The sequence below is a fragment of the Tessaracoccus sp. MC1679 genome, assembly GCF_014164775.1.
Classification (GTDB): Bacteria; Actinomycetota; Actinomycetes; order Propionibacteriales; family Propionibacteriaceae; genus Arachnia.
On the sequence record NZ_JACJGB010000003.1, the window covers coordinates 1 to 56988 of the forward strand.

Sequence of the window (56988 nt, forward strand, 5' to 3'; positions counted from 1 at the left end):
TCGCCCAACTCGCGATCGCCTACCCCGACCGGATCAACCCCTACCTCTAACCCACCCGGAGACCGAACTCCTTACACAAACAACTTGACAAGCTCCTAGAGGGTGCCACTACGGGCACGATTCCGCGCCCCCACCTTCCTGAGGTCCGAGGCAGCCGCGAGTTCGCCGAGGAGAGCTGGGGGGCCGTAGCCCTCAGATCCGCTGATGGTGGGGTGCTCCCCTCCGCGGAAACGTGCCCGTAGTACCGGTCACCCTGCCCTCGGCTGAGCGTGAAGGGCGGCACTGGCGTCCCGTCTCCGCGGCGGAGCGTCGGTCGAGACACCGGACCGGGCGCCAGGGGCTTCGACGAAGGTGCGGCGCTTCGAACACGGAGGGTCCCGCTCCTGAAAACGAGGGTGAGGGACGGCAGGGCGGCACTGCGCAGCGGTGCCCAACCCGAGGATCACCCAACCGGCATCCCGCCCAAGCAGACCCACCCCCGACGCCGCCCTGCCGGCCCGCACCCGAACCAGGCAACGCCACAGGAGGACCGAGTGCGGGGAGACGGGAGACGATGCCCGGGCGGCCTCCACAACCCGACCACCGATCCACCGGCGGCGATCAGCAAGAGCATGGACAACGGCCGCCCGGACATCGACTCACGGCTCCCCACACCCGACCACAAGAACTGCGTGAAGGTGGTAGTCACGACCCTTCGAGACAGGCCACGCCGCTCCGCGGGCGGCCCTCCTCAGGGAGCGATGGGGACAGGCCCCGCCGCTCCGCGGGCGGCCCTCCTCAGGGAGCTGTAAAGAACGGCCCCGCCGCTTCGCGGGCGGCCCTCCTCAGGGAGCGAAGGAGATAGGCCACGCCGCCGGGACCGGAATCCCTGACGGGGAGCGAAGGTGACCGCCTAGTCCTGGCGCAGCGGGGCCGGGCGCCACATGCCCACGGCGGGCATCTGAGTGCCGGTGAACCGGCACATGTCCACGAAGCCGAGGCGACGGTAGAGGGCTGCGGCCCGTTCGGTGGCCGCCTCGAGATAGACCGGCTCGGCCACCGTGCCGAGGCGGTACTTGAGGAGCGCCCGGCCAACGCCCCGGCCCTGCGCAGCTGACGACACGCCTACATAGCCCAGGAACCAGTGCGGCACGGGCGGCCGGTGCCGGGTGAGCTCGCGTTCGACCCGCAGCATGGTGACGGCGTGACTCCCGAGGGTGCTCCAGAGGCCCGCCAGGTGTCTCGCCGCTGCCGCGATTCCGTCGACATGAGAGCCTGGCGGCTGCCAGAGTCCGGCTCCGAGCACGGTGGTGCCGTCGACCGCCACATCGACCGTCCACGCGCCATCGAGCTCATGGTCCATGTAGGCCCGCACCCGCCGCGCGCGCTCGCCGGACGGGAGGAAGGCGAAGGTGGGATCGTCGGTGAACGCATCCGCCAGCGCCTCGGCGGCGCCGGGGAGGTCCGATGGCCGGGCCGGACGGACGAGGGGTGCGGTCATTCGAGGAGTCCTTGCGCGAGGTAGGAGTCCGGCCCGAAGCCAGGCGGGATCGCGAATACGGCAGATCCGATGGCCGTGGTCCATTCGTTGAGCGCGTCACCGTGGTCCAGCATTCGCTGAACCGGGATGTACTGCTCCGCGATGTTGGCCTGGAAGGCGCCGAAGATCAGCCCCGCCGTCGAGACGGGGGCGCCATCGGCCCACTCGTCGTGGGTGTAGTTGAGCCCGCGGCGCAGCATGGTGCGGCCCGAGTTCTGCGACGGATGGGCGCGGCGGGCGTGGGCGTCCGCCGCGATCACGGGCACCCCGTCGGCCATGGCCTCGAGGTCCAGGGCGTCGTGCTCGGCCTCTCCGGTGAGTGGCGCCCCCGTGTCGAGGCGCCGGCCCACGGACTGCTCCTGGCGGTCGCGTGTGGCATCGTCCCACTCGTCCAGGTGCATCTCGATGCGGCGGATCACCAGCTGGGTGCCTCCCGAGAGCCAGCCGTCCTCGGAGAACACGGCGCGGGTGAGGGCGTCGTCGGTGGGGTTGGCTGTGCCGTCAACCTGACCGAACAGGTTGCGGCCGGTCGCCGGGTTGCCCTCGGCGTCGACAGGGCGCCACGAACCGCCCTGGACCCACCGGCTGGTGGCGAAAGGGCCGGCGTCTGCGGTGAGCCGGCGCGCGGCGTGTGCTGTGGTGGTGGCGTCGTCGGCGGAGATCCAGACGAGCAGGTCCCCGCCGGACCAACGCTGCTGGAGTTGGTCGTGCTCCATCGGGGGGATCTCCTGGAAGCCAGCGGGGCGCTGGGGGTTCAGACCGTCCAGGTCGAAGATGCGCGGGCCGAGGCCGACCAGGACGCTGAGCGAGGCGCCGGCCTGGGCGAGGTCCGGGGCGGAGTCTCCCGGGGCTGGGCGGCCGGCCATCAGCGCGGCGATGTCCGCGCTCCACACGCGCATGAGGCGTCCGAGCGCGGAGCGGTCCGTCTGGGGGAGGAGGTCGAAGGCGATGAGGTGGCCGACGGCGGGCTGCGCTGTCAGGATGCCGGATTGATGCACGCCGTGGGCCGGGTACGTCTGACCGCCCACTGAGGATGTCGCGGCGTCCTCCGCTGCCCCTCGGGACGCCCGACCGGCGACCACACCGGCAGCGCCGCCCAGGGTGGCGGCACCGGCGTAGCCGAAGACCCCACGACGGGTGACGTGCTGCGTGGACATGCGGCGCAGTCTACCCGCGGGACCGATGTCCACAGACCCCGGTGGGGTACCCCCGGGGGTATTAAAATTCGGCTATGATCCCAGGGTGAACTGGAAGCTCGCCGTCCCCGTCGTCGCCGCCGTCGCCCTCGCCGCCTGCTCCCAGGCCGAGAGCGCCACCCCCGGCATCCTCGCCGCGGATCCCTGGGTCCGCGCCACCGTCGGCACCGAGATGCCGGAGATGACCGCCCTGTTCGTCAATCTCACCAACCCGTCCGAGGAGGACCGGATGCTGGTCTCCGCGGACTGCGGGGATGTCGCGGCGAAGGTCGAGCTGCACGAGATGGTCAAGGTGGACGGCCAGATGGTGATGCAGGAGGCCGAGGGAGGGCTCCCCATTCCCGCGGGGGAGCACCAGCACCTGGCGCCCGGCGGGCCGCATGTGATGCTGATGGGCCTGACCGGCGAGCTTGTTGCCGGAGGCGAGGAGATCGAATGTAGGTTGGAGTTCGACGACGGACAGACCATCGACCTCGTCGCCCCGGTGAAGGAGTTCACCGAGGAGCAGGACACCTACCACACGCACGCACCCACCGAAGACAGCTGAGGCGCCGCCGGCGGTCGGCCGCCGAGGAGAGGACGCCCATGTTCGCGATGTCGGACGGCCAGCCGGCCCCAGCCCATCCAGATGCCGTCATTGCCGGGGCCACGTACCGCATCACAGTGCTCACCAGCCGGCTGCTGAGATTTGAGTGGCACCCGGAGGGACGCTTCGTCGACGAGCGCACCCAGACCGTCGTCAACCGCTCCTTCGAGGTGCCTGAGTTCACCGCCGATGTCGTGGGCGGGTCCCTCGAGGTGCGCACGGATCACCTGCGCGTGCGCTACGACGGCGGGCCTTTCAGCGGCTCCGGGCTCAGCGTCACCCTGACCCGTGGCGCATCCGATCCGCACTACTCTACGTGGCGTTTCGGCGAGAGCTACCCGCAGAACCTGCCCGGTCGCGGCAACCTGCTCGGCACGGCCCGCACCCTCGACGAGGTGGACGGCGCCTGCCCCCTGGAACCGGGCATCCTCGCCACCTACGGATTCGCCGTGCTTGACGACTCCACCTCGGTGCTGCTCTCCCCGGACGGATGGGTGGCCGGGCGTGAGGGCAGCGGCCGAGACCTGTACCTCTTCGCCCACGGACGCGACTATCGGGGCGCGCTGTCCGACTACCACCGCCTCACCGGCCCCGTCCCGCTGGTGCCCCGCTTCGTCCTGGGCAACTGGTGGAGCCGCTACTGGCCCTACCGGGCCGACGAGTATCTGGGCGTGATGGACCGCTTCCGGTCCGAGCGGATCCCGCTCTCGGTGGGCGTCATCGACATGGACTGGCACGTCGTCGACGTCGATCCGGAGCTTGGCACCGGCTGGACCGGCTACACGTGGAACCGTGAGCTGTTCCCGGACCCGCAGGCCTTCCTCGCCGCCCTGCATGAGCGCGGGCTCGCCGTCACCCTCAACCTGCACCCCGCAGACGGAGTCCGTCGGCACGAGGAGGCCTACCCGGCCGTGGCGGAGGCGGTAGGGATCGACCCGGCAACGGGCGCCGCCGTCGAGTTCGATGTGACGTCCCGAGAGTTCGTCGACGCCTACCTCAGGCACCTGCACCATCCTCTGGAGGACCAGGGCGTGGATTTCTGGTGGATCGACTGGCAGTCGGGTGGCGCGACTGCGGTGGCCGGGCTGGACCCGTTGTGGATGCTCAACCACATCCATTACCACGACTCCGGCCGGGGTGGGCGGCGGCGCCTGACGTTCTCGCGCTACTCAGGCCCCGGCAGCCACCGATACCCCGTGGGCTTCTCGGGCGACACGATCACCACGTGGGACTCGCTGGACTTCCAGCCGTACTTCACCGCCACGGCCGCCAACATCGGATACCCGTGGTGGAGCCACGACATCGGCGGGCACATGTTCGGCAGCCGCGACGTCGAGATGGCGGTGCGGTGGTTCCAGCTGGGCGTCTTCTCGCCGATCAACCGGCTGCACTCCTCGTCGAGCCCCTTCGCGTCGAAGGAGCCGTGGGGCTACGGGCCTGAGGCCGAGCGGATCATGGCCGCGTTCCTCCGGCTCCGTCACCGCCTGGTGCCCTATCTCTATACGGCGGCCTGGGCAGCGCACGCGGAGCAGGTGGCCCTGGTGCGGCCGATGTATCACGACCACCCGGATGTCGCGGCGGCCTACGAGGTGCCCAACCAGTCGATGGTGGGAGAGCACCTGCTCGTGGCCCCGCTCACCTCGGCGGAGGACGGCGCCTCGCACCTGGCCTCCACTCGCGCCTGGCTCCCTGAAGGCTCGTGGATCGACCTGTTCACGGGCCACCGCCACGACGGGGGACGTACGGTGGTCCTGCATCGCGGGCTCGGCGGGTATCCGGTCCTGGCAAGGGCGGGCGCTGTCATCGCGCTCAGCGCGGACCCGATGGCCGACGTGTCCGAGTCCCCCCGGGCGCTGGACCTGCGCGTGGTGCCCGGCACCGCAGTGTCGCACCTGGTGGAAGACGACGGGAGCGCGGCACCCGGGCCCGAGGCCCGTCGCCAGGTTCGGATCGAGCAGGTGCTCGACACGCACCCCGACGGCACCGCCACGCTCACCGTGACCCTGCGGCCCGGCCCCGGCGCGGCGCCGGACCACAGGACGGTCGCCCTCGACGTGGTGGGAGTAGAGTCCGTCGAACAGGTGGAGGTGTGGGTGGGCGGCATGGTGCAGCACGTCGACCACCCGGTGCGGATCACCGACGAACTTCTCGCGCCCGCGCTCCGGGTGAGGCTGGGGGAGGTGGACCTCGGTTCGGTGGTCGCTGTGCGCCTGGGTGGGGCGAGGCGGTCGCCTCGCGACGTGGCGGGCGACGCGTTCGCGCTGATCGACGCGGCCGAGATCGAGTTCACGGCCAAGGAGGCGGCGTGGCGGGCCGTCACGGGACTGAGCGGATGGGCGATGGTGCAGCAACTCGCCACCGTCGACATCCCGTCGTCTCTGAGGGACGCGCTCGTGGAGGTTGCTGCAGCCGGCGAGGTGTGGTGAGCCGGCTGCTCAGGCGACGAGCTTGGGGCCCCGCACCGAGAGTCTGACGGCCTTGGCGTAGTGACCCACCAGTTCGGCGCACACCGTGTCCCAGCTCCGGTCCAGCGTGGAGTGTCGTGCCGCCCGGCCGAAGGCGCCGCGCTTCGCGTCGTCGCCGATCAGGTCCAGCACATGGCCGCGCATCGCGCCCAGGTCTCCGGGGCGGTACAGCCAGCCGGTGCGGGACTGGTCCACCAGGTCGATCGGGCCGCCGCGTCGCGGCGCGATGACGGCGAGGCCGGATGCTTTCGCTTCCTGGATGGACTGGCAGAACGTCTCCAGCTCGCCGGGGTGGACGAAGAGGTCCAGGCTGGCCAGGGCCGTGGGTAGGTCCTCGCCCGTCAGTTCGCCCAGGAAGGCGGCGCGGGGGAGGGCGGCCTCCAGCTGGGGGCGGAGTGGGCCGTCGCCGATGATGACCAGGCGCGTGCCGGGGATGTCCGCGAGCGTGGCCAAGTCTTCGACCCGTTTCTCCGTCGCCAGCCGACCCATGTAGCCGATCAGCCGTTCCCCGTTCGGGGCATGGAGGGCCCGGAACTCTGTGCTGCGTTTGGTTGGATCGAACCGGCCCGAGTCCACGCCACGCCCCCACACACCGACGCGAGGCACCCCCTGGTCGATCAGCTGATCGCGGGCGAACGTCGAGGGCGCGAAGTTGAGTGAGGCGAGGGAGTGGACCTGCCTGACGTGGTGCCAGAGGAGTGGCTCAAGTTGTGGGAAGCCGTACCGGCTCGCGTACGTGGGCACCTCGGTCTGATAGATGCCCACCATGGGAATGCCGAGCCTGGCCGTGACAGTGGCCGCCTTGTATCCGACGACGAACGGCGCCGCGAGGTGGATCACATCGGGGGCGAATCCGGTCAGCAGCCTCGCGATGGAGGAGGACGTGGTGGTGACCACCCTCACCACGTCGTAGCCGGGCAGGCCGACGCTGGTGACGGTCTCGACGGGGAAGCCGCAGTACTCGTGCGGAGTGCGGTCACCCGCCTGCGGGGCGATCACCATTGCCTCGTGGCCGGTCGCCCTCAGATGTTCGAGGACGCGCAGGACGGAGTTGGTGACCCCGTTGACGCTCGGGAGAAACGATTCCGCGACGATGGCAACTCGCACAGCCCCAATTTTACTGACGGCGGTGTCCGGGGCACCTCCGTCAGGGAAACGCTCAATGAACGTCTGGTGACGTTCGAAGGACCGTGGATTCGGAGAATCTCGGTCGAGACCGTAGACTCGACGGGCCCGGTAAGGCGATTAACGCCAGCGTGTGACAGATGAGCGGGCAAATCGTGGGGCCCCGATGTGGGCCCGAGCGGCCCGAATCCAGGGCCCACTATCCCGCAGAGGACCTCTTCTATCATGAACGCACCACGCCAGAAAGACCGTTGGTCACCCGAGCAGCGCACCGCCAAGGGCCTCAAGGCCCAACGTCGCGGCCGCACCGAGCCCCCGGCCCCGGGCGCCCCGCTCAACCGCAAGCAGCGCCGCGCGCTGGAGTTCGGTGACCGTCCCTTCGTCCCCAAGACCGACGAGGGCTCAGAGCGCCCCGCCCGCGACGACCGCCCGCGCCGTGATGACCGTCCCGTTCGGGACGATCGTCCCCGCGACGACCGTTACTCCGATCGCTCCCGCGATGATCGTCCCCGCCGCGACGACCGTCCCCGCGACGACCGTTACTCCGATCGCTCCCGCGATGATCGTCCCCGCCGCGACGATCGCCCCCGCGACGACCGTTACAGCGACCGGTCCCGCGACGACCGTTACAGCGACCGGTCCCGCGACGATCGCCCCCGCGACGACCGCTACTCCGATCGCTCCCGCGACGACCGACCCCGCCGCGACGACCGCCCCCGCGACGACCGTCCCCGCTGGGGTGACCGCGACGACCGCGGTGGGGATCGCTCCGGCGGTCACCGCCGCAGCTCGATGCCTCCCCACGTCGACGTGCGCCGCCCGCACGAGCCGCGCGGCCACGATGACCGCCGCGGCCATGACCGCCGCGACACCCGCGCCCCCCGTCAGGACAGCTTCGACGCTCCCGAGGCGGACCAGATGAGCTGGACCGCCACGACGGCTGAGGCTGTGGAGGGCGACGTGGCGTCGGGCTTCTTCGAGCTCGGTGTTGCCGAGCCCTTGGTGCGCGTCCTCGCCGGCCAGGGCATCAGCGCCCCGTTCCCCATCCAGGCCGCCACCATCGGCGACGCCATCGCCGGCCGCGACGTCCTGGGCCGGGGACGCACGGGCTCGGGCAAGACGCTTGCCTTCGGCCTCGCGATGCTGACCAGGCTGGCGGAGGGGACCCCCGTCGGATCCCCGCGAGCCATGATCCTGACGCCCACCCGTGAGCTGGCCCTCCAGATCGCCGACGTCCTCTCCCCGCTGGCGGCCGCGATGCGGCTCGACCTCACGCTCATCGCGGGCGGCATGGCCTACGGTCCGCAGATCCGCGCCTTCGAGCGCGGCGTCGACGTGGTGGTGGCCACCCCAGGCCGCCTCATCGACCTGCTGGAGCAGGGTGCCGCGGACCTCAGCCAGGTGCAGATCTCCGTCCTCGACGAGGCCGACCACATGGCTGACCTTGGCTTCACGAAGGAGGTGCGCACCCTGCTCGACGCCACCCCCGAGGGTGGGCAGCGGCTGCTGTTCTCCGCGACGTTGGACGCGGCCGTCGACTCGATCGTGCGGACCTACCTCAACAACCCGGTCACGCACGAGGTGGACTCCAGCCAGAACTCGGTCACGACGATGGTGCACCGGCCGCTGATCGTGCGCCCCCACCACAAGAACCAGGTCACCGCGGAGATCGCCAACCGCGACGGCCGCACGGTGCTGTTCGCCCGCACCCAGCTGGGCACCGACCGCATCGCCGGCCAGCTCCGCGAGGCGGGCGTGATGGCGGGCTCGCTCCACGGCGGCCTCACGCAGGGCGCCCGCGCCCGCATCCTGGCTGCGTTCAAGGACGGCACTGTGCCGGTCCTCGTCGCCACCGACGTGGCGGCCCGCGGCATCCACGTCGACGATGTGACGCTGGTGCTGCAGGTCGATCCGCCGCGTGACTCGAAGGACTACCTCCACCGCGCCGGCCGCACCGCCCGCGCGGGCCAGGAGGGCGTGGTGGCCACGGTGGTCCTGCCGCACCAGCAGCGCTCCACCGAGCGGCTGCTGAGCCAGGCCGGGGTGCGGGCTGCTGCCCTCGCGGTGGAGCCGGGCTCCGCGGAGCTGCGCGAGGCGACCGGGGCACGTCCCACCTCGGGTGTCGAGATCTCCGAGGCCGACTACCAGCAGCTCATCGCACCCAAGCAGGCTCAGCGCCGTCGTCCCGAGGGAGGCGGCCGCGGTGGCCGTCGCTACGAGGGCGGCCGTGGCGGGCAGCGCGGGGGCCGCAGGGATCGTTGGTGAGGGCGTAGGATTTCGCGCCTATGGACACCGCCACCCTGTCGATCCGGATCGCCGATCCGGGCGATGCCGCCGAACTGCTGCACGTCATCCATGCGGCGTTCGCGGCGCGTCCCCCAGTGGACCCGCCAGCCGAGGCGCTGACCGACGAGGTTGCCGACATCGAGCGTGCCCTCACCGACGGCTACGGCGTCGTGGTGGAGCGCGAGGGAAGCATCATCGCCGGACTGCTCGTCGACCTCGCGGACGGGACCGCAACACTGAGACGCGTCTCGGTGCTGCCGTCGGCCAGCGGCCAGGGCGTGGCGCGTTCCCTCGTCGAGGGCGCCCTCACCGTCGCGGCGGATCTGGGCGCCCGGCGCGCCTCGCTGTTCGCGCGTGAGGAGTTCCCCCAGCTCGTCGACTGGTGGCGGGACCACGGCTTCGACGTCGTGGCGCCGGAGCCGCACGGCTTCCGGATGGGCCGAGACCTCCCCGTCGTCATCGACGTACCCACGGCCGACGACATGCGCCGGCTCGGCCGCGCCCTGGCGGGCGTGCTCGCCAAGGGCGACGTGATCGTCGCCACAGGCGATCTGGGTGCGGGCAAGACCACCCTCACCCAAGGCATCGGGGAGGGGCTGGACGTCGAGGGGCCCATCATCTCGCCCACGTTCGTGATCTCGCGCGTTCATCCGCCCCGGGGCGGGGGGCCGGCGCTGGTCCACGTGGACGCCTACCGGCTTGGCGACGCCTCCGAGCTCGCCGACATCGACCTCGACGCCACGCTCGCGGAGTCCGTGACCCTGGTCGAATGGGGCCACGGGTTGGCAGAGTGGCTGGCCGAGGACCGTCTCGAGATCGACATCGTCCGCGGGATGGACTCAGACGATCGCACCGTCTACCTCACCGGCTTCGGGCCCCGGTGGGCCGGTGCCCTCGACGTCCTCAGGGAGGCGCCATGACCTGGACGCTGGGCATCGACACCAGCCACGTCGTCTCGGCGGGCCTGGCCCTCGACGGCGAGCCGCACACCCGCGTGCTGGTGGCGGACACCCGCGCCCACGCCGAATCGCTCATGCCGTCGGTGCTCGAGGCCTGCGCCCGCGCCGGAATCAGCCTTCGAGACGTCGACGAGTTCGCCGTCGGGATGGGTCCGGGGCCATTCACCGGCCTGAGGGTCGGAGTCGCCACCGCGTGGACCCTCGCACACGCCTCCGGCCGCGCGGCACACGGCGTGTGTTCCCTCGATGTGGTGGCCAGGCAGTGGGCGGAGGAGGGCGCCCCGGCCCAGTTCGTCGTCGCCTCGGACGCCCGCCGCAAGGAGCTGTACTGGGCCACCTACCGCGGCGACGGGACGCGCGTGTCAGACCCGCAGGTGAGCGCCCCGGAGTCGTTGCCGGCCCTTCCCGTGGCCGGTGCCGTCCCTTCGGCGTTCAGTGCCCTCGTGGACGTCCAGGGCCCCGAGTCATTGGACCCGGCGCTCCTCGCGGCCCGGTGGCAGCAGCTTCTCCCCGCAGGCGACGAGCCGTACTACCTGCGCGCGGCGGACGCCTCCGTCCCTGGCGCACCCAAGTCTGCGCTCCCGCGGCTCAGGGCTCCCCGGTGATCGTCGAGACGGCCGTCGCGGAGGATCTCCCGGACATCCTCGCGCTGGAGGAGCACTTCGCCACGCAATGGTCCGAGGCCTCCTGGCGCCAGGAGGTGACCGGCGAGGGTCGGCTCGTGCTCATCGCGCGCCGCAAGAGCGGAGAGGCGGTGGGCGTGGCGGCCTTCCAGTTGGTCGACGACGTGGCGGACCTGCACCGCATCGTCGTGGCGCCTCATCAGCGCCGCCTCGGATTCGCGCGCGTGATGCTGATGGCCGGCCTGCAATGGGCCATCGGCCGTGGGGCGAGGCGGATGCTGCTGGAGGTCGACGCGTCCAACACCTCGGCCATCCAGCTGTACCAGGGCTATGGTTTCGCGGCCGTGGCCACCCGCCCGGACTACTACGGACCCGGTGCCGACGCGCTCATCCTTGAGCGGAGGCTGGAGGGCGTCGACGCGGACTCCGTCGGCATGTGGGACATGGAGGACAACGATGAGTGAGCCATTGGTCCTCGGCCTCGAGTCGTCGTGCGACGAGACCGGTGTCGGGATTGTCCGTGGACGGACGTTGTTGGCCAACGAGGTGGCCAGCTCGGTGGATCTGCACGTCCGCTTCGGCGGGGTGGTGCCCGAGGTGGCCAGCCGGGCCCACCTCTCGGCGCTGATTCCCGCCCTGGAACGCGCCGCCGAGAAGGCGGAAGTGGACCTGTCGGACCTGGACGCCATCGCGGTGACCGCCGGCCCCGGCCTGGTGGGCGCCCTCGTCGTCGGGGTCGCCTCGGCGAAGGCCCTGTCGGCCTACCTGGGCAAGCCCCTCTACGGGGTGAACCACCTGGTGGGCCATGTGGCGGTGGATCTGCTGGACCACGGGCCGCTGCCCATGCCGTCGCTGGCGCTCCTGGTCTCCGGCGGCCACACCCAGCTGCTCCACGTCGAGGACATCGCCACCCGGATCACCGAGGTGGGCTCCACCATCGACGATGCGGCCGGCGAGGCCTACGACAAGGTCGCCCGCCTGCTCGGGCTGCCCTACCCGGGCGGGCCCGTGATCGACAGGGCAGCCCAGGAGGGCGACCCCACCTTCATCCGCTTCCCCCGCGGCCTGACCGCGCGGCACGACATGGCCAGGCACCGGTTCAACTTCTCCTTCTCAGGGCTGAAGACCTCGGTGGCGCGCTGGGTGGAGCAGCGCCGGCTCGACGGCGGCGAGGTGCCGGTGGCGGACGTCGCGGCCAGCTTCCAGGAGGCGGTGTGTGACGTGCTGACGGCCAAGACCATCGACGCAGCCCAGCATCTGGGGGTCAACTCCATCCTGATCGGCGGCGGCGTGGCCGCCAACTCCCGTCTCCGCGCGCTGTTGGAGGAGCGGGCCGGGGAGGCCGGCATCGAGCTGCGGCGCCCGCGCCCGGCGCTGTGCACGGACAACGGGGCCATGATCGCCGCTGTCGGCAGCGAGGCCATCCGCGCCGGCGTGCGCCCGTCGGGGCTCGGCTTCTCGGTGTACTCCGGGCTTCCCGTGGGCACCATCGTCGTCTGATTTTGTCGCGCCAGGACACAAGTTAGTAACGATCTGGCGTCAAACCCCAGATGGCCTAGCCAATTTGAACGTGCCTTGGCTATGTTCGCTGGCATCACTCGGCCCATTCGGGCCTCTTCCGTCGTTCGACGACTTAGGAGAAAGAATGAAGTTCCAGGGAACCAAGGTGTCCCTCGGCCTGGTCTTGAGCGGAGCACTCCTGCTCGGCGCCTGCACCAGCCCAGAACCCACCGACCCCGAAGACGCTGCCTCCGGTAGCGCCTCGGCGACCGCGTCCGCCAGCGAGGGTGCAGGCGGCGGCGACGCCGCGGCCGGCTGCCTGCAGGACGTCGGCATCACCGAGACCACCGACGGCGAGGTCCGCTTCACCGCCGGCCCCGGCGACTGGAGCGGCTACAACACCATCACCAACGGCACGTACTCCACGTACAACTCCGTCATCGCCGCCCACATGTTCTCCAATTTCGTGTACTTCGGCACCGACGGCACGATCTGCGACAACACCGACTTCGGCACCTACGAGGTCACCTCGGAGGACCCGCTGACGGTGGAGTACACCATCAACGAGGAGGCCGTCTGGTCCGACGGCACCCCGGTCACCATCAACGACTACCTGATGGACTGGGCCGCCCAGAACCCCGAGTTCATCGCCCCCGGCTTCGCCACCGGCGAGGACCCCGAGGCCGCGGTGTTCGACCACGTGTCCACGTCGTTCGCCCAGTACGTCTTGGAGGGCCCGGAGGGCGAGGTGGGCTCCAAGAACTTCACCGTCGTCTACACCAACCCCAACCCGGACTACCGGATCATGGTCACCGCGCCGCTGCCCGAGCACGTGTTGGCCGCGCAGGCCGGCCTCGAGCCCGGCGCCCTGGCCCAGGCCGTCATCGATCGCGACGCGGAGACCGTGAAGTCCGCCGCCGAGTTCTGGAACACCGGCTGGATCTTCAACCCGGGCGAGCTGCCCGAGGCGTCGGTCACCCCGTCGTCGGGCCCCTACATGATCAAGGAGGGCGGCTGGCAGGCGGGCAACTCCCTGACGCTGACCGCCAACGAGGACTACTGGGGCACCCCGGCCGCCACCCGCGACCTCGTGTTCCGCTTCATCGACGACGCCCAGCAGGTCCAGGCGTTGGGCAACAAGGACGTCCAGGTCATCCAGCCCCAGGCCACGGTGGACACCGTCGGCCAGCTCGAGGCCCTCGGCTCCGCCGTCTCCATCGAGTCGGGCTCGTCGCTCACGTGGGAGCACCTGGACTTCAACTTCCGCGAGAACAACGTCTTCGGCAATCCCGACACCGGCCTGACGCTGCGCACGGCCTTCGCACACTGCGTGCCCCGTCAGCAGATCGTCGACACCCTGATCGCGCCGATCGCGCCCGACACGGTGCTCATGAACGCCCGCGAGGTGTTCCCGTTCCAGGACAACTATGACGAGATCGTCGGCGTCTCCTACGACGGCCGCTTCGACACGGTTGACCTCGAGAAGTCCAAGGAGCTCGTTGCCGAGGCCGGCATCGCCACCCCGATCGACGTGCGCCTCGGCTACCGCGCGGGCAACCAGCGCCGCACCGAGACCGTGGCCGCCATCCAGTCCTCCTGCAAGGAGGCCGGCTTCAACGTGATCGACTCCAGCGCCGAGGACTTCTTCACCAACGCCAACGTCAACGGCGACTACGAGGTGGCCCTGTTCGCGTGGGCCGGCTCCGGTCAGATCACCTCCGGCGAGAACATCTACGCCACCGCCAAGCCGCAGAACACCTCGGAGTTCAGCAGCGAGATCGTCGACGCGGCCTGGGCCGAACTCGTCGCCACCCTGGACGAGACGGTTCACCTCGAGCAGACCAAGATCATCGAGAAGGAACTGTGGGATCAGCTGCACGGCATCCCGCTGTACGCCCACCCGCTGGTCGTCGCCTACGACTCCACCCTGAGCAACGTGCGGGCCACCGCCACGCAGGATCAGGTGTCGTGGAACGCCCCGCAGTGGGTCGCCAAGTGATCCGTGACTGACGCCTAGTCAGCCGCAGGGATGGGGCAGGTGACGTTCGCGCCACCTGCCCCAACTGGCGTTCCACCGCCCCTTCATCACAGCTCAGCCCTGCCGTAGGATGCGGCGAATGGGTGCCGACGTTGGCACCCGAACCATGTCAGAGGACCGATCTTGCTCAAGTTCATCGCGAAACGCCTGGGGATATCGCTGGCGATTCTCCTGCTGGGGTCACTGCTCCTGTATGTGCTGGTCATCAACTCAGGAGACCCGCTGCAGGATCTGCGGGAGTCCAACGACCCGAACCGCGAGAACCGCATGCGCCAGCGGATCGAGACGATGGGGCTGAATCTTCCCTGGTACGAGCGCTACCTCGACTGGTTGGGGGGCGCTTCGAAGTGCCTCATCGGGCAGTGCGACCTCGGCGTGGCGCTCAACGGCCAGTCCGTCAACGCACTGGTGGCGGTCGCGGCCGCCTCCACCCTTCGCCTCGTGGTCTTCGCCACCCTGTTGGCCATCACCACCGGCGTCATCCTCGGCATCATCACCGCCATCCGCCAGTACAGCGGCTTCGACTACGGCGTCACCCTCTTCGCCTTCATCGCCTTCTCCCTCCCCGTCTTCTGGCTGGGCGTGCTGCTCAAGCACTACGCAGCCATCGAGTTCAACAACTGGATCGTCGACGCAGACCTGAGCTGGCCGGTGATCATCGGCGTGGCTGTGGTGTTGGCGTTCATCCTGCAGGCCGCCATGGGGGGCGACCTCAAGCGTCGCCTCATCACGTTCGCAGCCATCGCGGCCGGCGCGGCGGCCATCCTCATCTACTTCGACGCCGTGACCTGGTTCCGTCGTCCCGCCATCGGCATCCCCGTCTACGTCCTCGCGGTCCTCGGCGCCGCGGCGCTGGTGATCATGCTCACCTCCGGCTTCCAGAACCACCGCGTCCGCAACGCCGTCGGGGCCACCGCAGCAGTCTCGCTCGTCGGGTACATCGCGATGCGCGGCTACCTCATGGACAACGGCTCGGTCGCGGTACTGCTCATCTGCTTCGCGGCGGCGATCGTGGCCGGGGTCGCGGCCGGTCAACTGCTCGGTGGTTTCTCCCGACGCCAGGCCACCTTCGCCGCCGTCGTCACAGCGCTGCTGGCCTCGCTCCTGGCGGTCAGCGACCTCCTGCTCTCCAACTGGGCCCAGTACCTGGAGGAGCAGCCCCGCCCCATCCCGACCATCGGCTCGATGACGCCCAACTACGAGTCGACCTTCTGGATGCACTCGATCGACACGCTCACCCACCTGGTGCTGCCCACCGTGGCCCTGACGTTGATCTCGATCGCCTCCTACACCCGTTACACCCGGGCCTCGATGCTGGACGTGCTCAACCAGGACTACATCCGCACCGCGCGGTCCAAGGGCATCTCGGAGCGCAAGGTGATCACCCGGCACGCGCTGCGCAACTCGCTCATCCCGCTGGCCACCATCGTGGCGTTCGACTTCGCCGGGCTCATCGGCGGCGCGGTGATCACCGAGACCGTGTTCGGCTGGCAGGGCATGGGCAACCTCTTCCGCACGGGCCTCGCCCAGGTGGACCCGGCGCCGGTGATGGCGTTCTACCTCGTCACCGGCACCGCCGCGGTGATCATGAACATGGCGGCCGACATCGCCTACGCCATCCTCGACCCGCGGATCTCCCGCTAGGAAGTGGCCCACCATGACTGACACGAACAACGCCGCGCAGCTCGACGAGGTCCACGAGGCCGACTACGAGATCGAGTCCATGCCGGACGAGACCACGACCACCGACAAGTCCTACTCACAGGGACAACTCGTCCTGCGCCGGTTCGTCCGCCACCGTGGCGCCATGATCTCGTTGACCATCCTTGTGCTGATCATCCTGCTGGCCACCACGTCCATCGGCTTCGGGCCCATTCCCGGATGGTGGCCGAAGAACCACGTGGACCTCTATCCGGTAGCTCTCCCGGGTGGCGCGCCCACCCTGACCCTGTGGCCCTTCTCGATCGGGGAGCACCCGTTCGGGCAGACCACGATCGGCAAGGACTACTTCGCCCTGGTCATGCTCGGCACCCAGAACTCGCTGACCATCGCCTTCACCGTCGGCATCGGGGCCACGATCATCGGCACCCTCGTGGGTGCGGCCGCCGGCTACTTCCGCGGCGTCGCCGAGTCCTTCCTCATGCGCGTCACGGACCTGTTCATCATCATCCCCACGCTGGTGCTGGCCGCCGTCCTCGGCCGGATGGCCGGCAACGTCGGCGGCATCTTCGCGTTGGCCGGCATGCTGGCCATCGTGTCCTGGACCGGCCTGGCACGCCTCGTGCGCGGCGAGGTCCTGTCGCTCCGCGAGCGGGAGTTCGTGGCCGCGGCGCGCGCCGTCGGCACGTCCTCGTGGCGGATCATCGTGCGCCACATCCTTCCCAACGCCCTCGGCACGATCATCGTCAATGCCACCCTGCTGATCTCGGCCGCCATCCTCGTGGAGACGGCGCTGTCGTTCCTGGGCTTCGGCGTCCGCCCGCCCAACACATCGCTCGGCCTCCTCATCTCGGAGAACCAGAACGCGCTGAGCACCCGTCCGTGGCTCTTCTGGTGGCCGGGCGTCTTCATCGTCTCCATCGCGCTCTGCGTGAACTTCATCGGTGACGGTCTCCGTGACGCGTTCGATCCCCGCCAGCAGATGGACTGAGGTACTCCCATGACCACCACCCCCCGTTTCACCGGCGAGAACCACGTCCTTAAGTTCGACGAGCTCGACGTCCAGTTCCGCACCGAGTTCGGCACCGTCCACGCCGTCAAGGGCATCACGCTCAGCGTTGAGCCCGGAGAGGTGATGGCCCTGGTGGGCGAGTCCGGCTCCGGCAAGTCGGTCACCGCCACCACCGCGCTCGGGCTGCTCCCGAAGACCGCCCGCATCCAGGGCGAGACCCGCGTCACGGACCAGAGCATCGGGACGCTGTCCGGCCGACAGCTGAGGTCCATCCGCGGCAACCGCGTTGCCATGGTGTTCCAGGAGCCCATGACCGCACTCAACCCCGTGATCAAGATCGGCGAGCAGCTCACCGAGTCCATGGAGGTGCACGGCGTGGCCTTCGGGCGCGAGGCGTGGGACCGCGCCGTCGACCTGCTCAACGCCGTCGGCATCCCCAACGCCGAGCGCCGTGCCAGCCAGTTCCCGCACGAACTGTCCGGGGGGATGCGCCAGCGCGTGGTGATCGCCATGGCCCTGGCCTGCGACCCCGAGGTAATCATCGCCGACGAGCCCACCACGGCCCTGGACGTCACGGTGCAGGCCGAGATCCTGGACCTGCTGCGATCGCTCAAGGACAAGCTCAACACCGGCATCCTGCTGATCACCCACAACATGGGCGTGGTGGCGGACATGGCCGACAACGTGGCGGTGATGTTCAAGGGCAACATCGTGGAGCGCGGCCCCGCAGAGCAGGTGCTCCTGCACCCCACCCACCCCTACACCAAAAAGCTGCTGGCCGCCGTGCCGCGGCTCGGCCAGGGGCACGGACAGTTCGGTGTGGCCCCCCACCCGGTGAGCCCCACGGCTGAGGCGGCCCTGGAGGTCGACGAGCTCGTGGTCGAGTACCACCGCGCGGGCAAGAAGCCGTTCCGCGCCGTCGACGGCGTCAGCTTCGGCGTTCGTCGGGGGGAGATCGTCGGCCTGGTGGGTGAGTCCGGCTCGGGCAAGTCCACCATCGGCCGCGCGCTGCTCGGGCTCATCCCGTCGGATTCCGGCCAGGTCCGCGTGTTGGGGGAGGATCTGCTCTCCCTCAAGGGCCAGGCGCTCAAGGGCCTGCGCAAGCGGATCGGCGTCATCTTCCAGGACCCGGCCGCCTCGCTCAACCCCCGGTTCCCCATCGGGGACGTGATCGCCGAGCCGCTCAGCGTGCACAAGGTGGGCGACGCCAAGACACGGCAGGCGCGGGTCCACGAACTCCTGGACGCGGTCCAGCTCCCGCGCACGGTCTACAACCGGTACCCGCACGAGTTGTCCGGCGGCCAGCGGCAGCGCGTCTCCATCGCCCGCGCCCTCGTGCTCAGCCCGGACCTGCTGGTGGCCGACGAGCCCACGTCGGCGCTCGACGTCTCCGTGCAAGCCTCGGTACTGGCCATGTTCACCGCCCTCCAACGGGACTTCGGTTTCGCGTGCCTGTTCATCTCGCATGACCTGGCGGTGATCGACTCGCTGGCGCACCGCGTCGTCGTCATGCAGTACGGCAAGATCGTGGAGAAGGGCGAGCGCGAGCAGGTGCTGCTCAACCCGCAGGAGGAGTACACCAAGCGCCTGCTGGCCGCAGCGCCCGTGCCGGACCCGATCGAGCAGCGCCAGCGGCGGGAGGCCCGCCACGAACTGCTCAGATCGCTCGGGGACGAGATGGTGGAGTTCGACACCCGCGAGCTGGACTTCGATGGAACAGACCGCACCCAGCGCCAACCCCGGCCCTGACATGGCGTACGCGCCCGAGCTGACCACGCTGGGCTACATCGTGAGCCCGGACCGGCGCCGGGTCCTGCTCGTGCATCGGATCTCCCGGTCCGAGGACGAGCAGCTCGGCAAGTTCAACGGCCTCGGCGGCAAGGTCGAGCGCGACGAGGACGTCGCCTCGGCGATGCGTCGCGAGATCCGCGAAGAGGCCGGAGTCGAGGTGACCTCGATGCGGCTGCGCGGCACAGTGTCCTGGCCGGGCTTCAACGGGCGCGACGTGTTCGGGTTCGTGTTCCTCGTCACCGGCATCGACGGCGAGCCGTACCCCTCGAACCCGGAGGGGACCCTGGCCTGGCACGACGTCGACACGGTCATGGAGCTGCCGATGTGGGACGGGGACCGGCACTTCCTGCCACTGGTCTTCGACGAGACCGTGCCCCAGTTCCACGGCGTCCTGCCCTACGACGGCGGGCACAGCGTGGGATGGCGGTTCTCGGCGGAATGACCGGGCGGGAGGCCGCCCTCGCGGCCGCGATGCGGGAGCCGGATCCGTCGTCGCTGGGCGCCGCGTCCCGCCTGCGCGCCGGGTTCGGCCCCGATGAGGCCGCGTGGGCGCTGACGCAGGCGGCGCTGCGCCGACGGGCGCGGGCCAAGTTCGCCCGTGCCGACGAGATGCTGTTCACCCACGCGGGTCTGGAGCAGGCCACCCGTGACCCGGTCCGCCGGTGGCGCGCGGCGCTCTTCGCTGCGGCCGGGGTGGAGTCGGTGTGGGACCTGGGCTGCGGAATCGGGGCCGACGCGATGGCCCTGGCCGAGGCGGGGCTCGCTGTGCACGCCGTCGACGCCGACCCCGCCACCGCCGAGGTGGCGTCCTGGAACCTCGGCCTCGTGGGCGCCGGCCCGGGCGCGGTGGCGCGCGCCGAGGAGGTGGCGGTGCCGGAGGGCGACGGCGTGTTCCTGGATCCCGCCCGCCGCACGGCGAAGGGCCGCACCTGGAACGTGGCGGACTTCACGCCACCGTGGTCGTTGGTGCTCGATTACCTGGCCTCAGCCAGGTTCGTCGCCGTCAAGCTCGGCCCGGGACTGCCCAAGGAACTCATTCCCGACGGCGTGCGCGCCACGTGGGTGAGCGACGGCGGCGACGTGGTGGAGGTGTCGCTGTGGAACCGGCTGCCCGAGGGGCGCTCGGCCGTGCTGCTGAGCGACGGCGCGGTCCTGGAGCTCGCCGGCGCGGGGGAGGGGCCGCCTGTCGCCGCGCCGTTGGGGCGCTACGTCTACGAGCCGGACGGCGCCGCCATCCGGGCAGGCCTGGTGGGGGAGTCGGCCCCGGGGGCCTGGCTGCTGGACCCGCACGTGGCCTACCTGTCCTCCGACGAGCCCATCGACACGCCCTGGGCCACCCGCTTCGAGGTCCTCGACGTGCTCGACCACTCCGTCAAGGCGCTGCGCCGGTACGTCCGCGAGCGCGGCATCGGCACGCTGGAGATCAAGAAACGCGCCATCGACGTGGACCCGGCGGCGCTGCGCCGCGAGTTGAAGCCCAAGGGCAGCGCGGCGGCCACGATCATCCTCGCACGCACCGTCGACGGGACGGTCGCCATCATCGCAAAGCGGTCCGGACAGAGCACTTCTGGCACTCGGCTTGATTGAGTGCTAAACCCCGGATAACGTAGGTGCTGGCACTCGACCCTGTCGGGTGCTAATGGTCGGACGGCACCCGCGACGACGCCCGGCCACTTCACACTGACCTACAAGCCGGCCTCCGGGTCGGATATGACAGAAAGGTGTTTGACGTGGCAACCACGATCAAGCCGCTCGAGGACCGGATCCTCATTCAGCCCCTTGAGGCCGTCCAGACCACCGCTTCCGGCCTTGTCATCCCCGACACCGCCAAGGAGAAGCCCCAGGAGGGCAAGGTCATCGCCACCGGCCCCGGCCGCATCGATGACAAGGGCAACCGTGTCCCGCTCGACGTCGCCGAGGGCGACATCGTGATCTTCTCCAAGTACGGGGGCACCGAGGTCAAGTACGACGGCCAGGAGTACCTCCTGCTGAACGCCCGCGACATCCTCGCCGTCGTCAGCAAGTAAGGACCACACATGCCGAAGATTCTCGCTTTCAACGAGGAGGCACGTCGCGCGCTTGAGCGCGGTGTCGACGCCCTCGCCAACACCGTCAAGGTCACGCTCGGCCCCAAGGGCCGCTACGTGGTCCTGGACAAGAAGTGGGGAGCCCCCACCATCACCAACGACGGTGTCACCGTCGCCAAGGAGGTTGAGCTCGACGATCCCTACGAGGATCTCGGCGCTCAGCTCGCCAAGGAGGTGGCCACCAAGACCAACGACGTCGCCGGTGACGGCACCACCACCGCCACAGTGCTGGCCCAGGCCATGGTGCACGCAGGCCTGCGCGCCGTGACCGCCGGGGTCAACCCGATCGGCCTCAAGCGAGGCATCGACAAGGCCGTTGAGGCCGTCGTCGAGCGCCTCCGTGAGAACGCGCGCCCCGTGGACACCACCGCCGACATGGCGTCGGTGGCCACCATCTCCTCCCGTGACGAGCAGATCGGCGATCTGATCGCCGAGGCGTTCGACAAGGTGGGCAAGGACGGCGTCATCACCGTCGACGAGTCCAACACGATGGGCACCGAGCTCGAGTTCACCGAGGGCATGCAGTTCGACAAGGGCTACCTGTCCCCGTACTTCGTCACCGACGCGGACCGGATGGAGGCCATCCTCGAGGATCCCTACATCCTCATCAACAGCGGCAAGATCTCGTCGATGAACGACCTGCTCCCGCTGCTGGAAAAGGTCATCGCCGCCAAGGGCACGCTGTTCATCGTGGCCGAGGACGTCGACGGCGAGGCCCTGTCCACGCTGGTGGTCAACAAGATCCGCGGCACCTTCACCTCCGTCGCGGTCAAGGCGCCCGCCTTCGGCGACCGCCGCAAGGCCATGCTGGAGGACATCGCGATCCTCACCGGCGGCCAGGTCGTCGCCCCCGAGGTGGGCCTCAAGCTGGACCAGGTCGGCCTTGAGGTGCTGGGGCGCGCGCGTCGCATCCTCGTCACCAAGGACAACACCACCATCGTCGACGGTGCGGGCGAGCACTCCGAGGTCAGCGGCCGCGTTGCGCAGCTGCAGGCCGAGATGGCCCGCACGGATTCGGACTGGGATCGCGAGAAGCTCCAGGAGCGTGTCGCGAAGCTGGCCGGAGGCGTGTGCGTCATCAAGGTCGGCGCCGCCACCGAGGTGGAGCTGAAGGAGAAGAAGCACCGCATCGAGGACGCGGTGTCGGCCACCCGCGCTGCCATCGAGGAGGGCATCGTCGCCGGCGGCGGCTCCGCCCTCATCCACGCCGGGGAGGTCCTGGCGGACCACCTGGGCCTCGAGGGCGACGAGAAGGCCGGTGTCGACGTGGTGCGCAAGTCCCTCGTCGAGCCGCTCCGCTGGATCGCCGAGAACGGCGGCGAGGCGGGCTACGTCATCACCTCGAAGGTCGCGGAGATGGAGGTCGGCCACGGCTACAACGCCCGGACCGGCGTCTACGAGAACCTCGTCGAGCACGGCGTCATCGACCCGGTGAAGGTGACGCGTTCCGCGCTCGCCAACGCCGCGTCCATCGCCTCGCTCCTGCTCACCACCGAGACCCTCGTGGTGGACAAGCGCGACGACGAGAGCTGACCGCTCAAGAGCGCCGCAGGGCCCCGTCCGGTTCGTCCGGGCGGGGCCCTGCCGCATAGACTGGCCGGACTTGGGGCAGCAGAGACGAGAAGGTGGACGTGTGTTCGAGGAACTGACCGGCGCTGGAGTGCCTAGCCCCTTCGCGGCGCTGGGCCTGACCTTCGATGACGTGCTGCTGCAGCCCAACCAGTCGGACATCATCCCTTCCCAGGTGTCCACCAGCACGCAGCTGACCAGGCGGGTGCGGCTCAACGTCCCGCTGGCCTCGGCGGCCATGGACACGGTCACCGAGTCCAGGATGGGCATCGCGATGGCGCGCGAGGGGGGCATCGGCATCCTGCACCGCAACCTCTCCATCGAGGACCAGGCGCACATGGTGGATCAGGTCAAGCGCTCCGAGGCGGGGATGGTCAGTGACCCCATCACCGTCAGCCCTCAGGCCACCATCGGTGAGGTGGACGAGATCTGCGCCACCTACCGGATCTCCGGCACCCCCGTCGTCGAGGCCGACGGCACCCTGGTGGGCATCATCACCAACCGCGACATGCGCTTCGAGGACGATCCCGGCCGCACCGTCGGTGAGGTCATGACCCGGATGCCGTTGGTCACCGCACCCGAGGGGGTCTCGAACGAGGAGGCGCTGGCGCTGCTGGCCAGGCACAAGGTGGAGAAGCTGCCCATCGTCGACGGCAAGGGCAAGCTCACGGGCCTCATCACGCTGAAGGACTTCGTGAAGGCGGACAAGTACCCGCATGCCGCGAAGGACAGCCAGGGCCGGCTTCGGGTAGGGGCAGCCGTCGGGTTCTTCGGGGACTCGTGGGACCGGGCCATGGCGCTCGTCGAGCAGGACGTGGACGTCATCGTCGTGGACACCGCTCACGGTCACTCCCGAGGTGTGGTGGAGATGATCAAGCGGCTCAAGGCGGAGCCGGCCGCGGCGGAGGTGGACATCATCGGCGGAAACGTGGCCACCTACGCCGGCGCCAAGGCGCTTGTGGAGGCAGGCGCGGATGGGGTGAAGGTGGGGGTCGGCCCCGGCTCGATCTGCACCACGCGCGTGGTGGCCGGCGTCGGCGTGCCCCAGGTCACCGCGATCTACGACGCGGCCCGGGCCTGTCGGCCGGCCGGCGTGCCGGTGATCGGCGACGGCGGACTGCAGTACTCCGGAGACATCGCCAAGGCCCTCGTGGCCGGCGCCTCGTCGGTGATGCTCGGCTCCCTGCTGGCCGGCTGCGAGGAGAGCCCCGGCGAGTTGGTGTTCATCAACGGCAAGCAGTTCAAGAGCTACCGGGGCATGGGGTCGCTGGGCGCGATGGCCGCCCGGGGTCGCAAGGCCTCCTACTCCAAGGACCGCTACTTCCAGGGTGACGTCACCGCGGACGACAAGCTCATCCCCGAGGGAATCGAGGGTCAGGTCGCCTACCGTGGGCCGCTGGCCGCGGTGGCCTACCAGCTCGTGGGCGGCCTGCGGCAGTCCATGTTCTACTCGGGCGCCGGGACCATCGCCGAGCTGCAGGAGCGCGGGCGGTTCGTCCGCATCACCTCGGCCGGTCTGCGAGAATCGCACCCGCACGACATTCAGCTCACCGCCGAGGCGCCCAACTACTGGTCGCGCTAGAGACCCAAGGAGAACCGTTTCCATGTACGAGCTCGGGCGCAGCAAGCGCGCCAGCCAGGCCTACGCGTTCGATGACGTGGCGATCGCCCCGGCGCGCCGCACGCGGGGCGAGGACGAGGTGGACCTCACCTGGAAGATCGACGCGGTCTCCTTCGACGTGCCCATCGTTGCGGCGCCGATGGACTCGGCGATGTCGCCTGCCACCGCCATCCGGATGGGGCAGCTCGGCGGCCTTGGGGTGCTCAACCTGGAGGGCCTCTGGACCCGCTACGAGGATCCGCAGCCCCAGTACGAGCGCATCACCCAGGAATCGGACCAGGTCACGGCCACCAAGCGGTTGCAGGAGATCTACGCCGAACCGGTGAAGGCGGAGCTGATCCGGGACCGGCTGGCCGAGATCCGCGCCGCCGGTGTCCCGGTCGCGGGGTCGCTGTCTCCCGCGCACACTCTGGAGTTCGCGCCCGTGCTGGAGAAGGCGGGCATGGACTTCTTCGTCGTCCGCGGCACCACCGTCTCGGCGGAGCACGTGGGCGGGCAGGACACGCTCAACCTCAAGGAGTTCATCTACCGCTTCGACCTTCCGGTGCTGGTCGGCGGAGTGGCCACCTACCGCGCGGCGCTGCACCTCATGCGCTCCGGCGCGGCGGGCGTTCTGGTGGGCTTCGGCGGCGGCGCCACGCACACCACCGCCTCGGTGCTCGGCATCGAGGTGCCGATGGCTTCGGCGGTGGCGGACGTGGCGGAGGCCCGCCGCGACTACCTGGAGGAGTCCGGGGGCCGCTACGTGCACATCCTGGCCGACGGGGCCGTCGGCCGCTCCGGGGACATCGCCAAGGCGATCGCCTGCGGCGCGGACGCCGTCATGGTCGGCTCCCCGCTGGCGCGCGCCACGGAGGCGCCGGGCCGCGGCTGGCACTGGGGCAGCGAGGCGTGGCACGCCCGGCTCCCGCGCGGCGAGCGCTCGTTCTTCGAGCAGGTCGGCACACTGGAAGAGGTGGTGCTGGGCCCGTCGCGGGTCCCGGACGGCACGATGAACCTGGCCGGCGGCCTGCGCAAGGCGATGGCGCTGACCGGATACACAGACCTCAAGTCCTTCCAGAGGATCGACCTGATCCTCCACTGACCCCCGAGGAGCGCCGATGGACGACGCACTGACCGAGCTGAAGCGCCTGCGCGGAAGCATCGACAACATGGACTCGGCCCTCATCCACCTCCTGGCTGAGCGCTTCAAGGTGACCCAACGAGTGGGCGAGCTCAAGGCCAAGGCGGGCCTGCCGGCCGCGGACACGGCCCGGGAGGCTCAGCAGATCGCCCGGCTCCGGGCGCTCGCCGCCGATGCGGACCTGGACCCCGAGCTGGCGGAGAAGTTCCTGACCTTCATCGTCGCCGAAGTGGTCCGCCACCACGAGAAGATCGCACGCGGGGAGGGCTGAGATGGCACGGATCGTCGTGGTCGGGGCAGGGTTGGCGGGTCTTCGGGCCGCGGGGCTGGTGGCGGTCTCCGGCCGGGACGTGCTGGTGCTCGAGGCCTCGGGCGCGGTCGGGGGGCGCGTGGCCACGGACACTGTGGACGGCTTCCGCTGCGATCGAGGCTTCCAGCTGCTCAACCCGCTCTACCCCGCGGCCCGCCGCGCCCTGGACATGGGCAGGCTGGACCTGCACCGTTTCGGTCGCGGGGCGGCGCTGCGCACCGACGATGGACTCCAGGTGCTGGCGGACCCCACCCGCCACCCGCGGCACGCGGCGGGGCTGGTGCGCGGGCCCCTCACCCCGGGAGACCTGGCAGCGGTGGCGCGCTGGGTGAAGGCGTCGGGGCAGGAGAACCTCACCTTGAGCGGTGCCCTGGATGCTGCGGGCTTCTCCCCGGTTGTGCGCCGCGTGGTCGAGCGGTTCTTTTCCGGGGTGACGCTGGACGCCCACGGCACCACATCGGCGTCCCAGGTGCGCCGGCTCGCGGCGTTCTTCGGCCTCGCCACCCCCGCGGTCCCGGCTCAGGGCATGGCTGCTGTGCCCCTGCAGCTCGCCGAGCCGATCAGGGACCGGATCCGGCTCGGCGCCCGGGTTGCCGAGCTGCTGCCCGGAGCGGCCGGCGTCGAGGTGCGGCTCGCCGATGGCTCCGTCGAGCGGGCTGACACAGTGGTGCTGGCGGCCGGGCCGCTCGGCAACGCGGCGCTGCTCGGGCTTCCCGCGCCCCTGATGCTCGGCGTGACCACGTGGTGGTTCGCCGCCGACGAAGCCCCCACCAGGTCGCCCTTCCTGCATCTCGATCTCCGCGACGGCGCCCGCCTGGCGAACGCCTGCGTCCAGTCCAACATCGCGCCGTCCTATGCCCCGGCCGGGCAGCACCTCGTCCAGGCAAGCGCAGTGGGTGACCACGCTCTGACGGACGCCGACGCTGCCAGGGAGGCGGGCAGCGTGCTGGGTGCAGACGCCTCGCGCTGGCGCCTGCTCGTGCGCCACGACATCGCGCATGCCCTCCCCGCGCTGCCGCCCGGGGCTCGTGCCCTCATGCCGGTGCCCGCCAGGGTGCTGGTGGCCGACGACCTGCCCGGTGCGTCGATCCAGGACGCCCTCGCGTCGGGGGAGCGCGCCGCCCGGGCGGTCAGCGGCTGAGGTTCAGGCGGGCACCTCGTCCCGCCAGGAGTGCTGGGGTGCGAAGCCCATCTGCTCCTTCGCGGCCCGGTTGCTGAGCAGCGTGCCGAACTCTCCGACGCTGTCCGGCACCTCGCGGCCGGGATGGATCGCGGCCAGCGCCTCCCGCGTCGGCATGTCCAGGATGATGTCGTCTGCCGCGATGACGAAGGCGTGCGAGCCGGACAGGCTGGCCGTGAGGGCGTCCTCGCAGGACTGGGCCACGTCGCGGGCGTCGATGTAGCCGAAGAGGTTCCAGCGACGGGCCTCGGGATCCCTGGCGAAGGCCGGCTGCTGCGCGTAGTCCTCGACCGTGAAGATGTTGGACAGGCGGAGCCCGATGAAGGGGATGCCCGCCCACCGCGACACCTGCTCCGCCATGGTCTCGGTCATCACCTTCGACAGGGAGTAGGTGGAGTTGGGCAGCGGGTAGTGGTCCTCGTCGACGGGGACGTAGCGCACCTCGTCGAACGGAAGCCCCAGCGTGGTCTCGCTGGATGCGTAGACCACCCGCTTGAGCCCCAGCTTCCACGCGGCGACAAACACGTTGTTGTTCATGGCCATGTTGGCATTGAGGGTGTGCGAATCGGTATGGATCCAGTCGGCCGGGATGTTGGCCAGGTGGATGACGGCGTCCGCCCCGGCGAGCACGTCCATGGCCTCGCCGAACTGGGTCAGGTCCGCGCGGTAGAACTTGCCGCTGTACCAGGCCGGGCGTCCGGCGACATCAGTGGCGACGATCTCGTGGGCGGATTCGACGAAGTGGCGGAGGGTGGCCTGGCCGGCTTTGCCCGAGGCCCCGGTGATGACGATGCGCATGGCCCCAGCTTAGTGAGGCGGGGACGCGGAAGGGGGCGCCCCGACCGCGGGACGCCCCCTTCCGCACAGGTCACTTCTCGAGCAGGCCCTCGAACAGGACGGTGGACAGGTAGCGCTCGCCGAACGACGGGATGATCACCACGATGGTCTTGCCGGCGTTCTCGGGGCGGGCCGCCACCTCGATCGCCGCGGACAGTGCGGCGCCGGAGGACAGGCCCACCAGGAGGCCCTCCTCCTGGGCGGCGCGGCGGGCGAACTCGACGGCCTGGTCGATGTTGCGGGGGAGCACCTCGTCGATGACGGAGCGGTCCAGGATCTCCGGCACGAAGTTGGCGCCGATGCCCTGGATCTTGTGGGGGCCGGGCTGGCCGCCGGAGAGGATGGGGGACTCCTGAGGCTCCACGGCGACGATCTTCACCTCGGGCTTGCGTTGCTTGAGCACCTGGCCGACGCCGGTGATGGTGCCGCCGGTGCCGACGCCGGCCACCACGATGTCGACGGTGCCGTCCGTGTCGTCCCAGATCTCCACGGCGGTGGTGGTGCGGTGGATCTCCACGTTGGCGGGGTTGGCGAACTGCCGGGCCAGGACGCCGCCGCGCTCAGCCGCGATCTCCTCGGCCTTCTCGACGGCGCCGCGCATGCCCTGCGGGCCGGGGGTGAGCACCAGCTCGGCGCCGTAGGCGCGCAGCAGTGCGCGACGCTCCAGCGACATCGTCTCCGGCATCGTCAGCACCACCTTGTAGCCGCGCGCGGCCCCCACCATGGCCAGCGCGATGCCGGTGTTGCCGGAGGTGCCCTCCACGATGGTCCCGCCGGGCTGCAGCTGACCGGAGGCCTCGGCGGCGTCGATGATGGAGACGCCGATGCGGTCCTTGACCGAGTTGGCGGGGTTGTAGAACTCGAGCTTGGCCAGGACGGTCGCGTTGTCGCCGGCGATGCGGTTGAGCCGGACCAGGGGCGTGCGCCCGATGAGGGCGGTCACGTCGGAGTAAATGTTCATGTCGTCGCCAACCTTCGCCACCGCCCGGATATTCCCGCAGACGGGGACGAAAGTTGTTCCGGCTGGAAAGGCAATAGACTCCCTCCCATGACTGCCCAGCACGAGAAGGTCCTCGTCGTCGACTTCGGGGCGCAGTACGCGCAGCTCATCGCGCGGCGCGTCCGCGAGGCGAACGTCTACTCCGAGATCGTCAGTTCCTCGCTCGACGCCGACGCGATCCTCGCGCTTCGTCCTGCCGCCATCATCCTCTCCGGGGGGCCGTCGTCGGTCTACGAGGAGGGGGCGCCCGGGCTGGACACCAGGATCCTCGAGGCGGGCGTGCCCGTGCTGGGCATCTGCTACGGCTTCCAGGTGATGGCACAGGCGCTCGGCGGCACCGTCGCCAAGACGGGCCAGCGCGAGTACGGCCGCACCTCGCTGTCCATCCACGACGGAGGGTGCCTGCTCGGCAGCCTGCCCAACACGCTCAACGTCTGGATGAGCCACGGAGACTCGGTCAGCAGAGCACCGAAGGGGTTCCGAGTGCTCGCCCGGACCGCCGGTGCGCCGGTGGCGGCGTTCGAGGACCTGGCCCGCAAGCTGGCGGGCGTCCAATGGCACCCCGAGGTGCTGCACTCCCAATGGGGCCAGCAGGTGCTGGAGCACTTCCTGTTCACCATCGCCGGGCTCACCCCGGACTGGACCGCCGCGAACATGGTCACCGAGAGCATCGACGCGGTGCGCGCCAAGGTCGGGGACCGACGGGTGCTGTGCGCCCTGTCCGGCGGGGTGGACTCGGCGGTCGCGGCGGCGCTGGTGCAGCGGGCCATCGGCAAGCAGTTGACCTGCGTGTTCGTGGACCACGGGCTGCTGCGTGAGGGCGAGGCGGAGCAGGTCAAGGAGGACTTCGTGGCCGTCACGGGGGTGGACCTCGTGGTCGCGGACGAGCGCGATCGCTTCCTCGGCGCCCTGGCAGGGGTGACGGACCCGGAGGAGAAGCGCAAGATCATCGGCCGCGAGTTCATCCGCACCTTCGAGGCGACGGCGCGGGACCTGGCCGGTGAGCGCGGGATCGACTTCCTCGTCCAAGGCACGCTCTACCCGGACGTCGTGGAGTCCGGTGGCGGCGAGGGCACCGCCAACATCAAGAGCCACCACAACGTGGGCGGTCTGCCCGACGACCTCCAGTTCACCCTGATCGAGCCACTGCGCCAGATGTTCAAGGATGAGGTGCGAGCAGTCGGGGAGCAGTTGGGGCTGCCGGAGGAGATGGTGTGGCGCCACCCGTTCCCCGGCCCGGGGCTGGCCATCCGGATCATCGGCGAGGTCACCGAGGACCGGCTCGACATCCTTCGCCAGGCAGACGCGATCGCCCGCCACGAGCTGGCCGTGGCCAAGCTCGAGCGGGCGATCTGGCAGTTCCCCGTCGTGCTCCTCGCGGACGTGAGGTCCGTCGGGGTGCAGGGCGACGGCCGGACCTACGGCCACCCCATCGTCCTGCGGCCGGTGGTGTCGGATGACGCCATGACCGCGGACTGGGCCCGCCTGCCCTACGAGGTGATCGAGAAGATCTCCTCCCGGATCACCAACGAATGCCCCGAGGTCAACAGGGTGGTCATCGACGTCACGAGCAAGCCGCCGGGCACCATCGAGTGGGAGTAGCCCCCCGGCTCAGATGTCGTACGGGGGCTCCTTGGGGGAGTCCGGCTTGCGGGTGTCGTACCATTGGCGGGCCTTGTCGAACCCTTCCTCGGCCAGGGAGCCGCCCTCGTCCTTGGGCATGACGGCCCACAGGATGAGGTAGGCCAGGATGCCGCTGCCGCCGAAGACGGCGATCAGTACGAAGGCGATCCGGACGATGGTCACGTCGAGGTTGAGGTAGCGCGCGATGCCTGCGCAGACGCCGCCGATCATGGCGCCGGTACTGGGACGGGTGAGCTTCATGGAAGTTCCTTTCGGGAATTCGTGCGGCCGCGGGAGGAGATGAGACCGATCGCGCCTGCGGCCACGAGGATGACGGCGAGGATCGGTTGGACAAAGGGCGCCGAGAGGCTCGGCGAGACGATCAGCACGATCCCGAAGCCGACGGCGGCGAGGCCGACGGCCAGGGTGGCCAGATCGAGTGGTGGGCGGTTCATGATCTCTCTTCCAGTGTGACCGCAGACAGGGTCGCGTCAACCCTGACGGTGAAATCCACCGGTGCGGCGGTTGAGTTGCCCGTCTCGACGCTCACATCGCTGAACATTTCGTTCGACGTGAGAGACAGCAGCGGTCCCGGGAGGAGGACGGTGACGTCCGAGGCGATCGCCTCGATGCGGACCTCGTCGATGCCGTCGAGATTCTCTGCGCCCAGGTCGACCACCCGCTCCTCGCCGACGACGGTGAGGGTCAGCACCGAGGCGTCGGCGGACGGCGCAACCGCGGACTCGGCGGCCCGCGGAGCGAGCCAGCCGCCCGCCACCATCGCGATCACCAGCACGCCCAGAAGGGGCCGTGGCACGCGCTTGGATCGTGCGACGACCGCGTAGAGTACCGCGAGCGAACCGCCCGCAACGAGCGCGGCTCCCAGGGCAAGCCCCGGGCCGGCGCCAAGGAGCACGCCCGTCACGGCGCCGGTGGCGAGCATCGCTACGAGGATCCCGAGACCGATCAGCCAAGCGGCCTTCGGACGGGGGCCCGACGGGGCGGCGCGGGGGGGCTCAGGGGCGTAGAGGTCCACGACGGGCAGACCGTCGTGGGCGCGCCCGGTGGCGGAGTGCATCTGGGAGCGCCAGTGGGCCACCAGGGCGTCGTCGCTCACGGCCCCGGCGCTTGTGTTCACGCGTGTGTTCTGTGGCTGAGGCGTGGCCGAGGGGGACCAGGTGCCGCCGAGCCGGCCCCGGCGGGCCAGCACGAGCAGCGCCAGGAGGAGCACGCCGGGGCCCCACGGAAGTGGGCTGACCGAACTGACCAGGCTGACCGCGGCGAGCGTGGTGAGGATGACGACGGCCTTCTGGGCCGTTGGGGTCCAGCGGGCAAAGGCGGGGAGAAGCGCGTCCATGGGGCGCACACCGGTGGGGCTGCGGGTGAGCGCCGTGCCCCACGCGTACAGGGCCACGCCCAGGCCGCCGCTGAGCGCCAGCAGGGCGAACGCGACGCGCACCAGAACCACGTCGACGCCCATCCGTGCGGCGATGGCGGCGCACAGGCCGGAGCCCATGCCTGACTCCTGGCGCTGCATGGCGCCGAGGCTCGGATCGAGCCACCCCAGATCAAGCTCAGTGGACATGCACACCAGTCTGGTGTGGTGGCCGCCGTGTCGCCATCGGGTGACCCCCTGAGAGGGACCTGAGATGTGGCGCCGGGGACCCTGGAAAGCACCCCTGGCGCTGGCCTCGCCATCGTCAGCGTGTCAGGCTGGGGCCATGACAGAGCTGCCGGTACCCATCGCGCCCGCGCGGGTGCCGCTGCGCCGCCAGAGCGAGGGCAAGGTCATCGCCGGCGTGGCGACGGGCCTGGCCTCGCACCTCGGTGTCCGGGTGGCGCACGTGCGGCTCGGCTTCCTGGTCATGGCCCTCTTCTCGGGCGCGGGGGTGCTGGCGTACGGCGCGCTGTGGGTCCTCATGCCGCGTGCGACGGGTGAGGGCGAGCCCGTGGGCCTCGCCGCGGCCAGCCGCAGCGGCATGCGGCCGCAGCGCGTGGAGACCCAGGGCGCGGACTCCGGCCTCCTCGTGGCAGGCGGGATGCTCGTGGTGGGGCTCCTGTGGCTGTTCGTCTCGGGAGGCGTCATCTCCACGTCGCTGTTCTGGCCCATGGTGGTGGGCGGCGTGGGTGTCATCGTCATCTGGCTCCAGGTCGACGAGCGGGTCACGCCCCGCCCGGCCAGGACGGGGCGTGGCGGCCTGTGGTCGCGGGTGGCGCGCGGAGGCGGGGCGATGAGCATCGTCCGCCTGGTCGGAGGCCTCCTCCTGGTGGGGGCCGGCACGAGCTGGATCCTGGCCACCCAGGTGGGGCTGTCGCAACTGCCCGGCGTGCTGGGCGCCTCGGGGGTGCTGCTGGCCGGTGTGCTGGTGGTCGCGGCCCCGTGGTTGTACCAGCAGCGAGGGCGCGTCCGGCGAGCCGACGCGGAGCGGCTGCGCGCCGAGGCGCGGGCAGACATGGCGGCCCACCTCCACGACTCGGTCCTCCAGACCTTGGCGCTCATTCAACGCCAGGCCTCCGACCCCGTCACCGTCGCCGGCCTGGCCCGGCGCCAGGAGCGCGAGCTGCGCACCTGGCTCTACGGCGAGTCCACCCGGGCCGCATCCTTCCGCTCCGCCCTGCGCGCCGTGGTCGCCGACGTCGAGGCCGACTTCGCCGTCGACGTCGAACTGGTCTGCGTGGGCGACGTCGCCGTCGACGACCGTGTGGAGGCGCTGGTGCTGGCCGTCGGAGAGGCCGTGACGAACGCGGCGAAGCACTCGGGCTCCCCGAGGGTGGACGTCTACGCCGAGGTTGACGGCCCGCGGATCGAGGTGTTCATCCGGGACCGGGGGCGGGGCTTCGACGTCGACGCGGTTCCGGAGGGGCGGATGGGCGTGCGAGAATCGATCAAGGCCCGGATGGATCGTAATGGCGGCAGCGCCGCGATCCGCTCGGGGCCCGAGGGCACCGAGGTGAAAGTGGAGATCGCCATATGAGCGAGGCGGCCGGACCGAATCCGTTGCGCGTGGTCATCGTCGATGACCACGCCATGTTCCGTGCGGGGGTGCGCCATGAGATCGGGCCGCACTGCGATGTGGTGGGTGAGGGCGAGGACGTCGGCACGGCTGTCGCGGTCATCGTCGCCAGCGTGCCGGACGTGGTGCTGCTCGATGTGCACCTCCCAGGGGGAGGCGGTGCGGAGGTGATCAGGCAGGTGCTGCCAGCATTACCCCAGGTCAAGTTCCTGGCGCTCTCGGTCTCGGATGCGGCGCAGGACGTGATCGGTGTGATCCGCGCGGGCGCCCGCGGCTACGTCACCAAGTCGATCAGCTCGGAGGAGCTCCTTGAGGGCATCGCGCGCGTGGCCGCCGGCGACGCGGTGTTCTCACCGCGCCTGGCCGGGTTCGTTCTGGACGCCTTCTCGGGCGCCGTGGACGTGTCCGGCATCGACGAGGAACTGGACCGGTTGAGCGTCCGGGAGCGTGAGGTGATGAAGCTGATCGCGCGCGGATATTCCTACAAGGAGGTGGCGCGTGAGCTGTTCATCTCCATCAAGACGGTGGAGACCCATGTGTCCTCCGTGTTGCGCAAACTGCAGTTGTCCAATCGTCATCAATTGACGAAGTGGGCCACCGACCGGCACCTGATCTGATCCTGAAAGAAACACGAAGAAAGGGGCGGCGCCGGATGAGTCCGGCGCCGCCCCTTTCGTCAAACTGCGGGGTGTGATCAGGCCTTGCGCTTCTGCATCCAGCCGTAGACAACGAGCACGATGATTGCGCCCACTACTGAGGTGATCAGTCCTCCGATGGAGAAAGTAGGGCCGCTCAGGTCCAGCTTCCCCTCGAAGATCAGCGAGCCCAGGAGTCCACCGACGAAGGCGCCGATGATTCCGAGGATCATGGTAGCTACCCAGCCCCCGCCCTGACGGCCGGGGAGGATGGCCTTGGCGATAGCCCCGCCGAGGAGGCCGATGACGATGTAAGCAATGATTGTTCCCATATCTCTAGGATGCACCATGCGGCGCAGATGGACAACTCGGAGGCTCATTATCCGGGCGAACTCGGGGTGAATTCAGGGTGTCTCCCGGGTGCGATATCCTCTCTGCATGGAATTGATTCATGACTTGCTGTTGCTACTACACTTCGTCGGATTTGCGGCGCTTTTCGGCGGCGCCTTTGTGCAGGTGAAGGGCCCGTCGCGCGCCGTCAATGCGGCGATGGTCCACGGGGTGCTCACCCAGTTGATCACCGGCCTGCTGCTGGTGGGCCTGGCCGAGATGGGCGACGCGGAGGTCAACCACCTCAAGGTGGGGATCAAGCTCGCCGTCCTGGTAGCCGTGGCGGTACTGGTCTTCATGAACCGGAAGAAGGACACGCTCGGCGGCGCCCAGTTCTGGTCCATCTTCGGCCTGACCCTGCTCAATGTCGCGGTGGCCGTCTTCGTCTGAGACCTCAGAACAGGGGCCGCCACGGGCTGAGGAAGAGTTCCGTGGCCTTCGCCACCGGGGAACGCTCCCGCCATCTCTCCTCGGTCAGCTCGATGCAGTTCGATTCGTCGGTGAGGAACACCCCCTCCATGTAGGCGGCCACGTCCTCGTCCGTCAGCTCCAGGTTGACCTCGTAGTTGCCCAGCAGGCTGAGCCGGTCAAGGTTGGCGGTGCCGATGGTGGACCACTGGCCGTCGATGGTGGCGGTCTTGGAGTGCACCATGGCCCCCTGGAACAGGTAGAGGCGGATCCCGGAGCGCAGTAGCTCGGCGTAGAAGCCGCGCGAGAGCCAGTCCGCCACCACGTGGTTGGAGCGTGCAGGCACGATGATGCGGACGTCCACACCGCGGCGCACGGCGTCGCGCAACGCGCTCACGAGGTCGTCGTCGGGGATGAGGTAGGCATGCGTGAGCCAGATGTGGTGGCTGGCGCGGTCGATGGCCTCGAGGTACATGTTGCGGATGGGGTACACCTGGATGCGTGGAGTGTTGCGGTGCACCCGGACGGTGGGCTCCCACTCGCGCTGAGGGTTGTGCTCGATCCGGTCGCGCACCTTGCTGGGATGCATGTTCCAGAAGTCGACGAACGCGTTCTCAAGCTCCGCCACCCCGTCGCCGACGATGCGGGCGTGGGTGTCGCGCCACCCGGTGGCGTACAGGGAACCGATGTTGTAGCCGCCGATGAACCCGACCCTGCCGTCGACGGTGAGCAGCTTGCGATGGTCGCGGCCCCAGCTGCGTGGTGACCAGGGCAGCGGGAACGCCGGGTGGGGCATGGTGTTGACGGTGGAGGGAATGGCCCGGAAGAAGGCGCGGGGCACCACCAGGTTTGCGAACTCGTCCCAGACCGCGTGCACGCGGACTCCACGAGCCGCTGCCCGGGCGAGCGCCGCGCGGAATCGGAGCCCCTCGGCGTCGCCCTTCCAGATGAAGGTCTCGAAGTAGACGTGGTGCTCGGCCCCGTCGATGGCCTCGATCATCGCGTCGTAGACGTGCTCGCCGTAGGTGTAGACGGTCACCTCGTCGGCCCCGACGCCGATGGGCTCCGGCTTGGTGATGGGAAACTTGCGCAGCTTGCGCTGCTTCTTCCGGAGTGACTCGACGAGGGTGAGGGCCAGCATCGAGAGGATCTGGGCCAGCAACACGGCGGTGGTGATCCGGCCGAAGATCACCCGACCTCGGGAGAAGGCATCACGCATGCCGCCAGCATATCGGCGGGAGCAGCGCCTGAGCGGGCGGTAGTGTTGGCCCCCGACATGAGTGACTCGCTGTTCCCGGACCTGTTCGCCGCGTTCCAGCCGGACCAGGCGCCGCCCGCCCGTTCGGGGGAGGAGCGGCCTGAGCGGCGCGCCTCGGCCAAGAAGGTCTCCGAGGAGCAGCTCCTCGAGGGGCTCAATCCTCCTCAGCGGGAGGCGGTGCTGCACGCCGGCTCTCCCGTCCTGGTGGTGGCGGGCGCAGGCTCCGGGAAGACGCGGGTGCTGACACGGCGCATCGCCCATCTGGTCTCGCAGCGCAATGTCCATCCGGGCTCCGTGCTGGCGATCACCTTCACCAACAAGGCGGCCGCCGAGATGCGTGAGCGCGTCGTGGACCTGGTGGGCAACCGTGCCAAGCTGATGTGGGTCTCCACCTTCCACTCGGCGTGCGTGCGCATCCTGCGCCAGGACATCGACCGCTTCGGCCTGACCAAGAGCTTCTCGATCTACGACGACACGGACGCCAAACGTCTCATGTCACTGGTGTGCCGGGACCAGGAACTGGACCCCAAGCGCTACCCCGTCCGAGCGGTGATGAACAAGGTCAGCACCTTCAAGAACGAGCTGGTGGACTACGAGCGGGCCGCCCAAGAGGCGGTGTCCCCGCCCCAGAAGGTTTATGCCGAGGCCTACGCCGAGTACCAGTCCCGGCTGGTGGCGGCCAACGCCTTGGACTTCGACGACCTGATCATGACGGCGGTGCACCTCCTGCAGGCGTTTCCGGACGTCCGGGAGAAGTACCGGCGTCGCTTCCGCCACGTGCTCGTCGACGAGTACCAGGACACCAACCACGCGCAGTACGCGCTGGTGCGGGAGCTGTGCGCCGGCGACGTCGGCGGCGTGGTGGACGGATCCCCTCTGGTCGAGCCGGCGGAGTTGATGGTGGTGGGGGACTCGGACCAGTCCATCTACGCGTTCCGCGGCGCCACCATCCGCAACATCCTGGACTTCGAGAAGGACTATCCAGGCGCCCGGACGGTGGTGCTGGACCAGAACTACCGCTCCACGCAGAACGTCCTCACCGCGGCCAACTCGGTGATCTCGCGCAACCAGTCCAGGCGCGACAAGCACCTGTGGTCGGATCTCGGTGAGGGGGAGCTGATCGTCGGGTGGGTGGCCGACAGCGAGACGGACGAGGCGCAGTTCGTGGCCGACGAGATCGACCGGTTGAGTGATGCAGGCCTGTCGCAGTATGGCGACACAGCGGTCTTCTACCGCACGAACGCGCAGTCCAGAGCGTTCGAGGAGGTGTTCATCCGGGTGGGGATGCCCTACAAGGTGGTGGGAGGTGTGCGCTTCTACGAGCGTCGGGAGATCCGCGACGCGATCGCCTACCTGCGGGCCATCGTGAACCCGGCAGACGACGTGTCCGTGCGCCGGATCCTCAACGTGCCCAAGCGTGGCATCGGTGACCGGGCGGCCGCCGCGGTGTCCACCCTGGCCACCGGCCACCGGCTGAGCTTCTTCGACGCCCTACAGCGCGCGTCGGAGGCCCCGGGGCTGGCCTCCCGATCGCTGAAGCAGATTCAGGGCTTCGTGGACCTCATGAACCTGCACCGGGCCATGCTGGCGCAGGGCAAGCCGGCCGACGAGGTGCTGACGTCGATTCTGAAGGAGTCCGGCTACCTGCCCGAGCTCCAGGCATCGGTCGATCCGCAGGACCAGACCCGCATCGAGAACCTGATCGAGCTGGTCTCGGTGGCGGCTGAGTTCGTTGCGGCGGCCAACACGATCGACCTGGACGACGATACCGTCGAGTCCGGCCTGGTCGCGGGGATGCCTGAGCCGGACGACTCCCTGCCGGCCTTCCTGGAGCGGATCGCCCTGGTGGCCGACTCGGACCAGGTGCCGGACCACGAGGACGGTAAGGGCGTGGTGACGCTGATGACGCTGCACACCGCCAAGGGCCTGGAGTTCGACACGGTGTTCCTCACCGGCATGGAGGAGGGCATGTTCCCGCACATGCGAGCCCTGACGGACCCGGAGGAGCTCGAGGAGGAGCGTCGGCTGGCCTACGTCGGCATCACACGGGCGCGCAGAAGGCTGTTCCTCAGCAGGTCCCAGGTGCGGGTGGTCTTCGGATCCCCCCAGTACAACCCGCCGTCGCGATTCTTCGACGAAGTGCCCCCGCACGTGCTGGACTGGCGCCGCACCGGCGCTGCCACGACCACGTGGGCCAGCTCCGCGGCCACCCGCAACCGTCAGACCTCGGCGTCTGTGGCGAGCTTCGGATCAGGGCAGGGGCCGCTGAAGACGGTGTTCAGCGTGGCCACGGGGGATCGGGTGCTGCACGCGGCTTTCGGCATGGGTGACGTGCTGGCCGTCCACGGAGTGGGGGACGCCACGAAGGTGGACGTGGACTTCGGGTCTGCGGGCACGAAGAGGCTGAGCCTCAAGCATGCCCCGATGGAGAAGCTTTAGCCCACGCCCAGCGAGCGGAGGAAGGTCATCGGGTTCGAGGCGGAGTACACGTCGCCGGGGGTCACGCCCGGCTTGTAGTACTCGAAGTGGAGGTGGGCGCCGAAGGAGCGTCCGGTGTTGCCGACGTAGCCGATCAGCTGCCCGGGGCGAACGGTCTCGCCGGCGCCGACCACCTTGCGGCTCATGTGGGCGTAGAGGGTGGAGCCGCCGTTGCTGTGCTGGATCACCACGTTGATGCCCGCCCAGCCGCCGGCGGTGGGGCTGAGCACCACACCGGAGGCGGCCGCGTAGATGGGAGTGCCGACAGGGGCCGGGAAGTCCTGGCCGGTGTGGTACCGCGACCAGCTTCCGGTCGCGCCGAATCCGGCACCGATGCGGTAGTTGGACTTGACGGGCATCGAGCCGCCCTTGGTGGTGAGGTTGGTCACGTCCTGGGAGCTGAGGTTCTCCTTGCCCGCTGCTGCAGCGGCGGCGGCCTTCTTGGCCTCCTCGAGGCGCTTGGCCGCCTCTTCGGCTTCCTTCTTCAGCTTCGCGCTCTGCGCGGCCACGAGCGTCATGTCCTCGTCCATGAGGCGCTGGCGTTCGGTGGAGTTGGTCATCCACTCGGTCTGTGCGGCGGACTCGACGGAAGCGTCCAGGGTCTCGTCGCGCTCCTTGGCGGCCTCGTCCGCGACCGCCTCGGTCAGGTTGGCCCGCACCGCGGTGCGGCTGACCTCCTGGGAACGGTCGGCGAAGCCCATGGCCGCGGCGGACGCGGCGGCGGCGGGTACGGCGGCGTCGAGCGACTCGCTCGCGGTGTCGCCACCGTCGCGCGCAGTGAAGGCGAAGGCGAACAGGGCGCTCACGGACAGGGCGCCGGCCACGCCGAGCGCGACGATGCGACGGCTGACGGCAAACGGCAGGGCAGGCGTGGAGCGGCGGGCTGGGTGGGCGTCAATCTCGACGATCTCGTCGATCTCCGCGGCGCGACGGGGGTTGCGCACTGGCGTGGCGTCGTTCACCTGGCTCCTAGCCTTGTTCGGGGGGTTCTGAGAAAACCTTAACAGTTCTCAGGTTTCTCTCAAAGTTTGAGCTCCTGTTGTCCGCAGCTGCGGACAACAGAACCAGGTCGAGGAGGGCCGAGCCGACCCTCAGGCCCTTCCGTCGCTTCGGGCCGCCGGGTAGTCTGGCGGAGTTTGATCGACCAACCGAAGGACCACCGTGGATCTCCTCGAGTATCAAGCCCGCGACCTGTTCGAACAGTTCGACGTGCCCGTCCTCCCCGGCCGCATCGCCACCACCCCTGAGGAGGCGCGCGCGGCCTACCTGGAACTCGGCGCGGACCTCGTGGTGATCAAGGCGCAGGTCCGCACGGGCGGCCGTGGAAAGGCAGGCGGCGTGAAGCTCGCCCGCGGCGAGGACGCCGTCATGAAGACGGCGGGCGAGGTGCTCGGCCTGGACATCAAGGGGCACGTGGTCGAGACCGTCATGCTCAGCCCTGGCGCGGACATCGCGGAGGAGTTCTACTTCTCCATCCTCCTGGACCGCGCCGCCGGCGGGTTCATCGCGATGTGCAGCATCGAGGGCGGCGTGGACATCGAGACCTTGGCGGTAGAGCGGCCGGAGGCGCTGCTCCGGCTGGACCTGGACCCCGTCGAGGGGATCTCCCAGGCCGTGGCTCAACGCATCGTGACCGACGCGGGATTCATGCCCGAGGACCACCAGAAGGTCTCCGCGGTGCTCAGGAAGCTGTGGCGGACCTTCAAGGAATCTGACGCCACACTGGTGGAGGTCAATCCGTTGGTGAAGACCGGCGCCGGCGACATCATCGCCCTCGACGGCAAGGTCACCCTGGACGGCAACGCTGACTTCCGCCACCCGGAATGGGAGCGCTACGAGGAGACCACCGGGGACGTGGATCTCGAACGTCAGGCACGCAACCTGGACCTCAACTACGTCAAGCTCGACGGCAGCATCGGCGTGATCGGCAATGGCGCCGGCCTCGTGATGAGCAGTCTCGACGTGGTGGCGGCCGCCGGTGAGGAACTGCCCGGCCGGCCGCGTCCCGCGAACTTCCTCGACATCGGCGGTGGCGCGTCGGCCAACGTGATGGCCAACGGGTTGCGCATCATCATGAGCGACCCGCAGGTCAAGAGCGTCTTCGTCAACATCTTCGGCGGAATCACGGCCTGCAGTGATGTGGCCAACGGCATCGTCAACGCGCTGGACATGCTGGGCGCCGAGGCGCGCCTGCCCATCGTGGTGCGGCTCGACGGCAACTCCGTCGAGGTCGGCAAGGCCATCCTCGCCGAGGCCAATCATCCGTTGATCACTGTCAAGAACACCATGGACGAGGCGGCCCGAGCGGCCGCCCGGTTCGCGGCCGAAGGGAACTGACTCCGATGTCGATCTTCATCAACGCGTCCTCGCGCGTCCTGGTCCAGGGCATGACGGGCAAGGAGGGGCGCAAGCACACGCAGCGCATGATCATGTCGGGCACCCGCGTCGTGGGCGGCGTCACGCCTGGCAGGGCGGGAGAGGCGGTCCTCTTCGAGGAGGACCCGGTGCCCGTGTTCGGGTCCATGGTTGAGGCGGTCGCGGCCACCCATGCCGATGTGTCGGTGGTGTTCGTGCCGCCGAAGTTCGCCAAGGAGGCCGTCCTGGAGGCGGTGGAGGCCGAGGTGGGCCTGTGCGTGGTGATCACCGAGGGGATCCCGGTGCACGACGCGGTCGAGTTCCACGCGGCGGCCCGCGGTTCGCGGACCCGGATCATCGGCCCCAACTGCCCCGGCCTCATCTCTCCCGGCAAGTCCAACGTCGGCATCATCCCGGCCCACATCTCGGGACCCGGCCGCATCGGCCTTGTCTCGAAGTCCGGCACGCTCACCTATCAGATGATGTACGAGCTGCGCGATCACGGCTTCTCGACGGCGGTGGGCATCGGCGGTGACCCGGTGGTGGGTACCAGGCACATCGACGTGCTGCAGGCTTTCGAGGAGGACCCCGACACGGACCTCATCGTCATGATCGGTGAGATCGGCGGCGACGCCGAGGAGCGTGCGGCGGCCTACATCGCAGACCACATCACCAAGCCCGTGATCGGGTACGTGGCCGGTTTCACCGCGCCGACCGGACGGACGATGGGCCACGCCGGCGCCATCATCACCGGATCGGCCGGCACCGCACAGGCGAAGAAGGCGGCGTTGGAGGCCGCGGGGGTGCTGGTGGGGGAGACCCCGTCGCTGACCGCTGGACTGGTGCGCGACGCCATCGCGCACCTGCGCCACACCCTGGTCTGACGCGGAGCGGGTCAGCCCTGGCTGGCCCGCACCGGGATCCGCAGCGCCAGCTCCGTGAGCTGCGCGTCGGTGAACGAGTAGGCCGCCGTCACGGTGATGATTGTGTAGGACACGTGCTCCCCGGCCACGCTGACGACGAGCCGGTACGGCACGCCCTTGTCGTCGGCGGTGGCCTGAGTGACGGAGAAGAGACGCGAAGAGACCGGCAGACCAGCCTCGCCGGTGCCCGTCACCGCCGGCAGCTCGCTGACGGTGGCGGTGTTGACGCGATCCTTGCAGCTGGCGATGGCGTTGCCCAGCTTGGTGGCGAAGGCCGTGGCGGCAGCTGCATCCGGGAACGTGAAGCGCAGCTCGTCCACGCCGAACGTGTCCGGCGCCTGGTCGTCCTGCGTCATCAGGTAGGTCGCCTGCCGCCGCTCGGTGGGGCCGGGCTCACTCACCAGAGTCAGGTTCTCGCACCCCATCCCTGCGCTCGTGAGGTCTGTGGGGTCCGAGGCCGTCCACCGGCCGGACCCGGGCCTGATCCGGGGAAGGTCCGAGGGGATCAGCCAGCCGACGGGTTCGGCCGCCGGGACCACCGCGTCGGTGATGGTGGGCTCCGGGGCGCAGGTGGCGGCCTCGATGGTGCACAGCGTGCCCTGCGGGCGGGCGAGGGCGTCGGCGGCGAGCTGCGCTTCGACGGGGCTGCTGGTCCGGGCCACGTCCAGCAGCTGGATGGCACTGCCCACGCGTGTCATCAGCAGCGTGTGGTACTGGATGGGCACGTCCTCGAAGACCACTGAGATCTGAAAGGCCTCGTCGCCCATCCCCTCGACCGAGGTCGCCCGGACGATCCGGGCCGGGATCTCGTCGCAGCTCGCCAGCGCGGTGCTGCGGTTGGCGAACACCTGCTGCGCCGCGGCGGGTGAGGCGTAGGTTTCGATGCGGTGCAGCGCGGCGAGCTGGTCTTCGTCTGAAGTGGCGAGGGTGCGCTGTAGTGAGGAGGTGGGGTTCTGGTCCTCGGTCTGGGTGCTCAGGCAGGCGACGCGGCCCTCATGGTCCGCGGCGGCGCTGCTGGTGTGGGTCACCGACCACGAGGCGGCCGCCGCGATGCCGGCCAGATCCTCGCCGGTGACGAGGTCCTCCGGTGCCGCGACGACGGTGGGGCTCGCGCTCGCCGACGCCGCGGCCGAGCCGCTCGGTGAGGCGCTCTGTGAGGTGGCCGGCTCCGCTCCCCTCGAGGCGTAGAAGGCGATCATGCCGACGGCGAGTGCCCCCACCAGGCCTCCCAATGCCCAGACGGCGAGGCCTGGGCGCGCAGGCTGCGTTCGCGGGGGCGGCGCAGGCGTCTCCGCCTCGAGGGGGGTCGATGAGGATAGGGCGGACCTGCGGGGCGCAGGGCTGGGGCTGTCGGCCACCTCGCCGGCCGAGCGCGGGAACACGGGGGCAGGGATCGGAGTCTCGCCCTGTGGCTCGTCGGAGTCCGGGCGCGAGAATGCGGCGGCGTCGTCTGTGGAGCCGCGTCGCGGGCGGAAGATGTCATCTGCTGGGGTAGGGTCCGTGTCCGGCGGGGATGAGGTGTCCGCGTCGGAGAGCCAGGCCCGTCGGGGGCTTCCTTCGCTTTCAGGCATCTCATTCACCTCCCAGTGGCCGCGACAGCGGGTTTCGTGGGGCAACCCTACCGCCGTCGGCAACACGAAGGCGCAGATCCACGAGGGGACTTCAGAGATGGCGAAACGCACGGCGACCCACCGGACCGTCGCGGTGGACGTGGACGCGCAGGAGCCCGCTACGCACCGTGAGTGGCCCTGGCCCTGGTATGTGGTGGCCGTCGGAGGACCGCTGGCCGTCCTGGCGGCGGGTTGGCTGGTGCTCAGCGCGTTGGCGATGCTGGGCTGGCTGACGTCGCCCGAGGCTCAGCTCTCCGACGCGCTGGGGCTCTCCACCGGGCTGCTGGTTCTGGCGCACGGGGCGCCCGTGGTGATCGGGGGCCTGCAGGTGTCGGTGGCGCCTCTGGGGCTGACCGTCGCGCTGGTGTTCCTCGCCCTCCCGTTGGCATCGATGGCGGCCAGGCAGGCGGCGCGGCAGGAGGCCCTCCCTGACGACACGGGGAGAATCTGGGCAGACACCGAGGCGATCGTCACCCGGGTGGGCGGCACCTTCGGCGCGGTCTACGCCGCGGCCCTCTCGCTTCTGGCAGCCTCGATCGGCGCAGGGTCCCTGCGTGCGGTGGTCGGTGGGGTGGCGGTCGGCGGCATCGCCGGGCTCTGGGGCGCCTCACGCGGGGTGGGCCACGATCCCACCGCCGAGTGGCCGGCGTGGCTGCGCGCCGCGCCGAAGGCGCTGGGGGCCGCCATGCTCACCGTCCTGGCCGGCTCGGCGGCAGTGCTGGTGGTGGCACTGGTCCAGGGCCGCGACAGCATCACCGCGATCGTCGAGGGTCTCGACGGCGGCGGCGTGGGGCTCTTCCTGCTCGTGATCCTGCACCTCGCCTACCTGCCCAACCTGCTCCTCGCGTGCGCGTCCTGGATGCTGGGCGCCGGGGTGACGGTCGGCGATGGCTCCCTCGTCAGCATGGCCACCACGGACGTCGGTCTCCTCCCGGCGATTCCGGCGTTCGGCCTCGTTCCGGTGGGGGCTGAGGTCTCCATGACGTCGTTCTGGTGGCTGCTCGTCGGCGTGGCGGCCGGGGCGGTGGCCGGCCTCGCCGTCGCCTGGGCGAGGCCTCGCGCGCGCTTTGACCAGACGGCGCTGGTGGGGGGCCTGTCCGGTGTCGCCGCCGGGGCCGCCGTCACCGTCCTCGCTGCGCTGGGCTCCGGCGGGTTGGGCGGCACCCGGCTCGCCCTCGTGGGGGCCCGGGTGCCGGAGCTCGCCGTCTTCGCGCCGACCCTCCTAGGGCTCTCCGGCATGGTGACGGGACTGATCGTTGGCCTGATCCGCCGGCCGGTCGCCCAGCCGGCTGAGGCCGGCGCCACCCCTTAGGATGGGCGGGTGACCACCCACGTCGTCGTCCTGCTTTCCGGCTCCGGCACCCTCTGCACGGCGCTGCTCGACGCGATCGACGGCGGGGAGGTGGATGCCCGTGTGGTCGCCGTCGTGTCTGACCGTGAGGATGCGCAGGGCCTGGCTCGCGCCCGTGAGCGTGGCATCCCCGCGGTCGCCCATCCGCTGGCCGCAGGCGCAGACCGGGCGGCGTGGGACGCGGCGCTGCGCGACATCGTGGGGGCCTACGATCCGGACCTGGTGGCCTCCGCGGGTTTCATGAAGCTGCTCGGCCCGGCCTTCCTCGATCGATTCGGGGGCCGCACCATCAACACGCATCCGGCGCTGCTGCCGAGCTTCCCAGGCATGTACGGTCCCCGCGATGCGCTCCGCGCCGGGGTGAAGGTTTCCGGTGCCACCGTCTTCATCGTCGATGCTGGGGTGGACACCGGTAGGATCCTCCTGCAGCGCGCCGTGGACGTGCTACCGGACGACGACGTGGATTCTCTCCACGAACGCATCAAAGTGGCCGAACGCCGCCTGCTCATCCAGGCCGTGGCCGAATGGAAAGAGGGCAAACCGTGACCGATCTCATCCCGCTGCGTCGAGCTCTGGTCTCGGTCTACGACAAGACTGGGCTGGCGGACCTGGGCCGCGAGCTGCACGCCTCCGGCATTGAGATCGTGTCGACGGGCTCCACGGCAAAGACCCTGGCGAACGCGGGCGTGCCGGTGACGCCCGTGGAACAGGTCACCGGGTTCCCTGAGTGCCTCGACGGCCGCGTCAAGACGCTGCACCCGCACGTGCACGCCGGTATCCTGGCGGACCGCAGGCTCGAGACGCACCGCAGACAGCTCGACGAACTCGGCGTGGCCCCGTTCGATCTGGTGATCACCAACCTGTACCCCTTCGCCGCGACAGTCGCGTCCGGCGCCTCCGAGGACGAGTGCGTCGAGCAGATCGATATCGGCGGGCCGACGATGGTGCGGGCCGCCGCGAAGAACCACCCGAGTGTCGCGGTGATCACCTCCGCCGAGCAGTACCCCATGCTGCGGGCGGCCCTGGCAGCCGGCGGTTTCACCCTCCAGCAGCGCAAGCAGCTGGCGGCGGCCGCATTCGTGCACACCGCCACCTACGACGTGGCCGTCGCGTCATGGATGGGCAACGTGGTCACCGACACCTCAGGCGGCACCGGGTTCCCCGCCTGGGTGGGCGCCACGTGGCACAAGGTGGCGGACCTGCGCTACGGCGAGAACTCGCACCAGGCGAGCGCTGTCTACCGCAACGGGGACGGCACCGACGGGCTCGCCGACGCCACGCAGCTGCACGGCAAGGAGATGAGCTACAACAACTACGTGGACGCGGACGCCGCGCGCCGCGCCGCCTACGATTTCGACGGCCCCGCCGTGGCCATCATCAAGCACGCCAACCCGTGCGGCATAGCCGTCGGGGCGGACGTCGCGGAGGCGCACCGCAAGGCCCACGCCTGCGATCCGGTCTCGGCGTTCGGCGGCGTCATCGCCGCGAACCGGCCCGTCAGCGTGGAGATGGCCCGGCAGGTCTCCGAGGTGTTCACCGAGGTGATCGTGGCGCCGGGCTACGAGGAGGGCGCCGTTCAGGTGCTCGCCGCGAAGAAGAACCTCCGCATCCTGCTGGCGCAGGACGCCATCAACGCGGGCACCGCGCTGCGGCAGATCGACGGGGGCCTGCTGTTGCAGCAGACAGACGCCATCGACGCACCTGGCGACGACCCGTCGGCCTGGACCCTCGCGGCCGGCGAGCCGGCGGACGAGCAGACGCTCGCCGACCTCGAGTTCGCGTGGCGGGCCGTGCGCGCCGTCAAGTCCAACGCCATCCTGCTGGCCTCCGACGGCGCCTCCGTGGGCGTCGGCATGGGCCAGGTCAACCGGGTGGACTCCTGTCATCTGGCAGTGACCCGGGCCGGCGAGCGTGCCGCCGGGTCGGTGGCCGCCTCGGACGCCTTCTTCCCCTTCGCCGACGGCGCCCAGGTCCTCCTCGACGGCGGCGTGCGCGCCATCGTGCAGCCCGGCGGGTCAGTGCGTGACCAGGAGGTCATCGACGCCGTCACCGCGGCCGGAGTGACGATGTACCTCACCGGCACCCGCCACTTCTTCCACTGACACCAGGAGGCACCGTGACCGCCCAGAGACTCGACGGCAAGGCCACCGCCGCCGCCATCAAAGCCGAACTCGCAGTCCGGGTGGCGGCGCTGCGGGACCGCGGCGTGGTGCCGGGGTTGGCCACGGTGCTCGTCGGTGAGGATCCGGCCAGCCAGAGCTACGTGAAGATGAAGCACCGCGACTGCGAGGAGGTGGGCATCGCCTCGATCCGGGTGCACCTCCCCGCTGACGCCAACAAGGCCCAGCTCAGGGAGGCCATCGAGTCGCTCAACGCGGACGAGGCGGTCACCGGCTACATCGTGCAGCTGCCCATCCCCAGGCACCTCGATGAGAACTGGGCGCTCGGCCTCATCGACCCGGACAAGGACGCCGACGGCCTGCACCCGATCAACCTCGGCCGCCTGGTCCTGAACGAGCCCGCCACCCTGCCGTGCACGCCGCGCGGCATCGTCGAGCTGCTGCGCCGTCACGGCGTGGAGCTGCGCGGCGCTGAGGTGTGCGTCGTGGGTCGCGGCATCACCGTGGGACGGCCGCTCGGCCTGATCCTCACCCGGCGCAGCGAGAACTCGACCGTCACCCTGTGTCACACCGGGACGCGGGACCTCGCTTCCCACACCCGGGCCGCGGACGTGGTGGTGGCCGCCGCCGGCGTACCGGGGATGATCACCGCCGACATGATCCGCGAGGGCGCCGTGCTGGTCGACGTCGGCGTCAGCCGGGTCGACGGCAAGACGGTCGGCGACCTCGCGCCGGATGTCTGGGAGAAGGCGGCCTGGGTCACGCCCAACCCGGGCGGGGTTGGCCCGATGACCCGCGCCATGCTGCTGAGCAACGTCGTGGACCGCGCGGAAGCGCTGCATGCCGGATAGGCCGGACAAGCCAGCCGAGTCCTACCCCAGCAGCCCGTGGCCTCTGCTCGGGGTGTTGGCGGTGGTGGGCGTCGGCGTGGGCTACGCCACTCTGGGGCACTGGCGGCGGGCCGCGCTGATGGTGGCCGGTGCACTGCTGGTGGGGGCGTTGCTGCGGCTCGTCCTGTCCACGGAGATGGCAGGGCTGCTTGCGGTCCGGCGGCGGTGGTTCGACGTCCTGGTGATGGCCGTCATGGGGCTTGCGATCACCGTGGTGGCCCTGGTGGTGCCCCCTTCGAGCTGACGCGAGTCTGCCCGCCGGCCCGGTCTGGTTACGATGGAGCCCATGGAAGCCATGGTCCACGAGGACGACACCGAAGCCGCCGAGGACCGCCCCAGCTCCCGGTCACGCACCGTGCTGTTCCTGGAGATGCTGGTGTTCGCCACGCTCAGCCTGATCGCCTCCTTCGTGCTGTCCTACGACGCCATCCTCATCGCGCAGAACCCTGACGTGGTGCTCAGCTGCTCCATCAACGCCGTCTTCGACTGCGTCACGGTGGGCTCCACCTGGCAGGCCAACGTGTTCGGGTTCCCCAACGCGTTCCTGGGCCTCATCGCCGAGCCGGTGGTGATGACCATCGCGGTGGCCTCCCTGGCCCGCACCCGGTTCCCGCGGTGGTTCATGTTCACCGCCAACGTCGTCTACTTCCTCGGCGTCATCTTCGCCTACTGGCTGCTGTTCCAGTCCACGTTCGTGATCGGCGCGCTGTGTCCCTGGTGCATCGTTGTCACGCTGTCGACCACCTTCGTGTTCACCTCGATGACGCACTGGAACATCCTCGAGGGCAACCTGTTCCTCTCGTCGTCGGCGCAGGCCAAGGCGTTGGCTTTCGTGCGGGGAGGGTGGTTGACGATCACGCTGATGGTGTGGCTGGCGATCGTGGTGTTCATCGAGATCGCGCACTATGTCTTCCGCATCATCTGAGACCGCCCCGCCCGACCGGGCCGGCCGCGACCCCGCTAGAGTCAGTTTCGTCAGACGACAAGGACCGTCACGAGAGGAAACGAAGTGAGCACTGCCGCTCCCGTCAAGATCGCCGTCACCGGCGCCGCAGGTCAGATCTGCTACAGCCTGCTGTTCCGCATCGCCAGTGGATCGCTGCTGGGCGACACTCCCATCGAGCTGCGCCTGCTGGAGATCACCCCTGCGCTCAAGGCGCTTGAGGGCGTTGTCATGGAGCTCCAGGACTGCGCCTTCGGCAACGTGGTCAACATCGAGATCGGCGACGACCCCAACAAGGTCTTCGACGGCGTCAACCTGGCCATGCTGGTGGGCGCGATGCCCCGCAAGGCGGGCATGGAGCGCGGCGACCTGCTCTCGGCCAACGGCGCCATCTTCACCGCCCAGGGCAAGGCCCTCAACTCCGCCGCGGCGGACGACGTCAAGGTCCTGGTCACCGGCAACCCGGCCAACACCAACGCGCTCATCGCGCAGCGCAACGCGCCCGACATCCCGGCCGAGCGGTTCAACGCCCTGACCCGCCTGGACCACAACCGCGCGCTCTCGCAGCTTGCCGCGAAGCTCGGACGCCCCGTCACCGACATCAGCCACATGACCATCTGGGGCAACCACTCGGCCACCCAGTACCCGGACCTGTTCAACGCCAAGGTGGACGGACAGAGCGCCGCCGCACTGGTCAACGATCAGGAGTGGCTGGAGAACACCTTCATCCCCACGGTCGCCAAGCGTGGCGCGGCCATCATCGAGGCCCGCGGACTTTCCTCGGCCGCGTCGGCCGCCAACGCCACCGTCGAGCACATGCGCGACTGGGTGCTGGGCACCGCTGAGGGCGAATGGGTCTCCATGGCGGTCCCGTCCGACGGCTCCTACGGTGTGCCCGAGGGCCTCATCTCGTCGTTCCCGTGCACGGTCAAGGACGGAAGGTACGAGATCGTCCAGGGCCTCGAGCTCAACGACTTCTCGCGTGGCAAGATCGACGCCTCGGTGGCCGAGCTGGTCGACGAGCGCAACGCCGTCACCGAGCTCGGCCTCATCTGAGGTCAGCCCCGACAACCGAAGAGGCCCGCCCCCATCGTCGGGGGCGGGCCTCTGTCGTGAGAAGGGGGATCAGTGGTCGATCGCGCCCTCGGCGCCGGCACCGGTCATGGAGCGCACCTCCATCTCCGCAGCACGGTCGGCCACCTCCGGGCCGTCGGGCTTGATCACGGAGCCCAGCCAGCCGAGGAAGAAGCCCACTGGGACCGACACGATGGCCGGGCTGTCGATGGGGAACCAGGCGAAGTCGGCGTTCGGGAACATCGACGTGGGCAGGCCCGACACGGCGGGGGAGAAGACGATCAGCGTCACCGCGGTGATGAGGCCGCCGAAGATCGACCAGACGGCACCGGCCGTGGAGAACCGCTTCCAGTACAGCGAGTACAGGATCGAGGGCAGATTGGCCGAGGCTGCCACCGCGAACGCCAGCGCAACGAGGAAGGCCACGTTCTGACCGTTGGCGACGATGCCGCCGACGATGGCCACCAAACCGATGGTCACCGACGTGATACGGGCGACCCGCACCTCCTTGGCCGGGTCCGCCTTGCCGTCCTTGAGGACCGAGTTGTAGATGTCGTGCGCGAAGGACGCCGACGCCGTGATGGTGAGGCCTGCCACCACCGCCAGGATGGTGGCGAACGCCACACCTGCGATGACGGCCATCAGCACGGTGCCGCCGAGCTCGTAGGCGAGCGCGGGTGCGGCTGCGTTCGCCCCGCCGGGCATCTCCGAGATGGCCTTGGGCCCGACGAGCCACGCGGCCCCGTAGCCGAGCACCATGGTGAACAGGTAGAAGGCGCCGATGAGGCCGATGGCCCAGGTCACCGAGCGGCGCGCCTCCTTGGCGGTGGGCACCGTGTAGAAGCGCATCAGCACGTGCGGGAGGCCCGAGGCGCCCAGCACCAGGGCCAGGCCCATCGAGATCAGCGCCCAGGGGTCCTTGTAGCGCTGCATCGGCGCGAGCAGGTCCACAGTGGACCCGTCGGCCGCGGACGTGGCAATCGCCTCGCCCAGGAGCGTCGACAGGTTGAACCCTGCGAAGGCCAGCACCCAGATGGTCATCGCCCCGGCGCCCAGGATCAGCAGCACGGCCTTGATCATCTGCACCCAGGTGGTGCCCTTCATCCCGCCGATCAGCACGTAGCCCACCATGAGCAGACCCACGATGGCGATGACGATGTTCTGGCCGAGCGGCGAGGCGATGCCCAGGAGCAGCGACACCAGCGCGCCCGCGCCGGCCATCTGCGCGAGCAGGTAGAAGAAGGACACCGCCAGGGTCGAGGTGGCGGCGGCCAGACGCACCGGCTTCTGCCGCATGCGGAAGCTCAGCACGTCGGCCATCGTGTACTTGCCGGTGTTGCGCAGCGGCTCGGCCACCAGAAGGAGGGCAACGAGCCACGCCACCAGGAAGCCGACGGAGTAGAGCAGTCCGTCGTAGCCGTAGAGGGCCACCGCCCCGACGATGCCGAGGAACGAGGCGGCCGAGAGGTAGTCGCCGGCGATGGCGAAGCCGTTCTGGCGGCCGTCGAACTGGGCGCCGCCGGTGTAGAAGTCTCCGGCCTTCTTCTTGCCGCCGCGGGTGACGCGGATCACCACGGCCATGGTGAAAACGACGAAGGCGGCGAAGATGGCGATGTTGATGATCGGGTTGCCGAGCTGCTCAGTCTCGAGGAGTGTCATCGCGCGCTCGCCTCCAGATCCTCACGCAGGGCCCTCGCCAGCGGGTCCACGTTCTTCACCGAGTGGCGGATGTAGAGCCAGGTGATCAGGAACGTGCTGACGAACTGGCCGAGGCCGAACAGGATGCCGACGGTGAGGTTGCCGGCCACCCTGGTCATCATCAGGTCCTTGGCGAAGATGGAGCCGAGGACGTAGGCGAAATACCACAGCAGGAACACTGCGGTCATCGGGAAGGCGAAGGACCGGAACGTCCGCTTCAGGTGGGCGAACTCCGGCGACTGCTGGACTCGGTGGAAGTCTTCGGCCGGGATCTCACCGGTAGGCACGTCGGGGCTGCTGTCATGCATGGATGGGCGTCTCCTCTGGGCTGTGCGTCGTTGCATCAGGTTGAGCCGCGCGTCATTGCGCGATCGCAGAGTAACAAGTTCACGGTCCAGGTGCGTCATCGCCCAAAATCACTGGCTGATGGTGACCCGCTAGCATGGCGCCCATGCATCAGCTCGTCGTTACGCTCGACTGCCCCGACCGGCCGGGGATCGTGCACGCGATCACCGGCGGCATCGTCGCAGCGCATGGCAACATCACCGAGCTGCAGCAGTTCTCCTCGCCCGACACCGGCCACTTCTTCACGCGGATCGAGGTCCACGGCGCCGAGCCGGAGTCCCTGGCGGCGGCCGTGGGTGCGGCGGCCGCGGACCTGGATGCGCGGTTCCGCGTCGATGACGTGGCCCGCCCCGTGCGGACTCTGATCCTGGCGTCGAAGGCCGGCCACGTGGTCAACGACCTGCTTTTCCGGTGGCGTGCGGGTGACCTCCCCATCGACGTGGTGGGGATCATGGCCAACCATGACGTCCTGGCACCCATGGCCGAGTTCTTCGGTGTCCCGTTCACGCACCGGGCTGTGACCGCCGAGACCAAGCCCGAGTTCGAGGCTGAGGTGCGCCGGCGCGTCGAGCAGGAGGGCATCGAGCTGGTGGTCCTGGCGCGCTACATGCAGATCCTCAGCCCCGAACTCTGCGAGTTTCTCGCCGGCCGGGCCATCAACATCCACCACTCGTTCCTGCCCGGGTTCAAGGGCGCCAACCCCTACCGCCAGGCGCACACCCGCGGTGTGAAGCTGATCGGCGCCACCGCGCACTTCGTCACCGGAGACCTGGATGAGGGCCCCATCATCGAGCAGAACGTGGTGCGCGTGGATCACACCATGGACGTGGCGAAGCTGGTCCGCAAAGGCCAGGCCCAGGAGTCGCAGACCCTGGCCGAGGCCGTGCGCCTCGTCGCCGAGCATCGCGTCCTCGCCGACGGTGACCGCACCGTCATCTTCCGCTGACTGAGGAGCCCAGCCTCGTGCTGACCGACATCGCCCTGATCTCCCTGTTCATCATCATCGGCGGCACCTTCGCCGCCGCCGAGATGGCGCTCATCACGCTGCGCGAGAGCCAGGTCAAGCAGCTTGCCGGCAAGGGGAAGCGCGGCCGTGCCATCGAGCGCCTGACCGGCAATCCCAACCGGTTCCTGTCCTCGGTCCAGATCGGCGTGACGCTGTCTGGCTTCCTGTCGGCCGCCTTCGGCGGCGCCACCATCGCCGAGGCGCTGTCCACCGAGCTTCAGTCGAGGGGCCTGGCCGAGCCCATCTCGGGCACGCTCTCGCTGGTCCTGGTCACGGTGGTCATCTCCTACTTCTCGATCGTGGTGGGTGAGCTGACCGCCAAGCGGCTGGCCATGCAGCGCGCCGAGAGTTTCGCGCTCGCCCTGGCGCCGCTGGTCTCCGGCATCGCGACGCTGACCCGGCCACTCATCTGGTTCCTCGGTGTCTCCACCGATGCGCTCGTGCGCATCCTCGGGGGCGACCCGACGCTCTCCCGCAACGCCGTCACCGACGAAGAGCTGCGTGCCATGGTGGTGGGGTCCTCCACGCTCGGCAAGGAGGAGCGGCGCATCGTCGACGAGGTCTTCGACGCCGGCGAACGCTCCCTGCGCGAGGTCATGGTGCCCCGCACCGAGGTCGACTTCCTGCCCGCGGACATGCCGATCGGGTTGGCCTACCGTGAGGTCCGGGGCGCGCCCCACTCCCGCTATCCGGTCACCGAGGGGTCCCCGGACCGGATCGTCGGCTTCATCCACGTGCGTGACCTGATGGACATCGAGGGCACCGCCCGCGACAGCGACGTCGGCAGCATCGCGCGCGAGGTGCTGTTCCTCCCGGAGACCGTCAAGATCCTCCGGGCGCTCACCGCGATGCGCGCAGCCCGCTCCCACCTCGCCATCGTCCGCGACGAGTACGGCGGCACCGCAGGCATCGTCACGCTCGAGGACCTGATGGAGGAGCTGATCGGCGACATCACCGACGAGTACGACCTCCCGTCATCCTCGGTGCCCCGCCAGATCGACGAGGTGGACGGCCTCACCACCATCGAGGAGTTCGCCGAACTGACCGGCTACGTGATCCCCGAGGGGCCCTACGACACGGTGGCCGGCTTCTTCATGGCCGAGCTGGGTGAGCTGCCCCACCTCGGGGCGAGGGCCACCGTGGCGCTCAGCCCGGACCATGACGTCGACGGTCCCCGTGGCTGGTTCACGCTGGAGGCCACCCAGATGGACGGCCGGCGCGCCGCCTGGTTCTCCATCCGGCGCGACACGCTGCCGGAGGACGACACGGATGCCTGACGACGGGCTCGGCCTGCTCACCGGCCCGGGCGTCGAGCCGCTGCTGCGCGCCGCCGTCGAGCACCAGGGCGGCCGGCTTCTCACCTGGGCGATCGAGCACGTCGACGCCGCCCCGGAGCACTCCACGACCGCCACCTACCTCGCCACGGTGGCGTGGCCGCACGGGGAGCGCACGGAGCTGCTGGGCGTGAGCGCCCGGACAGGGGAGCTGCTCCCCTCGGACGCGCGGGCCGAGATCTTCGACGACGGGCGCCGCAGGGTCGCGGTGTGGCTGTACCCCGACGATCCGGACCTGCCGGGGCTGCCACGGGCCGCCTTCCCGGAGCGGATGGCCGAGACGCTCAACGTGGGCGGTGTGCTGGCCCACCCGGTGGCCGCTGATCAGCTGACGCTGGCCATGGTGGGCTATCGTCCCCGGCGGCGCGCCGTGGTGAAGGTGAGTGTCGCGGACCCGCCCCAAGTGTTCTACGTCAAGGTGCTGCGGGAGCGGGTGTTCGCAGACGTCCACGCCAAGCACCTCATGCTCCGCAGGGCGGGGGTCCCGGCCCCGGAGGTGGCGCTGGCCACACCCGATCACCTCCTCATCCTGCGGGAACTCCCTGGAACCGCCCTCGCCAGCGCCCTGTTCACCCCGGGAGACCCCTGCGGCCCCGAACAGCTGATCGACCTGCTCGATGCGATGCCCGCCTCGGTGGCCTCGCTGGAGCGCCGGGCGCCGTGGGCGGACGCCGTGGCGCACTACTCCGCCATGGTGTCGGCCACACTGCCCGAGCTGGGCGAGGAGCTGGGTGCGCTGGTTGCGAGAATCACCTCCGGCCTGGCGGGGTTCGCCCCAGGGGACGAGCCCACGCACGGTGACTTTCACGAGGGCCAGATCCGGGTGGCCGACGGACGGGTGGTGGGCCTGCTCGATGTGGACACCATCGGTCCCGGACGGCGCGCCGACGACCTGGCCTGCCTGATCGGGCACCTGTCCACCATCCAGCGGATGAACCCGGCCCAGGCGGACAAGGTCAGAGACCTTCTGGCCAGGTGGGTGCCGGTGTTCGACCGGCGGGTGGACCCGGTGGAGCTGCGGCTACGTGCAGCGGCCGTTGTCATCTCGCTGGCCACCGGCCCTTACCGCAGTCAGGACGTGGACTGGCGGCAACAGACCGTGGCGATGGTGCGGTCCGCCGGCGCGTTGGTGCGGCAGGTGGTCCGAGAATGAGTCATGTTGTGGCAGCTGTGCAGCAGGTCGACTGGGATCGGCTCCGGGCAGTGGCCGTCGATGTCGCGGGGCGGGCCTACGCGCCCTACTCGAAGTATCGGGTGGGGGCCGCGGCGTTCGTGGACGATGGGCGCACCATCAGCGGCTGCAACGTGGAGAACGCGGCCTACGGGGTCACCCTGTGCGCCGAGTGCGGGCTGATCTCAGACCTCGTGGCGGGCGGCGGTGGCCGGCTCGTGGCGTTCACCTGCGTCAACGGCGAGGGCGACGTCATCACGCCGTGCGGCCGCTGCCGGCAGCTGCTCTTCGAGCACGGCGGGCGCGGGCTGCTCATGGAGACCCCGGCCGGGGTCCTGACCCTGGCGGACCTGCTCCCGCAGGCGTTCGGCCCGGACGACCTCGACGCGATCGCCCCACCTGCCCCCTGACGGTAGCGTTGGCGCATGCTCACCATCGATGACCTGCGGGCGTTGCCCAAGGTGGCCCTCCACGACCATCTCGACGGCGGCCTGCGCCCGGAGACCGTGATCGAGCACTGCGCTGAGAACGGCCACGAGCTGCCCGCCACGGACCCGGACGAGCTGCGCCACTGGTTCTTCGAGGCCGCGGACTCCGGCTCCCTGGAGCGCTACCTCGAAACGTTCGAGCACACCGTCGCCGCGATGCAGACTGCCGAACAGCTGAGCCGCGTGGCCCACGAGTTCGTCGTGGACCAGGCCGCCGACGGCGTCGTCTACGCGGAGGCGCGCTACGCTCCCCGACAGCATCAGCGCCAGGGCCTCACCCTCGAGGCCATCGTCGAGGCGGTCCGCGACGGTCTGGCCTCCGGCATGGCCGTCGCGGCCGCCGCCGGGCGGCTCATCGTCGCCCAGCAGATCCTCACCTCGATGAGGCACTCCGAGCCCTCCACCGACGTCGCGGAGCTGGCGCTGGCCTACCGCGACGACTCCGTCTGCGGCTTCGATATCGCGGGGGCCGAGGACGGCTTCCCCCCGTCGCGCTTCCTCGACGCCTTCCGCCACCTCAAGCACAACAACATGTTCTTCACCATCCACGCGGGTGAGGCGTTCGGACTGCCGTCGGTCTGGGAGGCGGTGCAGGTGTGCGGCGCGTCCCGCCTCGGGCACGGTGTGCGGATCGCCGACGACATCGACGTCACGGACGACGGGGCGCTCCTCGGCCGGCTCGCCAACTACGTCCGCGACGCACGCATCGCGCTGGAGGTGTCCCCGTCGTCGAACCTGCAGACCGGGGTCGCCCAGACGATGGCGAGCCACCCCGTGGACATGCTGCACCGGCTGGGGTTCAACGTGACCGTCAACTGCGACAACCGGCTGATGAGCGCCACGACGATGTCGCGGGAGTTCGCGCTGCTCAGCGAGGCCTTCGGCTGGACCCTCATCGACGTGGAGCGCGTCACCGTCAACGCGATGCGCGCCGCGTTCCTTCCCCACGACCAGCGCGAGCGGATCATCGCGCACGTCATCGCCCCGGCCTACGCCGCGGCGCAGTGATCCTCGAACCTCCCGCCGGGGCGCCGCGGCTCAGCCTGCGCTGGGTCTGCGGCGGGACGGCCCGGGACGTCGTCGGCCACCTGGTGGCGGCCAACGAGCAGTGGTATGTGCTGCTGCCGGAGGACCGTCCCGCGGTGTGGGTGCCGCGCGCGGAGGCGGCTGGGGTGCGCCGCGTGCCCGAGCGCAGCGTGCTGCCGGTGTCGCGGCCCGAGGACCTTGAGCGGGCGCTGGAGCAGGCCCGGCCCGGAGTCCGCCGCGCGCGGCTCGGCGGCTGGCGGGTGAGCGGCCACGGTGTCCTGGCCGTCGGCGACCCTGGCGCTGCCCTCGACGACGCGCTGCAGGCCGCAGAGGCGTGGATCGGTGGATCCGCCCCGGTCCGG

At 69.8% G+C, this 56988-nt stretch carries 53 protein-coding genes (1 of these 53 only partly in view); 39 read left to right on the plus strand and 14 right to left on the minus strand.

Features of this window, described 5'->3' with window-relative positions; genetic code table 11:
• Positions 1 to 892: 892 nt before the first annotated feature.
• Both H5398_RS05320 and H5398_RS05325 read right to left on the minus strand, forming a co-directional pair.
• Complete coding sequence (locus H5398_RS05320) at positions 893 to 1480, minus strand: GNAT family N-acetyltransferase (RefSeq protein ID WP_182799297.1); 588 nt, start codon at positions 1478 to 1480, stop codon at positions 893 to 895.
• Positions 1477 to 2676 carry a Dyp-type peroxidase gene (locus tag H5398_RS05325; RefSeq protein ID WP_182799298.1) on the minus strand — a complete coding sequence of 400 codons (1200 nt, stop codon included), beginning with the start codon at positions 2674 to 2676 and terminating at the stop codon, positions 1477 to 1479. The genes H5398_RS05320 and H5398_RS05325 overlap by 4 nt, the downstream gene beginning before the upstream one ends.
• Before the next feature lie 85 nt (positions 2677 to 2761).
• Between H5398_RS05325 and H5398_RS05330 the strand changes: the two genes are divergently transcribed.
• Together H5398_RS05330 and H5398_RS05335 are read left to right on the plus strand one after the other, a co-directional pair.
• Positions 2762 to 3262: a copper chaperone PCu(A)C gene (locus H5398_RS05330; protein ID WP_370586059.1), complete on the plus strand. Its 501-nt coding sequence runs from the start codon at positions 2762 to 2764 to the stop codon at positions 3260 to 3262.
• 38 nt (positions 3263 to 3300) lie between these two features.
• On the plus strand, positions 3301 to 5727 hold the full coding sequence (locus H5398_RS05335) for a glycoside hydrolase family 31 protein (protein WP_182799300.1): 2427 nt from the start codon (positions 3301 to 3303) through the stop codon (positions 5725 to 5727).
• A gap of 9 nt (positions 5728 to 5736) precedes the next feature.
• Here H5398_RS05335 and H5398_RS05340 read toward each other — a convergent pair whose 3' ends face one another.
• A complete protein-coding gene (locus H5398_RS05340) occupies positions 5737 to 6873 on the minus strand; it encodes a glycosyltransferase family 1 protein (RefSeq protein ID WP_182799301.1) in 1137 nt (378 codons plus the stop codon).
• A 243-nt stretch (positions 6874 to 7116) separates the two neighbouring features.
• Between H5398_RS05340 and H5398_RS05345 the strand changes: the two genes are divergently transcribed.
• The 17 genes from H5398_RS05345 (at position 7117) to H5398_RS05425 (ending at position 26610) form a co-directional block, all read left to right on the plus strand.
• Entirely contained in the window at positions 7117 to 9156 is a 2040-nt protein-coding gene (locus H5398_RS05345; RefSeq protein ID WP_182799302.1) for a DEAD/DEAH box helicase, read from the plus strand.
• Positions 9157 to 9176: 20 nt separating this feature from the next.
• Positions 9177 to 10097 (plus strand): tRNA (adenosine(37)-N6)-threonylcarbamoyltransferase complex ATPase subunit type 1 TsaE, encoded by a 921-nt coding sequence (gene tsaE, locus H5398_RS05350; RefSeq protein ID WP_182799303.1) that lies wholly within the window; start codon positions 9177 to 9179, stop codon positions 10095 to 10097.
• Entirely contained in the window at positions 10094 to 10741 is a 648-nt protein-coding gene (tsaB, locus tag H5398_RS05355; RefSeq protein ID WP_182799304.1) for a tRNA (adenosine(37)-N6)-threonylcarbamoyltransferase complex dimerization subunit type 1 TsaB, read from the plus strand. Before tsaE ends, tsaB begins: the two co-directional genes overlap by 4 nt.
• Positions 10738 to 11223: a GNAT family N-acetyltransferase gene (locus H5398_RS05360; protein ID WP_182784479.1), complete on the plus strand. Its 486-nt coding sequence runs from the start codon at positions 10738 to 10740 to the stop codon at positions 11221 to 11223. The genes tsaB and H5398_RS05360 overlap by 4 nt, the downstream gene beginning before the upstream one ends.
• Positions 11216 to 12259 carry a tRNA (adenosine(37)-N6)-threonylcarbamoyltransferase complex transferase subunit TsaD gene (tsaD, locus tag H5398_RS05365; RefSeq protein WP_182784477.1) on the plus strand — a complete coding sequence of 348 codons (1044 nt, stop codon included), beginning with the start codon at positions 11216 to 11218 and terminating at the stop codon, positions 12257 to 12259. Before H5398_RS05360 ends, tsaD begins: the two co-directional genes overlap by 8 nt.
• A 145-nt stretch (positions 12260 to 12404) precedes the next feature.
• The gene (locus H5398_RS05370; protein ID WP_182799305.1) at positions 12405 to 14258 is read left to right on the plus strand and encodes an ABC transporter substrate-binding protein; all 1854 of its coding nucleotides are present in this window, start codon (positions 12405 to 12407) and stop codon (positions 14256 to 14258) included.
• A gap of 162 nt (positions 14259 to 14420) precedes the next feature.
• On the plus strand, positions 14421 to 15941 hold the full coding sequence (locus H5398_RS05375) for an ABC transporter permease (protein WP_182799306.1): 1521 nt from the start codon (positions 14421 to 14423) through the stop codon (positions 15939 to 15941).
• Positions 15942 to 15954: 13 nt separating this feature from the next.
• A complete protein-coding gene (locus tag H5398_RS05380) occupies positions 15955 to 16947 on the plus strand; it encodes an ABC transporter permease (RefSeq protein WP_182784471.1) in 993 nt (330 codons plus the stop codon).
• A 9-nt stretch (positions 16948 to 16956) separates the two neighbouring features.
• A complete protein-coding gene (locus H5398_RS05385; RefSeq protein ID WP_182799307.1) occupies positions 16957 to 18717 on the plus strand; it encodes an ABC transporter ATP-binding protein in 1761 nt (586 codons plus the stop codon).
• Between the two features lies 1 nt (position 18718).
• A complete protein-coding gene (locus H5398_RS05390; RefSeq protein ID WP_182784590.1) occupies positions 18719 to 19201 on the plus strand; it encodes an 8-oxo-dGTP diphosphatase in 483 nt (160 codons plus the stop codon).
• Positions 19180 to 20346 (plus strand): class I SAM-dependent methyltransferase, encoded by a 1167-nt coding sequence (locus tag H5398_RS05395; RefSeq protein WP_182784467.1) that lies wholly within the window; start codon positions 19180 to 19182, stop codon positions 20344 to 20346. Before H5398_RS05390 ends, H5398_RS05395 begins: the two co-directional genes overlap by 22 nt.
• Before the next feature lie 143 nt (positions 20347 to 20489).
• The gene (groES, locus tag H5398_RS05400; RefSeq protein WP_182784465.1) at positions 20490 to 20786 is read left to right on the plus strand and encodes a co-chaperone GroES; all 297 of its coding nucleotides are present in this window, start codon (positions 20490 to 20492) and stop codon (positions 20784 to 20786) included.
• Between the two features lie 9 nt (positions 20787 to 20795).
• Entirely contained in the window at positions 20796 to 22379 is a 1584-nt protein-coding gene (gene groL / locus H5398_RS05405; RefSeq protein WP_182784463.1) for a chaperonin GroEL, read from the plus strand.
• Positions 22380 to 22491: 112 nt separating this feature from the next.
• The gene (gene guaB / locus H5398_RS05410; protein WP_220489200.1) at positions 22492 to 23997 is read left to right on the plus strand and encodes an IMP dehydrogenase; all 1506 of its coding nucleotides are present in this window, start codon (positions 22492 to 22494) and stop codon (positions 23995 to 23997) included.
• A gap of 22 nt (positions 23998 to 24019) precedes the next feature.
• Positions 24020 to 25120 (plus strand): GuaB3 family IMP dehydrogenase-related protein, encoded by a 1101-nt coding sequence (locus tag H5398_RS05415; protein ID WP_182784461.1) that lies wholly within the window; start codon positions 24020 to 24022, stop codon positions 25118 to 25120.
• A 16-nt stretch (positions 25121 to 25136) separates the two neighbouring features.
• Entirely contained in the window at positions 25137 to 25430 is a 294-nt protein-coding gene (locus H5398_RS05420; RefSeq protein ID WP_182784459.1) for a chorismate mutase, read from the plus strand.
• Between the two features lies 1 nt (position 25431).
• On the plus strand, positions 25432 to 26610 hold the full coding sequence (locus H5398_RS05425; protein ID WP_182799308.1) for an NAD(P)/FAD-dependent oxidoreductase: 1179 nt from the start codon (positions 25432 to 25434) through the stop codon (positions 26608 to 26610).
• Between the two features lie 3 nt (positions 26611 to 26613).
• Here the strand turns inward: H5398_RS05425 and H5398_RS05430 are convergent, their stop codons facing one another.
• The gene (locus H5398_RS05430) at positions 26614 to 27447 is read right to left on the minus strand and encodes an NAD(P)-dependent oxidoreductase (protein ID WP_220489175.1); all 834 of its coding nucleotides are present in this window, start codon (positions 27445 to 27447) and stop codon (positions 26614 to 26616) included.
• 70 nt (positions 27448 to 27517) lie between these two features.
• Positions 27518 to 28447, minus strand: a complete 930-nt coding sequence (gene cysK, locus H5398_RS05435) for a cysteine synthase A (RefSeq protein ID WP_182799309.1) — start codon at positions 28445 to 28447, stop codon at positions 27518 to 27520.
• An 87-nt stretch (positions 28448 to 28534) separates the two neighbouring features.
• Here cysK and guaA point away from each other — a divergent pair, with 87 nt between their 5' ends.
• Positions 28535 to 30088: a glutamine-hydrolyzing GMP synthase gene (guaA, locus tag H5398_RS05440; protein WP_182799310.1), complete on the plus strand. Its 1554-nt coding sequence runs from the start codon at positions 28535 to 28537 to the stop codon at positions 30086 to 30088.
• Positions 30089 to 30097: 9 nt separating this feature from the next.
• On the opposite strand, the gene H5398_RS05445 is transcribed toward guaA, so the two are convergent.
• The 3 genes from H5398_RS05445 to H5398_RS05455 are packed head-to-tail and all read right to left on the minus strand — an operon-like array spanning position 30098 to position 31694.
• Entirely contained in the window at positions 30098 to 30370 is a 273-nt protein-coding gene (locus tag H5398_RS05445; protein ID WP_182799311.1) for a PspC domain-containing protein, read from the minus strand.
• Positions 30367 to 30564: a hypothetical protein gene (locus H5398_RS05450; RefSeq protein WP_182799312.1), complete on the minus strand. Its 198-nt coding sequence runs from the start codon at positions 30562 to 30564 to the stop codon at positions 30367 to 30369. Before H5398_RS05450 ends, H5398_RS05445 begins: the two co-directional genes overlap by 4 nt.
• Positions 30561 to 31694, minus strand: a complete 1134-nt coding sequence (locus tag H5398_RS05455; protein ID WP_182799313.1) for a PspC domain-containing protein — start codon at positions 31692 to 31694, stop codon at positions 30561 to 30563. Before H5398_RS05455 ends, H5398_RS05450 begins: the two co-directional genes overlap by 4 nt.
• Before the next feature lie 136 nt (positions 31695 to 31830).
• Here H5398_RS05455 and H5398_RS05460 point away from each other — a divergent pair, with 136 nt between their 5' ends.
• Positions 31831 to 33084 carry an ATP-binding protein gene (locus tag H5398_RS05460; protein ID WP_182799314.1) on the plus strand — a complete coding sequence of 418 codons (1254 nt, stop codon included), beginning with the start codon at positions 31831 to 31833 and terminating at the stop codon, positions 33082 to 33084.
• Entirely contained in the window at positions 33081 to 33740 is a 660-nt protein-coding gene (locus H5398_RS05465; protein ID WP_182799315.1) for a response regulator transcription factor, read from the plus strand. Before H5398_RS05460 ends, H5398_RS05465 begins: the two co-directional genes overlap by 4 nt.
• Before the next feature lie 77 nt (positions 33741 to 33817).
• On the opposite strand, the gene H5398_RS05470 is transcribed toward H5398_RS05465, so the two are convergent.
• The gene (locus H5398_RS05470) at positions 33818 to 34105 is read right to left on the minus strand and encodes a GlsB/YeaQ/YmgE family stress response membrane protein (protein WP_370586082.1); all 288 of its coding nucleotides are present in this window, start codon (positions 34103 to 34105) and stop codon (positions 33818 to 33820) included.
• Between the two features lie 91 nt (positions 34106 to 34196).
• Between H5398_RS05470 and H5398_RS05475 the strand changes: the two genes are divergently transcribed.
• A complete protein-coding gene (locus H5398_RS05475) occupies positions 34197 to 34538 on the plus strand; it encodes a hypothetical protein (protein ID WP_182799317.1) in 342 nt (113 codons plus the stop codon).
• A 4-nt stretch (positions 34539 to 34542) separates the two neighbouring features.
• Here the strand turns inward: H5398_RS05475 and H5398_RS05480 are convergent, their stop codons facing one another.
• On the minus strand, positions 34543 to 35775 hold the full coding sequence (locus tag H5398_RS05480; protein ID WP_255443577.1) for a phosphatidylserine/phosphatidylglycerophosphate/cardiolipin synthase family protein: 1233 nt from the start codon (positions 35773 to 35775) through the stop codon (positions 34543 to 34545).
• 57 nt (positions 35776 to 35832) lie between these two features.
• Here H5398_RS05480 and pcrA point away from each other — a divergent pair, with 57 nt between their 5' ends.
• The gene (gene pcrA / locus H5398_RS05485) at positions 35833 to 38253 is read left to right on the plus strand and encodes a DNA helicase PcrA (protein ID WP_182799318.1); all 2421 of its coding nucleotides are present in this window, start codon (positions 35833 to 35835) and stop codon (positions 38251 to 38253) included.
• Here pcrA and H5398_RS17715 read toward each other — a convergent pair.
• On the minus strand, positions 38250 to 39254 hold the full coding sequence (locus tag H5398_RS17715) for a M23 family metallopeptidase (protein WP_182799319.1): 1005 nt from the start codon (positions 39252 to 39254) through the stop codon (positions 38250 to 38252). The two genes, pcrA and H5398_RS17715, sit on opposite strands and share 4 nt — an antisense overlap.
• Positions 39255 to 39453: 199 nt before the next feature.
• Here H5398_RS17715 and sucC point away from each other — a divergent pair, with 199 nt between their 5' ends.
• Together sucC and sucD are read left to right on the plus strand one after the other, a co-directional pair.
• The gene (sucC, locus tag H5398_RS05495; RefSeq protein ID WP_182784434.1) at positions 39454 to 40629 is read left to right on the plus strand and encodes an ADP-forming succinate--CoA ligase subunit beta; all 1176 of its coding nucleotides are present in this window, start codon (positions 39454 to 39456) and stop codon (positions 40627 to 40629) included.
• A 5-nt stretch (positions 40630 to 40634) separates the two neighbouring features.
• Positions 40635 to 41531 (plus strand): succinate--CoA ligase subunit alpha, encoded by an 897-nt coding sequence (gene sucD / locus H5398_RS05500; RefSeq protein ID WP_182784432.1) that lies wholly within the window; start codon positions 40635 to 40637, stop codon positions 41529 to 41531.
• Between the two features lie 11 nt (positions 41532 to 41542).
• On the opposite strand, the gene H5398_RS05505 is transcribed toward sucD, so the two are convergent.
• Positions 41543 to 43141: a hypothetical protein gene (locus tag H5398_RS05505; RefSeq protein ID WP_182799320.1), complete on the minus strand. Its 1599-nt coding sequence runs from the start codon at positions 43139 to 43141 to the stop codon at positions 41543 to 41545.
• A 97-nt stretch (positions 43142 to 43238) separates the two neighbouring features.
• Here H5398_RS05505 and H5398_RS05510 point away from each other — a divergent pair, with 97 nt between their 5' ends.
• From H5398_RS05510 to H5398_RS05540, 7 genes are all read left to right on the plus strand, one after another.
• Positions 43239 to 44492, plus strand: coding sequence for a DUF6350 family protein (locus H5398_RS05510; RefSeq protein WP_182784428.1), 1254 nt, complete (start codon positions 43239 to 43241; stop codon positions 44490 to 44492).
• A gap of 9 nt (positions 44493 to 44501) precedes the next feature.
• Positions 44502 to 45077 carry a phosphoribosylglycinamide formyltransferase gene (purN, locus tag H5398_RS05515; protein ID WP_182799321.1) on the plus strand — a complete coding sequence of 192 codons (576 nt, stop codon included), beginning with the start codon at positions 44502 to 44504 and terminating at the stop codon, positions 45075 to 45077.
• Positions 45056 to 46633 carry a bifunctional phosphoribosylaminoimidazolecarboxamide formyltransferase/IMP cyclohydrolase gene (gene purH / locus H5398_RS05520; RefSeq protein ID WP_182784424.1) on the plus strand — a complete coding sequence of 526 codons (1578 nt, stop codon included), beginning with the start codon at positions 45056 to 45058 and terminating at the stop codon, positions 46631 to 46633. The genes purN and purH overlap by 22 nt, the downstream gene beginning before the upstream one ends.
• A gap of 14 nt (positions 46634 to 46647) precedes the next feature.
• Positions 46648 to 47502 (plus strand): bifunctional methylenetetrahydrofolate dehydrogenase/methenyltetrahydrofolate cyclohydrolase, encoded by an 855-nt coding sequence (locus tag H5398_RS05525; RefSeq protein ID WP_182784422.1) that lies wholly within the window; start codon positions 46648 to 46650, stop codon positions 47500 to 47502.
• Positions 47492 to 47785 carry a DUF3017 domain-containing protein gene (locus H5398_RS05530; RefSeq protein WP_182799322.1) on the plus strand — a complete coding sequence of 98 codons (294 nt, stop codon included), beginning with the start codon at positions 47492 to 47494 and terminating at the stop codon, positions 47783 to 47785. Before H5398_RS05525 ends, H5398_RS05530 begins: the two co-directional genes overlap by 11 nt.
• 42 nt (positions 47786 to 47827) lie before the next feature.
• Positions 47828 to 48466: a vitamin K epoxide reductase family protein gene (locus H5398_RS05535; protein ID WP_255422399.1), complete on the plus strand. Its 639-nt coding sequence runs from the start codon at positions 47828 to 47830 to the stop codon at positions 48464 to 48466.
• Between the two features lie 84 nt (positions 48467 to 48550).
• Complete coding sequence (locus H5398_RS05540; protein ID WP_182784418.1) at positions 48551 to 49540, plus strand: malate dehydrogenase; 990 nt, start codon at positions 48551 to 48553, stop codon at positions 49538 to 49540.
• 69 nt (positions 49541 to 49609) lie between these two features.
• On the opposite strand, the gene H5398_RS05545 is transcribed toward H5398_RS05540, so the two are convergent.
• Positions 49610 to 51217, minus strand: coding sequence for a cation acetate symporter (locus tag H5398_RS05545; RefSeq protein WP_182784416.1), 1608 nt, complete (start codon positions 51215 to 51217; stop codon positions 49610 to 49612).
• The gene (locus H5398_RS05550) at positions 51214 to 51564 is read right to left on the minus strand and encodes a DUF485 domain-containing protein (protein ID WP_182799323.1); all 351 of its coding nucleotides are present in this window, start codon (positions 51562 to 51564) and stop codon (positions 51214 to 51216) included. Before H5398_RS05550 ends, H5398_RS05545 begins: the two co-directional genes overlap by 4 nt.
• A 134-nt stretch (positions 51565 to 51698) precedes the next feature.
• On the opposite strand from H5398_RS05550, the gene purU reads away from it, so the two are divergent.
• The 6 genes in view from purU to H5398_RS05580 are tightly spaced (at most 15 nt apart) and all read left to right on the plus strand, a layout consistent with a single transcriptional unit that may run on beyond the window.
• Positions 51699 to 52547, plus strand: coding sequence for a formyltetrahydrofolate deformylase (gene purU, locus H5398_RS05555; RefSeq protein WP_182784412.1), 849 nt, complete (start codon positions 51699 to 51701; stop codon positions 52545 to 52547).
• Positions 52544 to 53884: a hemolysin family protein gene (locus H5398_RS05560; protein WP_370585815.1), complete on the plus strand. Its 1341-nt coding sequence runs from the start codon at positions 52544 to 52546 to the stop codon at positions 53882 to 53884. The genes purU and H5398_RS05560 overlap by 4 nt, the downstream gene beginning before the upstream one ends.
• Positions 53877 to 55094 (plus strand): phosphotransferase, encoded by a 1218-nt coding sequence (locus H5398_RS05565; protein WP_182784410.1) that lies wholly within the window; start codon positions 53877 to 53879, stop codon positions 55092 to 55094. The genes H5398_RS05560 and H5398_RS05565 overlap by 8 nt, the downstream gene beginning before the upstream one ends.
• On the plus strand, positions 55091 to 55522 hold the full coding sequence (locus H5398_RS05570; protein WP_182799324.1) for a cytidine deaminase: 432 nt from the start codon (positions 55091 to 55093) through the stop codon (positions 55520 to 55522). Before H5398_RS05565 ends, H5398_RS05570 begins: the two co-directional genes overlap by 4 nt.
• Positions 55523 to 55537: 15 nt before the next feature.
• Positions 55538 to 56608 carry an adenosine deaminase gene (locus H5398_RS05575; RefSeq protein ID WP_182784406.1) on the plus strand — a complete coding sequence of 357 codons (1071 nt, stop codon included), beginning with the start codon at positions 55538 to 55540 and terminating at the stop codon, positions 56606 to 56608.
• On the plus strand, positions 56605 to 56988 hold the 5' portion of the coding sequence (locus H5398_RS05580; RefSeq protein ID WP_182799325.1) for a hypothetical protein. It continues 225 nt past the right edge of the window; 384 of the gene's 609 nt are visible here — the first part of the coding sequence; it begins with the start codon at positions 56605 to 56607; the stop codon falls past the right edge of the window. Before H5398_RS05575 ends, H5398_RS05580 begins: the two co-directional genes overlap by 4 nt.

Bases quoted from the DNA above. Each gene is read 5' to 3' on its own strand.
- H5398_RS05320 (WP_182799297.1), bottom strand. From the start codon at position 1,480: ATGACCGCACCCCTCGTCCGTCCGGCCCGGCCATCGGACCTCCCCGGC.
- H5398_RS05325 (WP_182799298.1), bottom strand. From the start codon at position 2,676: ATGTCCACGCAGCACGTCACCCGTCGTGGGGTCTTCGGCTACGCCGGT.
- H5398_RS05335 (WP_182799300.1), top strand. From the start codon at position 3,301: ATGTTCGCGATGTCGGACGGCCAGCCGGCCCCAGCCCATCCAGATGCC.
- H5398_RS05345 (WP_182799302.1), top strand. From the start codon at position 7,117: ATGAACGCACCACGCCAGAAAGACCGTTGGTCACCCGAGCAGCGCACC.
- tsaE (WP_182799303.1), top strand. From the start codon at position 9,177: ATGGACACCGCCACCCTGTCGATCCGGATCGCCGATCCGGGCGATGCC.
- tsaB (WP_182799304.1), top strand. From the start codon at position 10,094: ATGACCTGGACGCTGGGCATCGACACCAGCCACGTCGTCTCGGCGGGC.
- tsaD (WP_182784477.1), top strand. From the start codon at position 11,216: ATGAGTGAGCCATTGGTCCTCGGCCTCGAGTCGTCGTGCGACGAGACC.
- H5398_RS05370 (WP_182799305.1), top strand. From the start codon at position 12,405: ATGAAGTTCCAGGGAACCAAGGTGTCCCTCGGCCTGGTCTTGAGCGGA.
- H5398_RS05380 (WP_182784471.1), top strand. From the start codon at position 15,955: ATGACTGACACGAACAACGCCGCGCAGCTCGACGAGGTCCACGAGGCC.
- H5398_RS05385 (WP_182799307.1), top strand. From the start codon at position 16,957: ATGACCACCACCCCCCGTTTCACCGGCGAGAACCACGTCCTTAAGTTC.
- H5398_RS05390 (WP_182784590.1), top strand. From the start codon at position 18,719: ATGGCGTACGCGCCCGAGCTGACCACGCTGGGCTACATCGTGAGCCCG.
- H5398_RS05395 (WP_182784467.1), top strand. From the start codon at position 19,180: ATGGCGGTTCTCGGCGGAATGACCGGGCGGGAGGCCGCCCTCGCGGCC.
- groL (WP_182784463.1), top strand. From the start codon at position 20,796: ATGCCGAAGATTCTCGCTTTCAACGAGGAGGCACGTCGCGCGCTTGAG.
- H5398_RS05415 (WP_182784461.1), top strand. From the start codon at position 24,020: ATGTACGAGCTCGGGCGCAGCAAGCGCGCCAGCCAGGCCTACGCGTTC.
- H5398_RS05420 (WP_182784459.1), top strand. From the start codon at position 25,137: ATGGACGACGCACTGACCGAGCTGAAGCGCCTGCGCGGAAGCATCGAC.
- H5398_RS05425 (WP_182799308.1), top strand. From the start codon at position 25,432: ATGGCACGGATCGTCGTGGTCGGGGCAGGGTTGGCGGGTCTTCGGGCC.
- H5398_RS05430 (WP_220489175.1), bottom strand. From the start codon at position 27,447: ATGCGCATCGTCATCACCGGGGCCTCGGGCAAAGCCGGCCAGGCCACC.
- cysK (WP_182799309.1), bottom strand. From the start codon at position 28,447: ATGAACATTTACTCCGACGTGACCGCCCTCATCGGGCGCACGCCCCTG.
- guaA (WP_182799310.1), top strand. From the start codon at position 28,535: ATGACTGCCCAGCACGAGAAGGTCCTCGTCGTCGACTTCGGGGCGCAG.
- H5398_RS05445 (WP_182799311.1), bottom strand. From the start codon at position 30,370: ATGAAGCTCACCCGTCCCAGTACCGGCGCCATGATCGGCGGCGTCTGC.
- H5398_RS05450 (WP_182799312.1), bottom strand. From the start codon at position 30,564: ATGAACCGCCCACCACTCGATCTGGCCACCCTGGCCGTCGGCCTCGCC.
- H5398_RS05455 (WP_182799313.1), bottom strand. From the start codon at position 31,694: ATGTCCACTGAGCTTGATCTGGGGTGGCTCGATCCGAGCCTCGGCGCC.
- H5398_RS05460 (WP_182799314.1), top strand. From the start codon at position 31,831: ATGACAGAGCTGCCGGTACCCATCGCGCCCGCGCGGGTGCCGCTGCGC.
- H5398_RS05465 (WP_182799315.1), top strand. From the start codon at position 33,081: ATGAGCGAGGCGGCCGGACCGAATCCGTTGCGCGTGGTCATCGTCGAT.
- H5398_RS05475 (WP_182799317.1), top strand. From the start codon at position 34,197: ATGGAATTGATTCATGACTTGCTGTTGCTACTACACTTCGTCGGATTT.
- H5398_RS05480 (WP_255443577.1), bottom strand. From the start codon at position 35,775: ATGCGTGATGCCTTCTCCCGAGGTCGGGTGATCTTCGGCCGGATCACC.
- pcrA (WP_182799318.1), top strand. From the start codon at position 35,833: ATGAGTGACTCGCTGTTCCCGGACCTGTTCGCCGCGTTCCAGCCGGAC.
- sucD (WP_182784432.1), top strand. From the start codon at position 40,635: ATGTCGATCTTCATCAACGCGTCCTCGCGCGTCCTGGTCCAGGGCATG.
- H5398_RS05505 (WP_182799320.1), bottom strand. From the start codon at position 43,141: ATGCCTGAAAGCGAAGGAAGCCCCCGACGGGCCTGGCTCTCCGACGCG.
- H5398_RS05510 (WP_182784428.1), top strand. From the start codon at position 43,239: ATGGCGAAACGCACGGCGACCCACCGGACCGTCGCGGTGGACGTGGAC.
- purH (WP_182784424.1), top strand. From the start codon at position 45,056: ATGGAAAGAGGGCAAACCGTGACCGATCTCATCCCGCTGCGTCGAGCT.
- H5398_RS05530 (WP_182799322.1), top strand. From the start codon at position 47,492: ATGCCGGATAGGCCGGACAAGCCAGCCGAGTCCTACCCCAGCAGCCCG.
- H5398_RS05535 (WP_255422399.1), top strand. From the start codon at position 47,828: ATGGAAGCCATGGTCCACGAGGACGACACCGAAGCCGCCGAGGACCGC.
- H5398_RS05545 (WP_182784416.1), bottom strand. From the start codon at position 51,217: ATGACACTCCTCGAGACTGAGCAGCTCGGCAACCCGATCATCAACATC.
- H5398_RS05550 (WP_182799323.1), bottom strand. From the start codon at position 51,564: ATGCATGACAGCAGCCCCGACGTGCCTACCGGTGAGATCCCGGCCGAA.
- purU (WP_182784412.1), top strand. From the start codon at position 51,699: ATGGCGCCCATGCATCAGCTCGTCGTTACGCTCGACTGCCCCGACCGG.
- H5398_RS05565 (WP_182784410.1), top strand. From the start codon at position 53,877: ATGCCTGACGACGGGCTCGGCCTGCTCACCGGCCCGGGCGTCGAGCCG.
- H5398_RS05570 (WP_182799324.1), top strand. From the start codon at position 55,091: ATGAGTCATGTTGTGGCAGCTGTGCAGCAGGTCGACTGGGATCGGCTC.
- H5398_RS05575 (WP_182784406.1), top strand. From the start codon at position 55,538: ATGCTCACCATCGATGACCTGCGGGCGTTGCCCAAGGTGGCCCTCCAC.